The organism is Neisseria subflava (assembly GCF_003044645.1).
Lineage (GTDB): Bacteria > Pseudomonadota > Gammaproteobacteria > Burkholderiales > Neisseriaceae > Neisseria > Neisseria subflava_B.
In genome coordinates this window covers 114,922-172,592 of record NZ_POXL01000005.1, presented here as the reverse complement: position 1 = coordinate 172,592, position 57,671 = coordinate 114,922, and the positions used below count along the sequence as shown (strand labels likewise).

Genomic DNA, 57,671 nt, shown 5'->3' with positions numbered 1-57,671 from the left:
TTTTTCAGGAGATATTCAATATGGCAAACAGCGCACAAGCCCGCAAACGTGCCCGCCAGTCGGTTAAACAACGCGCCCACAACGCCAGCCTGCGTACTGCATTCCGTACCGCTGTGAAAAAAGTGTTGAAAGCAGTTGAAGCCGGCGACAAAGCTGCTGCTCAAGCAGTTTACCAAGAATCCGTTAAAGTCATCGACCGTATCGCTGACAAAGGCGTATTCCACAAAAACAAAGCAGCCCGTCATAAAAGCCGTCTGTCTGCTAAAGTAAAAGCCTTGGCTTAATACTGACGCAGATGCCGGAAATCCTGACAACCAAAGCAGGATAATCGAGCTGATACGATGCCCCTGAGGTCTTGCCTTTCAGGGGCATTGCCGTATTCACAGCCTAAACCGACTAAATAAAACCATTTACCCTTTCATCAGGCCGTCTGAAAAACAACGGAAACTCTCATGAACAAGATGTTGAAACATTCCCTAAGTATCGGATTCATTGCCGCAGCCCCGCTGGCCGCCGCCGATACCGCCCTACACTGCACCACCATTCAAGACAACGCCACCCGTTTGGCGTGTTACGACAACATCTACTCGGCGCAACTCCCTCCTCAATCCCCACTGCCGCAAACGCAAACCGAAACGGCCAAAACACCGGTTGACCTCGAAAAAAGCGTTCGCAAGAGCATTGAGAAAAAAGAAGCGGCCATCGTATTCGACAACCCTACTCATCCGAATATTTCAGACGACGTACTAAGCGAAACTGCCGACAGCTACACGCCTTTAAGCCTGATGTACGATTTGGATAAAAACGACACACGCGGCCTGTTGAGCGTACGCGAGCACAACCCTATGTACCTCATGCCCGTTTGGTACAACAGCAGCCCCAACTATTACCCGGAATCCCCCAGCCGCGGCGTAACCACACAGGAAAAATTCAGCGAGCAAAAACGCCTCGAAACCAAAATGCAGGTTTCCTTCAAAAGCAAGATTGCCGAAGATTTATTCAAAACCCGTGCCGACGTATGGTTTGGCTACACCCAAAAATCCGACTGGCAAATCTTTAACCAAGGCCGCAAATCCGCTCCGTTCCGCAATACCGACTACGAGCCCGAAATCTTCATTACCCAACCCGTTAAAGCAGACCTGCCTTTCGGCGGCAAACTGCGTATGGTTGGCGCAGGTTTTGTTCACCAGTCTAATGGTCAAAGCCGCCCCGAATCACGCTCATGGAATCGGGTTTACGCCATGGCCGGCATGGAATGGGGCAAGCTGACCGTCATCCCTAGAGTTTGGATGCGCGCCTTCGACCAAAAAGGGGATGACGATGACAATCCGGACATCAACAAATACATGGGCTACGGCGACTTGAAAGTCCAATACCGTTTCAACGATAAGCAAAATGTTTATTCCGTCCTGCGTTACAACCCGAAAAGCGGACGCGGTGCCGTTGAAGCGGCCTATACTTTCCCCATCAAAGGCAAACTCAAAGGCGTTGTCCGCGGCTTCCACGGCTACGGCGAAAGCCTGATTGATTACAACCACAAACAAAACGGCATCGGCTTCGGCCTGATGTTCAACGACTGGGACGGCATCTGATTCTCCTCATATTGTTTCAGACGGCCTTTGCAATCAAGGCAGCCGTCTGAAACAATGAAACAAAACAAGCCATTCGTTTAAAATACTCGTTTCCTAGCGTCCAAACGCGTATAATGCAAAGTTTGGGCAAAACTTGCCGGAATGAAACAAAGATGACAGAAGCCGCAGCCGAAAGCGGAAAAATCGCCAAGGCTTTAAAGAAATACCTGATTACAGGCGTACTGGTTTGGTTGCCGATTGCCGTAACCATCTGGGCGATGACCTACATCATATCCGCCGCTGACAGACTGATCAGCCTATTGCCGGAAAGCTGGCAGCCCCAGCATTTCTGGGGATTCAACATACCCGGTTTGGGCATTGTTGCCGCCACCGTCGTCTTGTTCGTTACCGGCGTATTCGCCGCCAACGTATTAGGCAGACGGATTCTCGGCGCATGGGACAGCCTTTTGGGACGCATTCCCGTCGTCAAATCCATCTACTCCAGCGTTAAAAAAGTTTCCGAATCCTTGCTCTCCGACAGCAGCCGCTCGTTCAAAACCCCCGTACTGGTTCCCTTTCCGCAACCGGGCATTTGGACGATAGCCTTTGTTTCCGGCCATATCCCCGCAAAACTCAAAGGCAGCCTGCCGCAAGATGACGACTATATTTCCGTTTACGTCCCAACCACGCCCAACCCGACCGGCGGCTATTACATCATGGTTAAAAAAAGCGACGTTCGCGAGCTGGACATGAGCGTGGATCAGGCATTGAAATATGTAATTTCACTGGGCATGGTAATGCCGGACGACTTACCGGTTAAATCCCTGCCCGCCCAAAAACCGTCTAAAGACGGTGATACCGAACATAACAATTAAGGTCTTCTTTTTTCAGATGGCCTTTCCTTCTTTTCAAATTGAACAATATAAAAAGGTGATTTTATGCGTACCAACTATTGCGGCCTTATCAGCGAGCAATACTTAGACCAAACCGTTACCGTCAAAGGCTGGGTACACCGCCGACGCGACCACGGCGGTGTGATTTTTATCGACCTGCGCGACCGCGAAGGCATCGTTCAAGTCGTTATCGACCCTGACACTCCGGAAGCATTTGCCGCTGCCGATTCTTCCCGCAACGAATACGTTTTGAGCATTACCGGCCGCGTACGCAACCGTCCAGAAGGTACAACCAACGACAAAATGATTTCTGGCAAAATTGAAATCCTTGCCAAAGAAATCGAAGTCTTGAACGCTGCCGCTACGCCTCCGTTCCAAATCGACGATGAAAACATCAGCGAAAACGTTCGCCTGACCAACCGCGTTATCGACTTGCGCCGTCCTGCCATGCAACGCAACCTGCGCCTGCGTTACCAAGTGGCCATGGGCGTTCGCCGCTACTTGGATGCGCAAGGCTTCATCGACATTGAAACCCCGATGCTGACCCGCTCCACTCCGGAAGGCGCGCGCGACTACCTCGTACCGAGCCGCGTTCATCCGGGCGAATTCTTCGCTCTGCCACAATCTCCACAATTGTTCAAACAATTGCTGATGGTGGCCGGTTTCGACCGTTACTACCAAATCACCAAATGTTTCCGTGACGAAGATTTGCGTGCCGACCGTCAACCTGAATTTACCCAAATCGACTTGGAAACCTCGTTCTTGAACGAGGATGAAATCATGGACATCACCGAAGGCATGGCCAAACAAGTCTTCAAAGATGCTTTGAATGTAGATTTGGGCGACTTCCCACGTATGCCTTACTCTGAAGCCATGTTCTACTACGGCTCCGACAAACCGGATATGCGCATCAACTTGAAATTTACCGAGTTGACCGACCTGATGAAAACGGAAGAATTCAAAGTCTTCCGTGGCGCAGCCGACATGAAAGGCGGCCGCGTAGTCGCTCTGCGCGTACCGAACGGCGCGAAATTCAGCCGCAAAGAAATCGACGAATACACTAAATTTGTCGGCATCTACGGCGCGAAAGGTCTGGCATACATCAAAGTAAACGATGTGAGCAACCTCTCCAACGGCGAAGACAGCGGCCTGCAATCTCCAATCGTGAAATTCCTGTCTGAAAACACCCTGAAAGAAATCATCGCGCGTACTGGCGCGCAAAACGGCGACATCATCTTCTTCGGTGCGGACAAAACCAAAGTCGTGAACGAAGCCATCGGCGCGCTGCGTATCAAAGTCGGCTTGGAACACGGCAAAGACAACGGCTACTTCGTAGACGAATGGAAACCTTTGTGGGTTGTCGATTTCCCAATGTTCGAATACGACGAAGAAGCCGACCGCTACGTTGCTGTACACCATCCGTTTACCGCGCCTAAAGAAGGTCATGAAGACCTAATGGTTTCCGACCCTGCAAACTGCCTGGCCCGTGCCTACGACATGGTATTGAACGGCTGGGAAATCGGCGGCGGCTCCATCCGTATCCACCGTGCAGACGTACAAGAGAAAGTGTTTGCCGCGCTGAAAATCAGCCCTGAAGAGCAACAAGAGAAATTCGGCTTCCTCTTGGACAACCTGAAATTCGGTGCACCTCCTCACGGCGGCCTTGCATTCGGTCTCGACCGTCTGGTTACCCTGATGACCGGTGCCGAATCTATCCGCGACGTAATTGCCTTCCCGAAAACACAACGTGCACAATGTCTGCTGACCAATGCACCTAATGTGGTCGACGACAAACAACTTCGCGAGTTAAGCCTACGTCTGCGTCAGAAAGCAGTTGAAACAAAAGAAGCATAATTTACCGGCTTAACCTTTAAAATATCAAGGCCGTCTGAAATTTTTGAAATTTCTTTCAAATTTTTCAGACGGCCTTTCTACATTTTGGTCGTTTATATATAATCAACCCGCAAACTGTTTTATTTTAAATGTTCACTTTAATGACGTTAGAGTATAAAAAACAACCGTTTGTAAGAAAAACAAACAAATAAGCTCCACAAGCACTATCATGACTGTTACAACAATAAAGGAACCAAACAATGTTTCTGATACTGACGGGGCTGATACTGACTTTTTTTATTTTGTTGTTTATTATTACTTCAATTATTCATAAAAAACAGTTTGCCTATAACACACACCAAGACTATAACTATCTCTCCCTCCCTTCTACCGCGCATGCAACCCTCAAAGGCGGCAGCCTAACCTTGCCCGCCACTGTCAGCGGACGGGATACCGTCATTGCCAAAATCCGTATCAAGTCCAACTGGATAGGACTACTGTTCTTGCCTTTTATCGAAACCATTTCATCCAAAGGCAAATGGAAGCAATATTTCGAATACGGCGCAAAAGGCGTGCGCTATATCAATCTGAGTGACACCTTCTCCGACAGCGATAAAACCATCCGCTTGGAAGGCAAATACCTGTCCTTGCCCGATCAAGAAATCGAACTCTCCGTTTATCCGCGTGAAAACCTAGACGGCAAAAAAATCCTTGTCCTCGCGCCTCATGCTGACGATGCCGAACTCAGCGCATACGGTTTGTACGAAAAACACGCTGCCAATTCAATGATCTGTACTTTAACCGCCAGCGAAGGCGGCAGCTTCCACTATGGCAATCTTTACAGCACGTGCGACTGCGATACTCAGGCACAATATCTGCAAAAAGGCAGAATGCGCGTTTGGAACAGCCTGACCGTTCCCCTTTTGGCCGGCGTGCCGTCTGAAAACATCCTGCAACTGGGCTACTTCGACAGCACATTGACCGCCATGCGCCAAAATCCGGAAAAAGAGATTAAATCGACCAAAATCGATACGACCGATGTAGATATTTTCCGCAGTGCCAATACCTCCCCATTGGCGAAACACCTCAAACCCGGCTCGACTTGGAACAGCTTGGTAGACAATCTCGGCTACCTGATAGAAACATTCCAGCCGGACATTATCGTGTCGCCTTCCCCCAATATTGACACGCATCCCGACCACCAACACACAACGCTGGCCGCTATCGAAGCCCTGCGCAAAATCGATTACCGCCGCGGCAATCTGTTTTTGCACACCATACATTATCTGAGCGACGACTTTCCTATCGGTAAAGTAGGGTCTTCCCTCAGCCTGCCGCCATCCTCCGAGCAACCGTTTTACTTCCAAAGCATCTATTCCCATCCTTTGGATAAAGAAGAGCAAAACCGCAAACTTCTCGCCCTTGATGCCATGAACGACATCCGTCCCAATTCAGACGGCTATATGCGTTGGAGCACCATGATATTCAAAGGCTTAAATAAACTGCGACACCACGTCCTCCATCTCGACAAAGACTTGGTCAACCGCTTTGTTCGTAGCAACGAATTCTTCTATACCGTCCCCATCAGCGACTTGTACCAAGAAGATACACTGAAACAAATCACTTATCAGGGCAAAGCCCAATAAACCACAAAGGCCGTCTGAAAAGATGTTTCAGATGGCCTTTATCACACCAAATCAAAACAATAAAATCACCGCATTACAAACGAAAAACACCAAGCCCAAATCCAAACGCGACAACCCAAGTTATAATAAAACCCTTCCCATACGCCCCACATCATCATGCCGATTTACTTCATCGCCGATTTGCACCTGAGCGAATCCCATCCTCAACTGACCGCACTCTTCCAAAAATTTATGCAAGAAAAAGCCGTCCACGCCCAAGCCGTATACATTCTTGGCGACCTTTTCGATTTTTGGATCGGCGATGACGAAAACAGCCCTTTGGTTCAAACTATCAAACAGACCATCCGCAGCCTGACCGAGCGCGGCATTGATTGTTATTTCATCCATGGCAACCGCGATTTCCTCATCGGCAAAACCTTCGCCCGCGATACCGGCATGACCTTACTGCCCGAGTACGCCGTTATCGACCTGTTCGGCACTCCCACTCTGCTCTGTCACGGCGACACTCTCTGCACCGACGACCATTCTTATCAAAAATTCCGCCGTACCGTCCATCAAAAATGGCTGCAACGCCTGTTCCTGCTTTTGCCACTCACACTCCGGCTAAACATCGCCACCAAAATCCGCAAGCAGAGTAAACAGGACAAACAACACAAAACCGCCGACATCATGGACGTCAATCCGGCCTTTACCCACGAAACCGTCCAACGCTTCCACACGCCCCTGCTCATCCACGGCCATACCCACCGCGAAAACATCCACCGCAACGCCGATTACACCCGTATCGTACTCGGCGACTGGCGCGACAATTACGCCTCCATTCTCGAAGTCAATGCCGAAGGTTACCGTTTTATCGCCTTATAAAACATCAGGCCGTCTGAAAACCGGTTTCCCGATTGTTCAGACGGCCTGACTGACAAACATCCTCAAACCGTTTACGCAAACCAACCGCGTATCCGTTCCAAACCACCAAAGCGCACACACGCATCCGCATTCGCTTCAGTTTTCGGTTTCGCCCGATAAGCAATGCCGAATCCCGCCTCCCGTATCATCGGAATATCATTCGCACCATCACCCATCGCCACCACCTGCCACGGAGCCAAACCCAGACGTTCACGGTATTCGCGCAACAAATCCGCCTTAGCCTGCGCATCGATAATCCGCCCTTTCAGACGGCCTGTCAGCTTGCCGTTTTCCACTTCCAATACATTTGCAAAATGGAAATCCAAGCCCAAGCGTTGTTGCAGACGTTCCGTAAAGAACGTAAATCCGCCCGACACCAGCATAAACTTCACATCATGCCGTTTGCACTCTTCCAACAAAAATTCCGCGCCCGGCGACAGCTGCAACACATTCTCGTACACCTCATCCAACACGCGCTCGTCCAAACCGGCCAGTAAAGCCACACGCTTACGCAAAGACTGCTCAAAGTCCAGCTCGCCGCGCATCGACTGCTCCGTAATCGCTGCCACCTCATCCTTCAGCCCGACACCGGACGCAATCTCATCCACACACTCAATCGTAATCAGCGTCGAATCCATATCGCTGACAATCAGTCCCAAATCAGCAAAAGCCACATCCGACAACACCGCACCATCTATCTGCTGCGCAATCAACGCAGCCCGCATCTCGTCCGTCAATTCAAAATCATCATCAACCGGCAGACGCAATACCGACTTCCCTGATGACGCAGACACCAAACCGCCAAACGCCGACCAGTCGCAAGCGCCCAAATCCCCATGTTGCAACACCAAAACTTTCTTCATCTCATTCTCCTCATACCCCAAAACCTTTGCAAACATATCGGGTACACATTCAGCCTAAAACCCCGAAACCGTATTTTTGCGAAGGCCTTAAAAATCCAAAACAGCATTATAGCCGAACAACCCCGAAAATTTTCAGACGGCCTGTCGCTTGATTCCCTTAACTAGTTTAATTTCAAAAACACCTTCAAAAACCATAAAAACAACATAAATCCGCTAAAAACCCTCAAAATCTTGTTCTTAAATTACAAAACAACAAAATTATCGTAAAATATAATTATTATTATTTTATTTTAATTATAGAAAGACGTTCATGAACGCCCCAACCCTTAAAACATTAGCACTCATTATTGCCACTCTGCCTTATGCAGCCTTAGCAGAAAACACTGCAACACCCCGACCCGAACAAACTTCCGAGCTACAAACCGTCAATGTAACCGGCAAAAACCGTTCCACCCGCACCGAAAACCGCGACTCCTACACAACTTCAGCCATGCGTACCACCACCGGGCTTGCCTTGTCTCCGAAAGAAACGCCGCAGTCGGTAAGCGTGATTACCAAAACGCAGCTGGATAACCAAGGCATGACCAATATGGAACAAGCCTTAAAAACCACAACCGGCATCAACGTGATTCCCGATTCCGGCCGTTGGCGTTATCAGTCGCGCGGCTTTTACATCGATCAAATTGAAGAAGACGGCTTATCCACTACCGTTGCAGGTTCGTCCGGCAACCCGTACAACGACCCTCAAAGCATGAGCAATCTGGCCATCTACGACCATATCGAAGTTGTCCGCGGTCCGACTGGCCTGACCCAATCCAACAGCGAACCCGGCGGCACAATCAATGCCGTACGTAAACGTCCGACCGCCAATACGCAGGCAACCTTAAGTTTTATGGCCGACCGTTTCGGCGCAGCAAGCCTGATCGGCGACGTATCGGGCAGTTTAAACAGCAGTCACAGCGTCCGCGGCCGTTTGGTTTCCAGCCTGACACGCAATAAAACTTTCCAAGACAAAAACCCAACCAAAGGTCAAATGCTGTACGGGATTTTAGAGGCCGATATCGGCGAGAACAGCAAAGCCACACTTGGCGGCCTGTACCAACGCACCGAAGAAACACCCGATTTTTACGGCGTACCGATGGGCAATGGCTTTGACCTTAACCTTCCGAGAGATACCTATCTGGGCGCGGAATGGAATCAAATCCGCTTTTACAAACGCAATGTCTTTGCCGAATTCGACCATCAAATCAACGACAATTGGAAATGGAGCAGCAAGCTCAACTACAACCGTTCTTCATCCGCCCAAAACTTCGCCACCGCAGCCAATACAGGCGGCAGGTTCGCCGGCATCGGACAGAACGGTATTTTTACCGGTGCAACCGACAACATCCAAAAATACGACAATACCGGCAAACAATTTGCCTTCCAAACCGGCGTATCCGGCAAATTCCAAGCCTTAGGAAACGAACAGCAGGCATTTGCCAACTACACTTATTCACGGGAAAACAACAGCTCCTACAACCTATGGAAAGCCCGTACCTCTAACGAATACAATATTTTCGATTACGACTGGAAGAGCGTGGCGCGCACCGATTGGACAAGCGGCAACGCCAACTATACCGATACCGAACGTACCATCACCAACCATGCCGTATCGACAGGCGTTCTCTTTACCCCTTGGCACAAACTCCACATTTTGGGCGCATTGCGTTACACACACTGGGCATACGACTTCGACAACCGCAAAACAGGCAAACTGTCCGAATACCGAAAATCCAGTCTTGTCCCTTACTTGGGCATTACATTCGATGTCGACAAAAACCACAGTATCTATGCCAACTACACCCAAATCAAAAAACCGCAGACCAACCGCGATATGGACAACAACCTCCTGAACCCTATTACCGGTACCAATACCGAAATCGGCTTCAAATCCGACTGGTTCGGCAACGGCAGGCTCAACAGCTCGTTTGCCCTCTACCAAATCATTCAAAAAAACCGTCCGTATGATTTAGATAAACGCAACGCTATGGGCGAATGGGCATATCAGGCCATCGGCAAAGTTCAAAGCCGCGGCTTTGAAGCCGAACTCTCCGGCGACCTCACCGAAGATTGGAAAATATCAGCAAACTACGCTTTCAATATGAGCAAATATAAAGAAAGCGAAGGGGCGCGTTACCCCATCGGCACAAACTTCAGCAAACATACGCCCAAACATATGTTCCGCCTGTACACCAGCTACCGCCTCCCCTTTACCGACCGTAAATGGACCATCGGCGGCGGCATGACCGTACAAAGCAAAACCAACAGTTTGTGGAATGTAGGCCAAGGCGGCTACCTGCTTTGGAATGCCGATGTTCATTACACACCGACCAAAAATCTCAACCTCAGTTTGATCGGCAGCAATTTGGGCAACCGCCGCTACTATGAAAACCACCGTATTCGCACAATGGGCATTAACAATATTTACAGCCAACCGCGCAACGTCATGTTCAAAGTCGATTACAAGTTCTAATCCCACTTGATTCAAAGGCCGTCTGAAACCGATTCTTTCCGTTTTCAGACGGCCTTTTCCAATCAAACTTTTTTAACCTTGATATAAAGCAAACAGTCTAAAAAATTTTCTCAACCGAAAAAAATTCCTGTTGATTTTTTTCACCGTTTCGATATAGTTATTTATGGCTAGTTTGATACTACCCTTTGTGTCTAGCTTTCATTGCATTACCACCTCCATTCGTTGCCAACGGCTCCCTTTCCGGCGGCAACCTTTTTTTGACCCGATGGTTTGGCAAAATCGAAATTGAATCAAATAAAATGATTCGGAGATTTAAATTTAATTTTTAAAACAAAACAGATTATAAAAAATAACTGCTCAATTTAAACAGATATTGCCGCCAATATTTAAAAACAAACAGATCTTTCTTTATCAAGGACCTCATCAAATGCATCATTCTGAGAAACTATTCAAACTGAGCACACTTGCTCTCTGCCTTGCCGCATTGCCCCAAGCCGCACAAGCTGCCGAAGAGGTACGGCAGGCTGAAGTGGAACAAGTTACCGTAGTGGGTAAAAACAAAAGCCTGCGCACTGAAAGTCAAAACAGCTACACCGTATCCGCGATGCGTTCGACTACAGGATTAGTGCTTTCTACCCGGGAAATCCCCCAATCCGTCAGCGTCATTACAAAAAAACAAATTGAAGACCAAGGCATCACCGACTTAGAAGGTGCATTGCAAAACGCTACGGGCATCAATGTTTTCAAAAGCGGCGGACGCACGCATTTCATGTCGCGCGGCTATTTTATTGAACAGTTTGAAGAAGACGGCATTGCCACACAACTCGGCTCTCCCGGCGGATTCGGCTTGGGCGGCCCGGCCGGCGACCCGACCAGTGCAACCGATATGGCAATGTACGACCACATTGAAGTGGTGCGCGGTGCGGCAGGTTTGACACAGGCAAACAACGAACCCGGCGGCACGGTCAACGCCGTCCGTAAAAAGCCGACTGCAAAACGCCAGCTTTCCGCCGATTTGACGGCAAACTCATGGGGCAAAGTAAACAGCGTTTTTGATGCATCCGGCACCTTAAGCCAAGAACACGGCCTGCGCGGACGCTTTGTCGGCTCGATAGGCAGCAACAAAACCTTCAAAGACCAATCCGGCGGCCGCGACGTCCTTCTGTATGGCGTAATGGACAAAGACATCGGCGACAACAGCAAACTTACTTGGGGCGCAAGCTATCTCAACCAAACCGAAACACCCGATCCGGACGGCCTGCCTATGCGTGCAGACGGCAAAGAGTGGAAACGCAGCCGCTATCTGGGTGCGGATTGGAACGAAGCCCGCCTGAAAAAATACAATCTCTTTGCCGAGTTTGAACATTATTTCAACGACAACTGGAAACTGAGTAGCAAACTGGACTGGCGCAAGAACACCAGTTCAAAAGAATATTACACGCTGGGCGGCACGGGTAACGGCATCGGTACAGACGGCCTGGGGACCACATACAGCTTCGACCGTTACGATGCAGGCAACCGCCAGTTCACTTTCCAAAACAACCTGACCGGCCGCATCTTCGCTTTCGGCCAAAATCACGACCTCTTCTTCATGCACAGCTATTCCAAAGAGAACGTGAATTTAAGCAACCGCTGGCTCAACGACAGCAGCAACTATGACGCAGATGCCTTTAACGGCAGCGAGAAAGCCAAACCCGATTGGGATTCTGCCACAGCCAAAGCCCGTGGCGGCGATGGCCGTTATACTACCCATGCCTTCGGTTTGGGCGCGCGCATCAATCCTACCGACAAACTACACATCATCGCAGGCGGACGCTACACCAGCTGGAAACGCGACTACTATTGGGATCGCGACCTCAAAGACGGGGCAGCAGGTTCATCAGACTCGCTCAAACGCAACCGCTTCGTTCCTTATGCCGGCATCACTTACGACATCACGCCTAAACAAAGTATTTACGCCGCCTATACGTCCATCTTCAAACAAACGATGAACCGCGACTACAACGACAACCTGCTGCCTCCGATTATGGGACGCAACTACGAACTCGGCTGGAAAGGCGAATGGAACGAAGGCCGTCTGAACACTTCGGTCGCCCTCTACCGCACCGACAAAGACAACAACAACCAACGCGTCAATGCCAAACCGCACGCCTACTGGGAACCGCTCAACCAAAGCAGCCGCGGCTTGGATGCCGAAATCTCCGGCAGCCTGACCGACCGTTGGCAAGTTTACGCAGGCTACACCTTCAACCGCAGCACCAACCGCAACAGCGTCGGCGACAATGTTGAATCGCGCCGAAAAGGCTACAACTTCAGCAGCCATACGCCGAAGCATATGTTCCGCCTCTACACCAGCTATATCCTGCCGGTGGATGACGGCAGATGGACGGTCGGTCTTGGCTTGAAGAGCAGCAGCAAAACCTCCAATTCCTACGGCTCCATCAAGCAAGGCGGCTACACCATTTGGAATACCAACGTCCAATACCGTCCGAGCAAAAACCTGCAACTGGGACTGGCAATCAACAACCTGACCGACAAACGCTACTACGAAAACCAATACAGCCGTGCCGCCAACAGCGGCAACTTCTACGGCGAACCGCGCAATGCCGTGTTCAGCCTGAAGTGGAAAATGTAAATAGCAGCATAGCAAGCACGGGTTGACCGCTCATTTTTTAAAAGCATAAACCAACTATTGCTGATAAAAAGGCCGTCTGAAAGTACAATTTCACTTTCAGATGGCCATTCGCACGCATTCACAAGCATTCATCATGAATACGCTCAAAAAATTCTTTTACCTTGCCCACCCTTTTTGGTCAGGAGCACACGGCCGCCTCCAATGGCTGATGCTCGCCGTCCTCATCGGCTTTACCCTTTGCTCCATCACCATCAGCGTTTGGATTGCCGCATGGGACAAACGCTTCTATGACGCGCTGGCCGCGTTTGACGGCGCATCCATGCCATCACTCATTGTCGAATACCTCGGCTATATGGCGATGGTTATCGGCTGTATCGTTTGTGCCGACTGGCTGCAAAAACGCCTCATCTTCCGTTGGCGCACCCATCTGACCGATCAATTTCAAAAAAACTGGCTCGAAGGCCACAAACACTACCGCCTGCGCCTGACAGGCGAACCGGACAACCCCGACCAACGCATCGCCGAAGATATCTACCTGCTTACCGACAAAAGCATCAGCCTCTTTCGCTCCTTCATCAATAATATTGCCAAATTCAGCGCGTTTGTTGCCGTACTGTGGACGCTCTCCGGCGTACAGACTTTCAACATCGGCGGATACAGCATTACCGTTTACGGCTACCTTGTTTGGGTTGCACTGATTTATTCCATCTTCAGCACCATCATCGCCCATCTTGTCGGCCGCAAACTAAAAAACCTCAATATCGACCGCCAGCACCGTGAAGCCGACTACCGCGCAGCCCTTTTACGCGTACGCGACCATGCCGAACAAATCGCCTTCTACAACGGCGGCGAAGCCGAAACAGGCCGTCTGAAACAGCGTTATCTACGCATCCACGACAACTGGCGACGGCTGACCAACTGCGAATTCCGCCAAGAAACCTTTTGGGCGACCTATGTGCGCATCAGCATCTTCATCCCCATTCTCGCCACCCTGCCCATGTACCTCGCCAAAACCATGACCTTCGGCGACATGATGCAGACGCGCACATCGTTTGCCCGCGTTCAAGACAGTTTCGGCTGGTTTACTGACGCATACCGCCGCCTGATTGAATGGGCGGCAGTCATCGAGCGGCTTTCCGGTTTTCAGACGGCCTTAGAACAAGCAGAACAAAAAAGCCCCTCCCTTCAGTCACACCAAACAGATTTGCCGCATCATCGCGGCAAAGCCGTCCTGCAAAACCTTACCGTCCACACCCAAACCGGCACCCCCCTGCTCTCCGGCATCAGCCTTGAAGCCCATGCCCCTGAATGGCTATTGCTCGAAGGCAAAAGCGGCATCGGAAAATCCACGCTGCTTCGCGTGCTTGCCGGTTTATGGCCGTATTATCACGGCAGTTTTTCCCTTGAAGGCAGCCGCCTGTTCTTCCCGCAACGCCCTTACCTGCCTACCGATACCCTGCGTCAAACCGTCAGCTACCCTTACTCAGCCTGCCAAGACAACCATTTGATTCAAACCGTTTTGAAACAAGTCGGCCTAAACAGCCCTACGGGTAGGCTGCACACGTTGATGAACGATTTGGACACTTCATACGAATGGCACGGCATCCTCTCCGGCGGCGAACAGCAACGCCTCAGCCTTGCACGCGCACTGCTGCACAAACCGCAAATCCTGTTCCTAGATGAAGCCACCAACCAGCTTGATGACGAATCCGCCCTGATGTTGATGCAGACCTTCAAGCAACATTTGCCCGATACTTTGGTCATCGGCATCAGCCACCAACCCAAGATTCAAGCCCTGTTTGATAGTTCCCTGAATTTGAATGAAAAAATTATTTAAATGTTAAAATGTGCAAAGCACTTGCTTTCAACTCTAACAAGGGATATAGTACCAAGTAACTAGTTCTTATTGATGAGAGCTACTCCTTGGATACTCGCCTCCGGTCCTCCAACCCGGGGGCATTTTTTTACATTTTTATTGTGTATTCGTATGGATAGGATAAAGACGAAACACCCACCACAAATCAAACCGCAAACTGCGTTTTCCAAACGCTCAGGCCGTCTGAAATCCTCTCTCCAATATCGTTAATCCCATATTTCAGACGGCCTGTTTAACCCTCTATTGCAAAGCTTGGCACAAGCACCGCTGACCGACGGCAATTAATTACTATATAATCAAACGCATTGTTACCCCTACAAAGGAGCCACACCATGACCACAAAAATTAAAATTGGTATCGTCGGTGCAACCGGTTACACAGGCGTTGAATTGTTGCGCCTGCTCAGCAGCCACCCCAACGTAGAAGTCATTGCCGTCACCAGCCGAAGCGAAGCCGGTATTGTAGTTGCCGACTACTTCCCCAGCCTGCGCGGCATTTACGACCTTGCATTCCAAACGCCCGAGGATGCCGGGCTTGACCGTTGCGACCTCGTATTCTTTGCCACGCCCAACGGCGTGGCCATGAAAGAAGCACCGTCCCTTGTCGAAAAAGGCGTACGCGTGATTGACCTGTCTGCCGACTTCCGCATCCGCGACATCCCCACATGGGAAAAATGGTACAAAATGACCCATGCAGCGCCGCAACTCGTTTCCCAAGCAGTGTACGGTTTGTGCGAACTTCACAAAGACGACATCGCCAAAGCCATGCTGGTGGCTAATCCGGGCTGCTACCCTACCTGCGTTTCCCTGCCCTTATTGCCACTGCTTCAAGCTGGCCGTCTGAAAGCCAACGTGACGCTGATTGCCGACTGTAAATCCGGTGTTTCCGGTGCGGGTCGCAAAGCCAGCACCCATACCCTATTGTGCGAAGCAGGCGACAACTTCAAAGCCTACGGCGTCGGTGGCCACCGCCACCTGCCTGAAATCCGACAAACCCTGTCCGGACTGCAAGACCATGTTTCAGACGGCCTGATTTTCGTACCACACCTTGTTCCGATGATACGCGGTATGCACGCCACCCTGTATCTGCACCTGCAAGAACATACCGATCCTGAAGCCTTACTGCGCGAATACTACCGCGACAGTCCTTTTGTCGATATTTTGCCTTCAGGTTCGACACCTGAAACCCGCAGCGTACGCGGCGCCAACCTCTGCCGTATCAGCGTTCAAAGAGCGCCCGAACAAGACGATGTGTGGATTGTTCTTTCCGTCATCGACAACTTGGTCAAAGGCGCAGCCGGTCAAGCCGTGCAGAATATGAACATTATGTTCGGACTGCCCGAAACCACCGGACTGACTAATGCACCATTGATGCCTTAAGCCATCCTTATTAAAAACACAAGGCCGTCTGAAACAATGGTTTTTCAGACGGCCTTTATCAATTCATTCACAAACATCACTCATACACCACGCCGGCAAGCATTTCTTCTTCATTCAAGTTGCCGTACTGTTGCTCCCAATCGTGGGTAGCCTCCACCATATCGCATTCTTTGGCGAAGGCAAGCAGCCTGCCGTCCATCTGATCCAGACTCAAACTGCCCAAGCGTTCGCATTCCGAAGCCGTCAAATTACCGTCCGCTTCATGTGCTTCCGAAGATCCGAAAGGCAGGGCAAAAAAACCCAGTACCAACGCCAGTAGCACCCAAAAAATATTTTTACGCGAACGAGTCATTTCACACCTCTCATCATAATCATATAGCAGGTTCAAGTCAGAAAAACTAAACCAAATAAAACCAAACTAAGAAAAATCAAATATAAAACTAGAAATATCGATTTATCTAAGACAAAACGAATAATACTAAGAAAAAATAAAATATGCAATACTTTTTCTTAGATTGAGTAATTTTTTTCTTACAATTTTATAAAAACTAAGGTAAAATACACTCAAATCGTCCAAACCATATAAAAAACATACCTCCATAAAGGCATAAACATGGATACCTTTAAAGACCGCCTGGCTTTCTTATGGAAAGATGAAGCCCGCCAAGCCAAAATTGCCGCCGATATTGATATGACCATCGCCGGATTCAGCCGTATCTGGAACGAAGGCGGCCTGCCGAAATCGGAAACGCTAAAAAAAATCAAACAACTTAAAGGCTGCAGCATAGACTGGCTTTTGACAGGAGAAGGCTCCCCCTTCCCCGATTTCGAAGCTCCAAAAGCCACGGCAACCGACACACTGGGCAACCCTGTCGATATAGACGAATTTGTCTTTGTGCCGCGTTACGACATCCAGGCCGCGGCCGGACACGGTCAGCTCGTCGGCGACGAACAGCCAATGTTCGCCATGGCGTTCCGACGTTATTGGATTGAAAATTATGTGACGCGCGACATCAAAAACCTTTCCGTTATCTCAGTCAAAGGCGACTCGATGGAAGGTGTACTGAATGATGGCGACACCATCCTCATCAACCACGGCCAAACCACGCCGCGCGACGGCCTCTATGTTTTGCGCCTTAACGAAAACCTTTTGGTCAAACGCCTGCAACTGATACCCGGCGGCATCGTCAACGTCATTTCTGCCAACGAAGCCTACCCTACTTTTGAAATCGACTTGAAAAACCCGACCGACGACGTTGCCATCATCGGCCGTGTAGAATGGTTTGGCAGAAGCATCTAAATCTGACATACTGGTGCTTGAAATTTCTGCCATGCCCTCCATGTAAGCTGGCAGACCCTGTCTGCACAAACTTGCCTTGGCTAACGGTTTGCGCGACAATAGTAAAAATATTCATATAAAAGGAATCACATCATGTCAGACGAAAGCCCTATTATCTTTACTGACAGCTGCTGCACCAAAGTTGCCGACCTGATTGCCGAAGAGAACAATCCCGATTTGAAATTGCGCGTATTCGTCAACGGCGGTGGTTGCTCCGGCTTCCAATATGGTTTTACCTTTGATGAAATCAAAAACGACGACGATTTTGAAATCCAGAAAAACGGCCTGACGTTCTTGGTTGACCCGATGAGCTACCAATATCTGGTTGGTGCGGAAATCGACTACACCGAAAGCCTGCAAGGCTCTCAATTCGTCATCCGCAATCCGAATGCCGAAACGACTTGCGGTTGCGGCTCGTCCTTCTCCGTATAAACAATCCGTTTTTGCCACAAAAAAACAGGCCGTCTGTATCTTCAGACGGCCTTTTGCGTGAATTTATTTTAAACAATATCAGATTTACCTTATAATAATAATATCGGGCGTGAATATTTACTCTACAATAGACATAACATTGGACATGCATATTTCCATATAAATAAAAAATTATTGTCCAACCGATTAACGACACAAAGGCAAACCGTACTTGGTCTGCCTGAGACTGCAGCCTCTGTTCCGGCTCGTATCACAAGCCAGAACAGCTCAAACACAATAACAAAACCTTAGGCTAAACCCATTTGGTTGACGCAGTCGAAATACTCATGGGATATCAATGAGCAAACAAGAAAAATTTTTCGACGTATACGTTTCCTATCCGCCGAACACGGATAGGGAGCGCATCCATGCCTGCCTGTATGACAACCTGCCCGAAAACGAAGTCGAGAGCCTGATTCAGGCCTTGGCCGAGCGTCCGCAAGCCATTGTGGCCGAGAAATGCACCCAAGACGAGCGCGAAAATGCGCAGCATTACTTCAGCTATTTGGGTTTGGACGTGATCGTCCGTCAGGCTATGGAGTTGGAAGCGGTTGAAGAAGAACCCGTGTTGGCAGTCAACGCTCCCGACCCTATCCAATGCCCTGTCTGCATGACGATTATTGATGAATTAGACGCACAGGAATGCAAAACCTGCCACTTTGATTTGACAGAGAAAAATGAGCTGGCCATCCAGCGCAAGCGCATTGAATGGCAGGAAAAAATCTCTTTCGAGCATAAAAAACAAACCGAAATTGCCCATAAGCTCAAATATGAACGTGAGCAGGAAGAGAAAAAACTGCGTAAAAAAATCCGTGCCGAATTGGAATCCCAATTACGCGAAGAGTTAGGCCAAAATCCTGAGCTGGCCGCACTTGCAGCGAGGAAGAAAACACAGTTTCTGCTTACAATGGCTATTGTATTCGCCGTTTTGAGCCTGCTTGCACTCGGCTATATCGCTGCAAAATTCTTCTAAACTGATTCCAAAACTTAAGGCCGTCTGAAAAACAGATTTTCAGACGGCCTTTTATTTCTATATTGATTGAATCATTTCAATCAAGCCTCTTGCACATCAACGTCCACCGACCATCGGATTTTGCCGTCCCTGTTTTGCTGCAACACCTGCACCCACAAACTCACGGCGCGATGCAAATCTTGTCGAGATGTCGATTCGAGGAAAACTTGCGCACGTTCGCGTTCGGCAAGGCGCACCATCAGCATCGGAGCGGCACCAAACTGGGAGACGCTTTCGGGCAAAAGCGGAGCAATGGTTTCTTTGGCGGCATTGAGAAATTCCATCGCATCGGCAATACGCGGCGCATCGGCACGGACGGCCGTCTGAAAACCGAAGGGCGGCATGGCGAACATTTGCCGCTCGTTCAATTCGTTTTCGGCAAACACAGCGTAGTCCTGCGCTTTGACGGCGGCGAAGACGGGATGTTCGGGCAGTTGGGTCTGTATCAACACCTTGCCAGGTTTGTCAGCGCGCCCCGCCCTGCCGGACACTTGCATCAGCTCAGCGAACAGCCTTTCCGGCGCGCGAAAGTCCGCGCTGTACAGGCTGCCGTCGGCATTTAACACGATAACGAGGTTGAGCCGCGCGAAATCATGGCCTTTGGCGAGCATCTGCGTACCGACCAGAATATCGATTTCGTTGGCTGCGATGCGGCGGTACAAATCCGCCCAGTCGTTTTTGTGCGCCGTGCTGTCCCTATCGACGCGGACGACGGTTGCTTTCGGCAGGAATGCACGTAGGGTTTCTTCGACGCGCTGCGTGCCGTGTCCGACGGCGGTCAGGTCTTGGTTGCCGCAGTCGGGGCATTTGAACGGGATGGGTTCGCGGTGGTCGCAGTGGTGGCAGCGCAGTTGGCGGGCGCGTTGGTGCAGCACCATTTTGGCGGAGCAGTTCGGGCAGCCGAAGGTATGGCCGCAGTCGCCGCAAAACAGCGCGGGCGCGAAGCCGCGACGGTTGAGGTACACCAGCGACATGCCGTCCGCTTCAAAGTTCTGTTTCAAAAGCTGTAAGGCTTGCGGCGAGAAGCCATTGTCTAGTTTCAGACGGCCTACGTTGAGAATTTCTACTTGCGGCAGTTGCGCGGAAGCATGGGCGCGCTCGGTCAGTTGCAGCAGGCGGTACGCGCCGCTTTGCGCCTTGTGCCAGCTCTCTAGGCTAGGCGTGGCGCTGCCCAATATGATGGGGCAGCCGCTCTGCTTCGCCCGCCACACCGCCAAATCGCGGGCGTGGTAGCGCAATTCGTTGTCCTGTTTGAACGAGCCGTCGTGTTCCTCATCGACCACAATCAGCCCGACATCAGGCAAAGGCGTGAACACCGCCAGCCGCGTGCCGATGACCAGCTTCGCCTGCCCCAACATGGCGCGCAGATAATCCTGCGTGCGCTTGCCTGCCGCCATCTGGCTGTGCAACACGGCGGTCGGTACGTCGGCAAAACGGTTTTCCACCCGCTTCAAAAGCTGCGGCGTGAGGTTGATTTCGGGCAACAGAAACAACACCTGCCGCCCCTGCGCCAACACTTTCGCCATCGCATCAAAATACACCTCGGTCTTGCCGCTGCCGGTAATGCCGTACAGCAAAAACGGCTGAAATTTACCGAAGGCCGTCTGAATTTCATCGGAAGCCTTCTGCTGGTCAGCATTTAATACAAATTCAGAGTGCGAAGCCTGCCCGTGGTACGACCTCAATACAGGTTTCGCCGCTTCCGTCGTTTCAATCCAACCCTGCTCCGCCCATTCTTCGATTAATTTCGCCGCCTGCGCGTTCACCTGCTTCAACGCCGCCATCGTCATCCCGCCCGACAGCAGCGCGTCCCACAAAGCCGCTTTTTTGTTGAACCGAGTCGGCGGCGGCGTTTGCGCCCTGCCCGCTTCGTTCAGCGCGTAAAACAGCGGCGGCTGCGGCATTTCCACCGCTCGCGTTTCCTTCAAACCCTGCGGCAGCGCGGCAAACACTGCCTGCCCGGTCGGATAGTGGTAATAACGCGACGTAAACGCCAACAAATCACGCCAGCTTTGAGGCAACGGCTTTTCTTCCATAAAGGCCGTCTGAACACTCAAAATTCGCGCCGTATCCATATCGGGCGCAATATCCGTTTCCCACACAATCCCGACAACGGTTTTATTGCGAAAAGGCACAAGCACCCGCGTTCCCGGAGGAAGCGGCTTGGAATGGGAATAAGTCAAAAGGCCGTCTGAAAGCGGCACGTTTACGGCAATACGGTGGTAGAACATACAAACAATCAAATTATTTTTTCGTATTTTAACAGCCGAAAGCTATTTTCAGACGATAATTTGAGCCTCAATACAATGCAGGCATGACAGAGGTTTGATACAATGCCCTATTTTCAACACACGCAAGTCTCTCGCATGAAAACCAAGTTAATCAAAATCTTAACACCGTTTGCCGTCCTTCCTTTGTTGGCATGCGGTCAACCTGCCGTATCCAACGCCAACGCGGCACCTGCTCCGGCCGCCAAAGCGGAAGCGCCTGCCGACAAATCCGTTGCCGCTTCTTTGAAAGCGCGTTTAGAAAAAGTCTATGCCGCCCAAGATTTGAAAGTTTTGAGCGTCAGTGAAACACCGATTAAAGGCATTTATGAAGTTGTCGTCAGCGGCAAACAAATCATCTATACCGATGCCAAAGGCGACTATATGCTCGTTGGCGACCTCATCAACGTCAACACGCGCCAAAGCCTGACTGAAGAACGCGCCGCCGATTTGAACAAAATCGACTTCGCTTCGCTGCCTTTGGACAAAGCCATCAAAGAAGTGCGCGGCAACGGCAAACTGAAAGTCGCTGTTTTCTCCGATCCGGACTGCCCGTACTGCAAACGCTTGGAGCATGAGTTTGAAAAAATGACCGACATCACGATTTATACCTTCATGATGCCGATTCCAAGCCTGCACCCTGATGCCGCGCGCAAAGCCGAGTTGTTGTGGTGCCAACCTAATCCGACCCAAGCATGGACCGACTGGATGCGCAAAGGCAAACTCCCAAGCGGCAAAACAAACTGCGAAAACCCTGTTGCGGAAACCACTTCATTGGGCGAACAATTCGGCTTCAACGGCACGCCGACCCTGGTCTTTCCTAACGGCCGCAGCCAAAGTGGTTACAGCCCTATGCCTCACCTCAAAGAAATCATCGAAAAAAACCAGTAATACAGGGTTTAATCTCCATAAAGGACGCTTTACGCGTCCTTTTTTCATACCGACCGCCATCAAGTACTTTCAGACGGTCTCGATACAGAAAAATATAAAAAAGGACGTGTCCAACACGTCCTTTTTTCCCTTTACCTTACAGGTAGAATTTTTCAATTACTTTCAGGTTTTCATCCAATTTGTACACCAGCGGCTGACCGGTTGGGATTTCCAAGCCCATGATGTCTTCATCGGAAATGCCTTCGATGTGTTTGGCCAACGCACGCAGGGAGTTGCCGTGTGCCGCAACCAATACACGTTTGCCGCTCAAGATGGCCGGAGCGATTTGGTCTTCCCAGAAAGGCAGGACGCGCTCGAGGGTAACTTTGAGGTTTTCGCCATCAGGTACGACATCGCTAGGCAGGTTGGCGTAGCGGCGGTCGTTGTGGGCGGAGTGAGGGTCTTTAGGATCAAGTAGCGGAGGCAGGGTGTCGTAGCTGCGGCGCCAGATGTGGACTTGCTCGTCGCCGTATTTTTCTGCGGTTTGTTTTTTATCCATACCTTGCAGCTGGCCGTAGTGGCGCTCGTTCAAACGCCATGATTTGATTTGTGGAACAAACAGTTGATCAGATTCTTCCAAAACGATGTTACAGGTTTTGATGGCACGGGTCAGAACGGAGGTAAAGGCGATGTCAAACTCGTAGCCCTTCTCTTTCAGCTTTTTACCCGCTGCTGCAGCTTCTGCCAAACCTTGCTCGCTCAGCTTAACGTCGCGCCAGCCGGTGAAAAGGTTTTTCGCGTTCCATTCGCTTTGTCCGTGACGGATGAATACTAATTCCATGATAGTTTGCTCCAATGAAGTTTGGGAAAGGGTATTTATATCACACTTTGCCGCCGCGCTGATAACGCCGGCGGTTTCTTTTGATATGTTGCAAGTTTGCTTTTAGTCTTCAGACGGCCTTGCCGGAAGGTAAACGTCAAAACGCGTGCTTTTGCCTGTGTATTGATAAGCAGGTTTGCGCCTATCGAGAAATTCACCCAAGCGCGGGCGTTTGACGACAATGCGTTTTTTGGCGGTATTCAACGCTGCGTCCAACAACTCGGCTTCGTCTTGTGCCGCGCCGACCAAGTCGTGAAAGTAAGCCATTTCTTTTTTCACGGCGGCGGTTTTGCGACGCTCCGGATACATCGGGTCGAGGTACACCACATCGGGTCTGCCGTTTTGAGTAGCCAATTTCTGCATCAAATCAACGGCATTGCCGAAGTGCAAAATAATTCGTTGGGCAATCTCCCGTGTCTCTTCACTTTGCCCTGCCCTGTTGAGGCCGTCTGAAAGTAGACAGGCGACAGCAGGATTTTGTTCAAAAGTTTGTACATTCAAGCCCAACGAAGCAAGCACAAAACTGTCGCGCCCCAGTCCGCCGGTAGCGTCCCAGACAGTCGGTTGTACAGTGTGGTTGACGGCTTTGGCAATCAACTCGCCTCCACCTTTAGTGCGCCGGTAATGGGCGGTACCGCCATCAAAATCAACGCGGACACGGCCTTTTTCACCGGCGCGGCACAAACTGATGCCGCTTTCGTCAGCGATAAGGAAACTGCCTTCTTCAGGCTGCCGGTCGATAACGGTCAACCCGAACGGCTCGGCAAGGCTGCGAAGTTCGGCGGGTGCGGTTTCGTCAAAATAAATCTTGTACATAAGGCTTATGTTTCAGACGGCCTTGAAAACTCAGGCCGTCTGAACGTTTTAATTGATGTCCAAGCGTTCCATGCGGTAGCGCATAGAGCGGAAGCTGATGCCCAAAAGTTTGGCGGCTTGGGTACGGTTGTAACGGGTTTGCTGCAAAGCCTGCTCGATGATGCTGCGTTCCACTTGGTCGAGGTAATCCTGTATCTGCATGGTACGCGGATCAAACGGCGGAATGGGGCTGTGATTGAGCGTAGTTTCGCGTGCGTCGGGTTCGGCAATATCGTCAAAAGAGAAGCCGCTGCGTTCTGCCTTAACCTGCGGAGCATTTTGAATCTGCAAGTCGTCCACTTGTATCACTCACTTGGCCTACCGTCAGTGCGACGGCGCGTTCGAGGATATTTTCCAACTCACGGAAGTTGCCGGGGTAGCTGTAATGCAACAGAGCTTCTTGGGCTTTCGGGCTGAGTTTGTAGGTTTGATTGCCGTGACGGTGTTTATACAGCAGATACAGAATCAGCGCGCCCAAGTCTTCGCGCATTTCGCGCAAAGGCGGCATGTGCAGGGTGACAACGTTGAGGCGGTAATACAAGTCCTGACGGAATGCACCGCTTTCAACCAAAGCTTCAAGGTTTTTATGGGTTGCACAAATAATGCGTACGTCCACAGAGGTTTCCCGCGCATCGCCGATACGGCGCACGGCTTTTTCTTGAATGGCGCGCAGGAGTTTGACCTGCATGGCAAGCGGCAAATCGGCAACTTCATCAAGGAACAAAGTGCCGCCGTCAGCATGTTGGAAAAAACCTAAACGGTCTTGATCCGCGCCGGTAAAACTGCCTTTTTTATAACCGAAAAATTCGCTTTCCATCAGGTTTTCAGGAATAGCACCGCAGTTGACGGCAATAAACGGTTTGTCGGCGCGGTCGGACAACTCGTGAATCGTACGCGCCGCCTGCTCTTTACCCGTACCGGACTCGCCGGAAATATAAACAGGAACAAGGCTGTGGGCCAATCTGCGAATCAGGTGGCGTACCTCGACCATTTGCGGCGAGGTACCCAACAGGCGCGGCATATCGTCCTCGCCTTCCAATATAGGTGCTTCTTGTTGCAGAGCAGGATTGATGCTGCCGGCCGAAAAACGCTCTTTTAAGGAATTGAGCCCTTCCGGAACAGTCAAAGGCCGGTTAAATTCGCTCTGTACGCTCTTAGGAGGCGTAACGACAGGCTTGGCCGGCTGAGGTTCGGGTTTATACAGGGCGGCAGAAACAGGCGCAGGCTGCGATTTGACTTTTTCAGACGGCGTGGGTTCGGCAGTATTGTCTGAAACCGACACTGCCGATTTAACCAATGAACGCAACTGCGACAGCGTAATCGGTTTTTGCAGATAATCAAACGCCCCTGCTTTCAAGGCTTCAACGGCTTGGTCGGCATTGCCGAAAGCCGTAATCACAGCGACGGGCGTGTCGAGCATCAACTCGTCGATGTATTGGACCACCTCGAGGCCGGAGCCGTCGGGCATACGCATATCGGTCAACACCAGCGAATAATCATTGTTGTCCAGCTTGTCTTTGGCTTCTTCAACACCAGCCGCAGTATCGACGCGCAGACCCATTTTCATCAGGGTCATTTCCATCAGGTCGCGGATGTCTGCCTCGTCATCGACAACCAAAACCGGCTCTTGCAATTTATTCATCCTGCGCTTGCTCCTTCGGTAAAATCAATTCAAACCCGTTCATTTCAGGGTGATAATGCAGCTGCCCCATATTGGCGTGCGCCAACTCGCGTGCGACGTAAAGTCCCAAGCCGGTGCCTTGTTTTTCGGTGGTATAAAACGGCTCGAACAAATGATTTCGTACATCGGGCGGCACGCCTTTGCCGTTGTCCGCTACTACGATGGAAATATGCATCCTGCCGCTTGAACGGATAAGGACGGTAATGGAGTTTTCGTCCTGACGGCTGTGTCGCCACGCATTGTTGCACAAGTTCCACATCACTTGCTGCAAATGCATGGGATCGACCAATACGGTCAGGTTGTTGCCGTCCATATTCATGCGCAAACAGCCGATGGCATCGGGATTATTCAAGGTAAATTCCTGCTTGAATTCCAACCAAAATTTCATCAGATTGACCGGCTGGCGGCTGATGTTGTCGCGTTTGTTAATCAGGGATACGTCTTCCAACATCTTGTCGATGCGTTGGATATTGCTGTCGATAATGTTGTAGAGCTTGGCCTTGAGCGGGTCTGCCTCATCGCCCTCTTGCAACAAATCGCTGGCATGACGGATGGCCGACATCGGGTTGCGGATTTCGTGGGCAAGGTTGGCAGTCAACTGTCCGAGCGAAGTCAGCTTGGTGGACATGGCCTCCGCAGCCACTTCACGCAATGAGCGGACGTACAGCATCAGTAGCTCGGTTTGCTCCTGAATCAATGGAACGGCACGGACGTGCATGGCGTGTTGGAAAATATGGATATCGGTTTCAAAAGGTTTGTCGGGTTGGCGCTGCCAGCGTGCCACCAGTTCGCCAAACACGATTTCCTGCTGATCGATAATCAGACTGGGGAAATAGATTTTTGCCTGCTTGTTAAACAGCCACACGCGCTGGGTCGCATCAATCACCACCACCGCTTCCTGTACGCGGTTCAAAACCAAATGGTTCAAGCCGCTGATACGGCGGTAGGCCAGTTGATGGCGGCTGGCGGACTCTGTGGCCTGCTCCAGATAACGGGCGGCAAACGATGTCAGCATCGCCACCAGATAGCCTGCGCCGATCAGCATCAAAGAATTCACCATTGATTTCGCGTCCCAATTAAACGAATCGAAACGCATACTGCCGTCTAAAAACAGGTTCAAAATAAACAACATTGCCGTATAACCTGCGTACAGCATGGGGTAATGGCCATAACTGAGCAGACACGATGTAGCAACAAACGGCAAAACCAAAATCCCGAAACCGGAAGCCGTACCGCCGGAGATGTACACCAAAACCATCATCATGGTGATATCGACCACCGCGCTGGCATTGGGCAAATCCAAAGACTGCCACTGCCAGCCCGGGCGGAACACGGAGAGCATGATCAGGAAGAAATACAGCGTTACCCAGATATAAAACTCAATGTCCGGCAACGAAACGCCAATTAGGTTGCCGCCTGTGTAGCTGCCGAAAGCGTGCAAAACCAAAAGCGGTAAGACGATGGCTATTCGGGCAATGTTGATTACACCGGGAATCCGCTCCCTCAGATTACCCAGTTCTTGAAGATTGGCTCTGTTCATAAGTGAACCTTTTTTTATTATCATGCAATGTCGTATAAATTTAATTTATTTAGATATATTTGTTCTTGTTTCAGGACAAACTTTTCAGACGGCCTGATATTTCCAATACCTTGCCTTTTTTACCGCGTTTGCCGTCAATATCGGCAATACGCAGTTTTTCCTGATGTTCTGCACCGCGTCGGCCGACCGATACAACAGTAAACTCAGGAGAGGTCGTCACCATAATGTGTTCCAAAGATGCGCCGTCAGCCAACGACATCAGCTGCAAACCGCGGCCTTTAGGCATGACTTTGAGCTCGCCGATGGTAAACGCCAAGAGACGGTGGTCGCTGCTGGCCAGTACGACTTTGCAGTCAGGATTAATCAGTGAAGAAGCATAGACGGCAACTGGCAGCAGGACGGTTTCGCCGCCGTCCACGGTCATGACCACTTTACCCGCTTTCACGCGTCCGACCATATCGGCCAACTTGGTAATAAAGCCGTAGCCGCCGCTGCCTGAGAGCAGGTAATGCTGTTCGGGCTGGCCGGTAAGCATGGCGACGGGTTTCGCGCCGTTTTGTAGCTCGATTAAGGATGAAACCGGTACGCCGTCGCCGCGTCCGCCGGGAATTTCGGCAGCATCGAGCGTGTAGGTTCTGCCCAATGAATCCAAGATGACGACAGGCAAAACGGTGCGGCCTTCAAGGGTTTGTTTGAGGCGGTCGCCTTCTTTGAACGCGGTCTGGCTCAAATCAAGGTTGTGTCCGGCACGGCTGCGTATCCAGCCTTTTTCTGACAGAATCAGCGTGATCGGCTCATCGGCGGTAGTCTGCGTCAACACGGCACGTCCGGCTTCTTCCACCAGCGTGCGGCGCGCATCGCCAAACTGCTTCATGTCCGCCTGCATCTCTTTGATGATCAGCTTGCGTTTTTCATTTTTGTCGCCCAAAAGGATATTCAGACGGCCTTGTTCTTCTCGCAATTCGTTCAATTCTTTTTCGAGTTTGAACCCTTCCAAACGCGCCAACTGGCGCAGGCGGATTTCCAAAATGTCTTCCGCTTGGATTTCGGTCAGCCCGAACGCCGCCATCAAATCAGCTTTCGGGTCGTCTGATTCGCGGATGACTTTAATCACTTCATCAATGTGCAGAAAGACTTTCAGACGGCCTTCGAGGATGTGCAGCCGTTTTTCCACTTGGTTCAAACGGAATTTCAGACGACGTGTTACGGTCACGACGCGGAAATCCAGCCATTCCTGCAAAATCGTTTTCAGGTTTTTCTGCGCAGGGCGGTTGTCCAAACCCATCATCACCAAGTTCATGGACACATTACCTTCCAGCGAAGTCTGCGCCATCAGCGTGTTGATGAAGGTATCCGTATCGATGCGGCTGGATTTTGGCTCGAACACAAGGCGCACGGGATGTTCGCCATCGGACTCGTCGCGCACGCGGTCGATTAAATCCAGCATCAGCTTTTTGGTGTTGAGCTGGTCTTGGTTAAGCTGCTTTTTGCCCGCTTTCGGTTTCGGGTTGGTTTGCTCTTCGATTTCGGCAAGGATTTTGGCGGAATTGGCGTTCGGCGGCAGCTCGGTCACAATCACGCGCCATTGTCCGCGCGCCAGCTTCTCGATTTCATAACGCGCACGCACGCGCACGCTGCCCTTGCCGGTTTCGTAAATCCGACGCAATTCGTCCGCCGGAGTGATGATTTGACCGCCGCCGGCAAAGTCAGGGGCGGGAATATATTGCATCAGGTCGGCAGTTTCCAGCGTCGGTTTCTTCAATAACGCAATCGCCGCCTGTGTGACTTCGTTTAAATTGTGTGATGGGATTTCGGTCGCCATACCCACCGCAATGCCTGACGCGCCGTTGAGCAAGACCATAGGCAAGCGGGCGGGAAGGTGCAGCGGCTCGTCAAACGCGCCGTCGTAGTTCGGCACAAAATCTACCGTCCCCTGATTGATTTCGGACAACAGCAATTCCGCAATCGGCGTCAGTCGCGCTTCAGTGTAACGCATCGCCGCCGCCCCATCGCCGTCGCGTGAGCCGAAGTTGCCGATGCCGTCGATTAAGGGATAGCGCAAGGTAAAATCCTGCGCCATGCGGACCATCGCTTCATAGGCAGAACTGTCGCCGTGCGGGTGGTATTTACCCAAAATCTCGCCGACCACGCGCGCCGATTTCACCGGCTTTGCCCCCGCTGTCAAACCCATATCGCGCATGGCAAACAAAATACGCCGTTGTACAGGCTTTTGGCCGTCTGAAACTTCAGGCAGCGCGCGACCTTTGACCACGCTCATGGCGTATTCGAGATAGGCGCGTTCGGCGTATTGACCTAACAGCAGGTAGTCTTCGCCGATAGGAGATGGGCTTGGAGCGGAAATGTGTTCTGTCATCAGGATGGTAAAACGAAATAAATTAAAGAGGATATTGTAAAGCAAAATCGGTAGTCATAGCCAATTTGAGTGATGAACGGTAGCGCAGCAACAATAAGGCTTCCCGAATCAGGTCAGCAAATGAAATCTGTTTCGACAAAAAAGGCCGTCTGAAACCATTTCATGTTTCAGACGGCCTTTTCATTTTGGTTTTAAATCAAAACTTCGTTATTCTGCAGTAGCCGGTTTGGCCGCAGTTTTAATGGTTAAGGTCACCGCTGCGGCAATGGCAAGGAAAACACCAGCAAAAGTCATCGCGTTGGCAGGGTTTGAACCCAAGAAAGTTCTGTACACCCAGCCGAAAGATACGGTTTCAATCAGCATTGGAATCACAATCATCATGTTCACAATACCCATGTACACGCCGTAACGTTCTTTAGGGATAGAGCCGACCACAATCATAAACGGCACGCCCATCATACTTGCCCAACCGACACCGAAACCAATCATCGGCGCAAACATCAGGTATTTGTTGCTGATGTGCGGAATGGTGAGCAAAGCCAGCGCAGCAAGGGTAACGGCAAAGGCGTGAACATATTTGGCAGCGTATTTGCGCGCCATCCACATCAGGCCGAAAGCGGAGATAAAGGTTACCACGTTGTAGAAACCGTTTACCAGGCCGGTCCATGCAACCGCTTGGCTATACGCTTCGGTATTTTCAACAGTCGAATCCCAAACGGATTGGACGATACTGTGGGAAATATATTGCCAGTAGATGAAGAGCGCGTACCATTGGAAGAGATACACCAAGGCCAGTTGCCACAGGGCAGTCGGCATTTCGCGGACGGCAACGACAATATCTTTAACAGCATGGGCCGGACCGCTCGGCTGGGCTTTAATGGCCGCCATTTCTTCAGGGCTGGGCTCACGTTCGGCCGTTGATAAAACGGTAATCAAAACCGAACCGATGGAGCAGACCGCACCAATATAAAACGAACCGAATACCCAATACGGAATGCCCGCTTCGGAAGTTTGTTGCAACCAGCCGATTTGTTGGAAGATATAGAGGGAAACGTTGGCCAGGGTAATACCCAAACCGGTAAACACGGACTGCATCAAGAAACCGGTGGATTGCTGGTGTTCAGGAACGGTATCGGCAATAAAGGCACGGAAAGGTTCCATTGCCGTGTTGTTGCTGATGTCCAAGAGCCACAGCAGCAATACGGCCACCCACAAGGCGGTAACGTGCGGATAAATAAAGAGGCAGAGGCTGCAACCGATGGCGCCGATCAAGAAATACGGACGGCGGCGGCCCAATCCCGGCACCCAAGTGCGGTCACTCATCGCACCAATCATCGGCTGTACCAGCAAACCGGTAATCGGACCTGCCATATTCAAAATTGGCAATTGGCTCGGGTCGGCATGAAGAAAACTGAAAATCGGGTTAATCGCAGTTTGCTGCAACCCGAAGCTATATTGAATACCGAAGAAACCGAAGTTCATCAGCATAATCTGGCGAAGTGTCATCGCCACTTGTGGGGAGATTTTCATAGGAAGGCTACTCCTGGGTAATAAACTATGGAAACAACAAACTCCAATTTCAGCGGTATGACGCTTTTATTGTATTTGGGCTGCCTTTTTACTGAGGCAACTCCGTTTTCAGACGGCCTTTATTTTAACCGTTCACATGAATCTTATTTTGATGTGTGTTTGTGTTGTTTAAAGCTTATTATTTTCAGGCCGTCTGAAACTATTTATTAATCACAGACTGACGCCAGATGATTTCCCCAACGACCTTGACTGGCTGAACCGCACCGGCCTGGTGTTCAATGTGTTGAAACAGCAAATCAGCCGCCATCGCGCCCATGCGCAGATACGGCAATTCTGTACTGGTCAACGGCGGAAACAGCGTCTCCGCAATCGCGCTGTGGTTATCATAGCCGGCAACCGAAACTTGCTCGGGAACCCGCACGCCGCGTGTCCTCAAAATCCCGTACACGCGTACTGCCATTTCATCGTTACCACAGCAAATTACCGTCGGCGGAAGCGGCAAAGACAACAGTTTCAAAATAGCCGAAATCAAAGATCCGCTGTCATTGCTGAAGTCAGGATAACCAGTTTGCACCAAATCAGGATCGAAGACAATATCCGCATCAGCCAAAGCATGGCGGTATCCGGCCAATCTCAATCTCGTTGCTTCTACGCCCGGCTGCAAAGTCACATAAGCAATCCGTTTGTGTCCGCTTTGGATAATCCGGCGCACCAAGCCATACTGCCCTGCTTCATCGTCCGGCAAAACTGACGGCGTACCTGCCAAATCAAAACAGTTGACCAACACCATCGGACAACGGTTGGGCACTTCCGGCAGCAATACTTCCTGATGGAAACCGGCCACATATAAAATCCCCTCGGCACGGTGTTCCATAAAGGTACGGATCAGCGGCTCCATCTGACCGGGCTGACCCGGCTTGTTGTCGATGTCGGCAATCATCAAAATCTTGCCTTGTGTGCGAATCTGCTGCTGAATGCCCTTAATCAAGAACATATCCGGAATGCCGTGTCCGCCCGTATTCTCGCCCGTCCGCGAAATGGCGCCGGTAATCAGGCCGACCAAGCCAGAACGGTGGGACCGCATAATCCGCGCCGCAGAAGACGGGATATAGCCCAAAGCGGCAATCGCTGTTTCTACTTTGGAACGGGTTTTATCACTGACCGGCGCATCGCCGTTAATTACCCGGCTGACCGTCTTGGGAGACACCCCGGCATAAGCAGCGACATCATAAATTGTAGCCATATTACGAACCCGCCCCGACAGGATTTCAATAATGTTACATAGGATAACACAGCAGACATCGGTGTCATACCCCCTTTTTTACAGAAACTTGATGATAATCAACCGTTTCTATTGCATTTTGCATACATTTCTTAAACAAAACCGACCCTACCATCTCCCAAAATCTGTCCAAATTTGTTAAACTACAAGCCACTACAAAAAAGCAGGAAATACCTATCTATCCTGCTTATTTTACCGTTACATACTAAGGAAACGAGATGACCGCATACTCAGACGCATGGCAGGCCTTGGAAGCCCATCATGCCGCTACTCAACACGTTACCCTGCGCGAACGCTTCGCCGCAGATGCCGAACGTTTCAATAATATGCACGAAATTCTGCACGGTTTGTTATTTGATTACAGTAAGAACCGTCTAGATGAAAACACCCTTGATTTATTGTGTAAACTGGCCGAAGCAGCCGATTTGCCACAATATATGCAGGCCATGATCAACGGCGAAAAAATCAACACCAGCGAACACCGCGCCGTCCTCCACACCGCCCTGCGCCTGCCGGCCAATGCCAAACCTGTTTACGTTGACGGCGAAAACATCGTGCCCAATGTTCATCATGAACTCAACCGCACCCTCGAATTCGCACGCCAACTCCTAGACGGCACCCACGCAGGCATTACCGGCAAACCCATTACCGACTTGGTTCACATCGGTATCGGCGGCTCCGATTTAGGCCCGCGCATGGCCACACAGGCGCTGCAACCCTATTGGCAAAACATCCGCGTCCACTTTGTCAGCAACTCCGATGATGCAGACCTGACCCAAACCCTTCTCGGCCTCAATCCCGAGACCACCGTATTCAGCATTGCCAGCAAATCGTTCCGCACACCGGAAACCCTGCTCAATGCCTATGCAGCGCGTACTTGGTACCGCGATGCAGGTTTGCCTGATTCTGGCATCTACCGCCACTTCTGCGCCATTTCCGCCGATGTGGCCGCTGCCCAAAACTTCGGCATTTCCCCCGACAAAGTCTTCGCCATGTCCGACTGGGTCGGCGGACGCTATTCCGTCTGGTCGCCTATCGGCCTGCCGCTGATGGTTGCCGTCGGCGAAAAAGCATTCCGCAAAATGCTGGCCGGTGCACACGCGATGGATACCCATTTCTTCGAAACACCATTCCGCCGCAACATTCCCGTTCTGATGGCGCTCATCAATGTTTGGTACAACAACTTCCAACATTCAGACGGCCAAACCGTTGTCCCATACAGCCACAACATGCGCCTCTTTACCCCATGGCTCAACCAGCTCGATATGGAAAGCCTCGGCAAACAGCGTACTTCAGACGGCCAACCCGTTTCCTGCACTACCGGCGGCATTGTCTTTGGTGATGAAGGTGTCAACTGCCAACATGCCTACTTCCAGCTTCTGCACCAAGGCACGCGTCTGATTCCCGTCGACTTTATCGTCCCCATGACCACAATCTACGGCAACCACCGCCAACACCGCTTTACCGTTGCCAACGCCTTCGCACAAGCCGAAGCGCTGATGAAAGGCAAGACCTTAGACGAAGTACAAGTCGAATTGGCCGCCCTGTCCCAAGATGAACGCGACCGCCTTGCACCGCAAAAAGAATTCCCCGGCAACCGTCCGAGCAACAGCCTGCTCATCGACAGCCTGACACCTTTCAACCTCGGCATGCTGATGGCAGCCTACGAACATCGCACCTTTGTTCAGGGCGTGATTTGGCGTATCAACCCCTTCGACCAATGGGGCGTGGAATACGGTAAAGAACTGGCCAAAACCATCGAGCCCGAACTCGAACGCGGCACGCCGGCACACGACAGCTCCACCAACGGTCTGATTGCCTTCTACCGCAACTGCAACGCAGTATCAAAGGCCGTCTGAAAATGAAAATATCCGTAAAATAAGCATATCTGCCTGTCTTACGGACATTTCAAAACCTAATCGGCTTGTTCCAACAAAAGGCCGTCTGAAACTTAATTTGTCAAAGTTTCAGACGGCCTTTTATTATTCAATAAAGATAGCAGAAGTTCATTCGCCATATCCCCCATCTTTGCTACAATATCCCTTTTCTTTTTTATTGATTCCACTATGACCAACGCGCCCCAAACCAGCACTATGCAGCGAATTTTCTCGCGCAAAATGCTGATCTGCATTTTCACAGGCTTCACTTCGGGGTTGCCGCTTTATTTTCTGATCAACCTGATTCCTGCATGGTTGCGCAGCGAACATGTTGATTTGAAAACCATCGGCCTGATGGCACTTATCGGGCTGCCTTTCACTTGGAAATTTATCTGGTCTCCCGTCATTGATTTGGTCAGATTACCTTTTTTAGGACGGCGACGCGGTTGGATGCTGGTTACGCAAATTGGTTTGCTGCTGACCTTGCTCATTTATGCCTTCCTAAATCCTGCTCAGCATTTATATGTAATTATGGGCTTATCGTTGGTGGTCGCCTTTTTCTCTGCCAGCCAAGATATTGTATTGGATGCATTTCGCCGCGAAATTTTGTCAGATGAAGAATTAGGCTTAGGCAACTCTATCCACGTCAATGCCTACCGTATCGCCGCTTTGGTACCCGGCTCGCTCAGCTTGATCTTGGCCGACTTGATGCCTTGGCACAACGTATTCATCATTACTGCACTATTTATGCTGCCCGGTCTGCTGATGACCCTGTTTTTAGCCAAAGAGCCTGACATTCCACCATCTGTGTCGCGTACATTTGCCCAAACGGTTTCCGACCCTTTTAGTGAGTTCTTCTCCCGCAAAGGAATCAAACAGGCCATATTGGTATTGCTGTTTATCTTTCTCTACAAACTGGGCGACAGCATGGCGACTTCCCTGGCAACGCCGTTTTATCTGGACATGGGCTTCAGCAAAACCGACATCGGCCTGATTGCCAAAAATGCCGGCCTGTGGCCTGCTGTCATTGCCGGTATTGTAGGCGGTATTTGGATGATAAAGCTCGGTATCAACAGGGCTTTGTGGGTTTTCGGCGTAGCCCAATGGGTAACGATTCTAGGCTTTGCCTGGCTGGCGGGTTTCGGTAAATTTGAAACCATTACCCTGACGGAACAAATGATGCTTGCCGCCGTGATTGGTGCGGAAGCAGCAGGCGTAGGCTTGGGTACGGCGGCATTTGTCGCCTATATGGCCCGTGAAACCAATCCTGCTTTCACGGCCACACAATTGGCCCTCTTTACCAGCCTGTCAGCTGTTCCCCGTACATTTATCAATGCTTCGGCAGGCTATCTGATTGAAGCGATGGGTTACTTCAATTTCTACTGGCTGTGTTTTGCTTTGGGCATACCCGGCATGTTGCTGCTGTTTAAAGTGGCACCATGGAATGGTCAAAAAGTGAGTAACTAGATTGCCTAGTCTAAAGCTTCTAGCAAAACAAAAGGCCGTCTGAATGTTCAGACGGCCTTTATCACACAAAAGCTTTATTCGGCAGCAGGTTTGACAGTACTGCGGACATCGCCGCTTTTTTCTTTATGTTTCAAAACAGCGCGGTCGAGTTTGTCCATCAAAACATCAATCGCGGCATACATATCCTGTTCGATCGCTTCAACGTGCAAATCTTTGCCTGCCAAATGCACATCGGCTTCGGCTTTCTGGCTGACTTTTTCCACCGAGAGCGTGATGGTCACGGAAATGATGTTGTCGGCGTGGCGACTGATTCGTGCCAACTTGTCGGAAACATAGTTTTTGATGGCTTCGGTAACATCAAAATTCAGACCGGTGATTTTCAGATTCATGATACAGCTCCTTCGGTTGATTAGTCCGTCAAAACGGATCGGAATATATCTACTCGGTAAATTTTCGTTTGTGTGCCGGTGGTATGTCTAATGATTCTCTATATTTAGCAACTGTACGTCTAGCGATTTCAATGCCGCGTTGTTTTAATAATTTGACGAGAGCCTCGTCCGAATAGGGTTTGCTGCTGTCTTCACTTTCAATCAGCTGGCTTAATACGGCTTTGATTGCGCCTTGGCTGAACCCTTCGCCATCATCGTCGGCATTGACTGCCTGTGTGAAGAAATAGCGTAACGCAAACAGGCCGCGCGGGCAAGACAAATATTTCTGGTTGGCGGCGCGCGAAATGGTGCTTTCCGCCAAACCCAATTCGGCGGCGGCATCTTTCATCAGCATGGGCGACAGGCCGATTTCTCCGAAAATGAAAAAATCTTCCTGATTTTTGACGATATACTCGGCAAGGCGGAGGACCGTGCTTTTACGCAGCTCCAAAGAATCAATGCGCTGCTTGGCTTCGCTGATTTTTTCCTTCCACTCCGGTGCGCCCTCCTCCGCTGATTTCATCAGGTCGCAATACTCCTGATTGAGCTGCAGCTTCGGCCAAGCCTCCTCGTTGCTGATGACTTCCCAGCCATCCTTGCCCTCTTTGACCCAAACGTCAGGCTGAATATAAGGCGTAGGCGTGGCAGAGGCGAAACCGTAGGCCGGATAGGGATTGAGCTCGGCAATCATATCGAGCGCGGCTTCTATGGTTTCGCTATCGGTATCTGGATAGAGTTTGCGGAAACGCAGAACGTTTTGTTTGCGGTTTTTGCCTAAGTCTTGAAGCGAACTTTGTACCAAATGCGCGGCCATTTGTCGGGCAGGAGAAGCCGGCAAACGCATCAGCTGCAGCATGAGCGACTCGGTCAAATCCGCCGCCGCCACGCCGGGCGGATCAAAGGTTTGCAATATATCCAGCGCATTTTGCAGGGCTTCTTCGTCCAGCATCCATTCTAACGGCGTGTGGTCGATGATTTCTTCGAGGCTGTCGGTGAGGTAGCCTTGTTCGTCCAAAAAATCAATCAAGACGTGGACATAGGCCGCTTCCACTTGCGAAAGCGGATGCTCGCACACTTGGGCATGCAGATAGTGTTTGAAGTCCTCTTCTTCGGCGATGTTGCTCCAAATATCTTCGGCATCGTCGCCACTCAACTGCTGACCTGCGCGCGGCATGGTGACGGCACGGTTGAGTCCGCTATCGGCAAACTCATCGGTTTCCGGACGCTCAAGCAGAGGATTGTCTAACAACCAGTCTTCCACTTCGCGCTCAAGCTCAAGACCCGACATCTGCAAGATGCGCAGAGACTGCTGCAGCCGCTGGTTGAGCTGCTGGGTCTGTTTGAGTTTAAGGACGAGTGAAGACATAGTGTTTTTTCGAAGTGTATGGATAGTTTTTTAGACGGCCTTTGCACGGAGGGCCGTCTGAAAAACTAGGTTATCGGTATTATATTTGTATTCTTAGTAATTATTTCAATATTTACAGATACCCTCAATTGAAATGAGAGCCTCGTGTGAAACCGGTTTTACGATTGCCGTCAAATATGCATTCAATATTTGAAATTTTCACCCAAGTAAACCGAACGGACTTGTTCATTGTTGACCAAATCATCCGGCTTGCCTGAAGCCAATACCGTACCGTCGCTGATGATGTAGGCACGGTCGCAGATGCTGAGGGTTTCGCGCACGTTGTGGTCGGTAATCAATACGCCGATACCGCGTGATTTGAGGAACTCGATGATTTTCTGAATATCGATGACGGCAATCGGGTCAACGCCGGCAAAAGGTTCGTCCAACAAAATGAAACGCGGCTGCATGGCCAACACGCGCGCGATTTCGACACGGCGGCGTTCGCCACCAGACAAGGACGGCGCAGGGTTGTTGCGCAGGCGCTCGATATTCAAATCTGCCAACAGTTTTTCAAGTTCAGCATCGATGCGGCTTTTGTCCTTCATGCTGATTTCCAAAATGGCGCGGATATTTTGTTCCACGGTCATTTTGCGGAAAATCGAGGCCTCCTGCGGCAGGTAGCCGACGCCGAGGCGGGCGCGTTCGTGAATAGGCAGGTGGCGCAACTCTTGGCCGTCCAGCATCACACTGCCTGCATCGGCGGCAATCAGGCCGACTATCATGTAAAAGCTGGTGGTCTTACCCGCGCCGTTGGGGCCGAGCAGGCCGATGACTTCGCCGCTTTCGATTTCAAGGGAGAAGCTTTTGACGACTTGGCGTTTTTTGAAACTTTTTTGCAGGTTTTGAACCACAAGACGGCTGTTGTTTGCGCTCATATTCTGTTGACTTTCGATATTGACCTCAGGCCGTCTGAACCTTTTTCAGACGGCCTTTTTGTGTGTTTTCTTATTTGTTTTTCTGCGTGCTGGACGGCTGGATGACCACGCTGACGCGGCCGGATTTCGCGGCGGATTTCACACCGGATTTGGCGCTGCCGTTGATGGTGTAAACCTCGGTTTTGGTGTTGTAGGTAATGACCGCACCTTCGGCCACATCGCCGCCGCGCTGTACTTTGGCATTGCCGGTCAGGGTAACCAGACTGGCTGCGGAAGAATACGTTACAGTATTGGCTTGGCCGTTGACCACGCCTTTGCCGCCGTCCAACTCTTGGCTGAATTTGACGGGCGAGCCGGTGGCTTTCATCAACTGCTCGCTTTTGTCGTTGCGCGAAACGGTCACGCTGCCGGCACGGATATTGAGCGTGCCTTGTTTGATGATGACGTTGCCGAAGAAGGTAGTGCTTTGGTTGTTTTGGTCAAGCGAGCCTTGGTCAGCTTCGATTTGAATCGGCTGCTTGCTGTCGCTTTGCAGGGCAAAGGCCGGGCTGGCGGCAAAAACGGCAACAAGGGCTAAGGTTTTACAAATTTTTTGTATCATAAATTGTGGCTTTCACTTTGGAAGGGAAATTCAGCAAACCGGTTTTGTGGTCATAAGTCATGCCGTTTGCCTGACCGCCGGACTGTCCGTATTGGAAAGTAACGGGGCTGTCGGTATGGGCGTATTGCGCTTCGGTATCAACATTCAAACGTTCGGTTTTGACGATGCCGGCCAAACGCTTGGCATCTGCCGCTTTATTTAAGACAACATTCTGTTCAAAAACGACTTTTTTGTTTTGAATATTGTACGCTGCCTTATCGCTGCCGACTTCATACAGCAGGCTGCCGTCGCGGTAAAACGAAAGATGTGGTTTGTCCAAATGCACGTCTGCGCTATTCGGATATTGGACGGCATCGACCGCGCTCAGGTTTTCTTTCAGACGGCCTTCTTGGTCAAAACGTTTGCCGTTGATGCCTTTCATCGAATATTGCGGCTCATTCGGATTGAGGACGACTTCTTCGACCTGCACTTCGCTGATGCGGCCGAGCCACGCCGCCAGTGCGCCGAGTGAAACGGCCAACACCAGCGGAAAGGCGATTCCGTAACGCCATCTGATTTTCATCGTACATACTCTTTCAAAGCAGGTTCAAGCGTACCTTGCGCCTGCATAATCAAATCGCACACTTCACGCACCGCACCTGCGCCGCCGGATCGTCGGGTTACATAATGGGCGTATTGCAAAGTAAACCAATGCGCCTCAGGAACGGCGACCGCCAATCCGCAACGCACCATCACGGGCAAATCGACAACATCGTCGCCGACAAAGGCGCACTCATGCTCCTCCACACCGGCCTGTTCGCGTAATTGGGCGTAGGCGGCACGTTTGTCGTGAATGCCTTTGAAGTAATAGTTGATACCGAGCTGCTTCACGCGGATACCGACGGAAGGCGCATCGCGGCCGGTAATAATCGCCGTTTGCACGCCGCCGGCCTGAAGCATTTTCAAACCATGTCCGTCCAAAGTGTGGAACGATTTGATTTCTTCGCCGTTGTCGCGGATAAAAATACGGCCGTCAGTCAAAACGCCATCCACATCCAGTATCAGCAGTTTGATACCTAAAGCGCGTTGTTGCAGGTCGGAAGAGAGGTTTTGCATAAGGTTTCCTTATTTCAGACGGCCTATTCTAGCATAAGGCCGTCTGAAAACGTTTTTGCCGTCGATTCAGACAATTCGTGCCATCAATAAATCGTGCATGTTCAAAGCGCCAATCAGTACGCCGTTTTCTTCGACCACCAGCAAACCATTCACATGGCCGCTTTGCATAGCTTTCAAAGCTTCAGTGGCAAGGCGGTCGGCAGAGATGGTTTTCGGCGAAACGTGCATAATATCGTCCACTTTCAAACCGGCAAAGCTGTCGCGTTCTTGAAACAGACGGCGCAAGTCGCCATCGGTAAATACGCCTTTCAGACGGCCTTCGGCATCGGTTACCGCCAACATGCCCAAACCTTTTTCACTCATGCGGACAATGGCCTCTTTCAACGGCGTGCCCAACAAAACGGCAGGCAGGGCTTCTTCTTTGTGCATGATATCCGCCACGCGCAGCAACAGGCGTTTGCCCAAGCTGCCGGCCGGATGGCTTAAAGCAAAATCATCCGGCGTAAACGCACGCGCCTGCAGCAATACCACCGCCAGCGCATCACCCAACGCCATCACGGCGGTCGTACTGGAAGTCGGCGCAAGGCCGAGCGGGCAGGCTTCTTTGGAAACCGCCGCGGTAATATGGATATCGGCATGACGCGCCATGGTCGAAGTCGGATGGGCAGTGATACAAATAAGCGTGATGTTTTTACGTTTCAACGCCGGAATAATCGCCGCAATTTCATCACTTTCGCCGGAATTGGAAATGGCAACCACGACATCGTGGTCCACAATCATGCCCAAATCGCCGTGCGCCGCTTCGGCCGGATGGACGAAAAACGCAGGCGTGCCGGTGGAAGCCATGGTTGCCGCCATTTTGCGGCCGATGTGTCCGGACTTGCCCATGCCGGTAATGACGACCCTGCCCTTGCAGTGCAACAACGCTTCCGCCGCACGGACAAAATCATGATCCAAAGCCGCCGCAATTTCACGCAAACCTTCGGCTTCCGTATCCAATACATCGCGCGCCCAGTCGAGATAAAGTGTGTTTTCCGCCATCAAAGCTACCTTTCGTGCTTGAATTTAGGTTTGTTTTGCCCAAATTAATCGGCTGTAAACTGTTCAAATTCATCGAATCGGCGTAGCATTACCGCCACTTCACAAACAAACCTATTATGTAAAAGGAATCAGAGATGACTATTTTATCGGACGTTAAAGCATTAGGACAACAAATCTGGTTGGACAATCTCTCCCGTTCGCTGGTACAAAGCGGCGAATTGGCAGAAATGCTGAAGCAAGGTGTGTGTGGCGTAACTTCCAATCCTGCCATTTTTCAAAAAGCCTTTGCCGGAGACGCTCTGTACGCCGATGAAGTAGCCGCGCTTAAACAGCAGGACCTGACCCCGAAACAACGCTACGAAACCATGGCGGTTGCCGACGTACAAGCCGCCTGCGACGTGTGCCTTGCCGAACATGAATCCACCGGCGGCAAAACCGGCTTCGTCAGCCTCGAAGTTTCGCCTGAATTATCCAAAGACGCACAAGGCACGGTTGAAGAAGCGCGCCGCCTGCACGCCGCCATCGGCCGCAAAAATGCCATGATTAAAGTACCGGCAACCGACGAAGGCATCGAAGCACTCGAAACCCTCGTTTCAGACGGCATCAGCGTCAACCTGACCCTGCTTTTCTCCCGAGCCCAAACCCTCAAAGCCTATGCAGCCTACACGCGCGGCATTGCCAAACGTTTGGAGGCAGGACACGACGTTTCCCGTATCCAAGTTGTCGCCAGCTTCTTTATTTCCCGTGTCGATGCCGCATTGGACGCCACCCTGCCTGACCACCTCAAAGGCAAAATCGCCATTGCGCTGGCCAAAGCCGCCTATCAAGATTGGGCGCAATACTTCGGTAGCAGCGAATTTGCCGTACTTGCCGAAAAAGGTGCCAACCGCGTACAACTTCTGTGGGCATCTACCGGCGTGAAAAACCCTGCCTATCCTGACACTTTGTACGTTGACAGCCTGATTGGCGCCCATACCGTCAACACCGTTCCCGATGCGACACTCAAAGCCTTTATCGACCACGGCACCGCCAAAGCCACTTTGACCGAAGGTGTGGACGAAGCCCAAGCGCAGCTTGCCGAAACCGCGAAACTCGGCATTGATGTCGAAACTTTGGCAACGCGTTTGCAGGAAGACGGTTTGAAACAATTTGAAGACGCTTTCGCCAAACTGCTTGCTCCATTGGCTTAAGCGGATTGAACGGACGACCGATTGAAACTTAAATCATTTTGAAAAGTCTCAGGCCGTCTGAAACCCAAATTCGGGCGTGTACGGCACGCCCTTTTCTATCACGATTTGAACACCGTGCAGGCATACTGTCCCTGCCCTACAAAACCACCCTGCCATGTATATAGGACGTTTCGCCCCCAGCCCTACCGGCCTGCTTCATATCGGCTCCCTACTGACCGCCGTCGCCTCCTATGCCGACGCACGCGCTCATCAGGGCAAATGGCTGGTCCGCATTGAAGACCTTGATCCTCCACGCGAAATGCCCGGCGCTACCGCCGACATTTTGCGCACGCTTGAGGCTTTCGGCTTTGAGTGGGACGGCGAAGTCGCCTATCAAAGCCGCCGTTACGACCTATATCAAGACACCCTCGACCGCCTCAAAGCGGACGGGCTGGTGTATCCCTGCTATTGCAGCCGCAAAGACTGGCAGGCGGCGGCAACACATGGCGCAGACGGATTTGTGTATAACGGCCGTTGCCGCAATCCTCAGCAAAGACCCGACACGCAAAACAAAACTCCGGCATGGCGCATTCAAGTTCCCGATCGCGTGATCGGTTTTTCAGACGGCATTGTCGGACATTACGCACAAAATCTGGCGCACGACATCGGCGATTTCGTCCTGCTTCGTGCCGACGGCTATTGGGCATATCAGCTTGCCGTGGTTGCCGACGATGCCGATCAAGGAATAACGCATATTGTCCGCGGTCAGGACTTGCTCGTTTCCACGCCGCGCCAAATCTATCTGCAACAATACCTCGGCGTGCCCACACCGGCCTACGCCCACCTTCCCCTATTGACCAACAACCAAGGGCAAAAATGGTCGAAACAAACCCTTGCCCCGGCTTTGGATTTGAATCAAAAAGAACAACTTCTACGCCAAGTCCTAACCTATCTCAACCTACCCGATGCACCTGCTGTGAACAGTCCGCAAGAATTGCTCGATTGGGCGGTAGCGCACTGGCAAATGGGCAAAATCCCAAAATCGTCCATTATCACGGACTGAATTAGCACGATTACAACAAAATTACTCTAGGTATTACAATATTTCATAAAATTATGTAAGTAATCTTCCGATTCATCCCAAACTATGCCCAAGAAGCGAAAAATCATGTATATTTCAAAAATTTCCTAAAATTGTCACAAACTGATAATTTCAAGGTTGTAACAACATACGGCTGACGCGTTATTGAGGATGACAAAGCGCGGCAGATCTCCCACGATACGACAAAAAGAATACCGCTATGCCAAGTGCCATTATTGTAGAAGACGAAGTATTAGCAGCAGAACGCTTACGTGTATTATTGGAAGAGTGCAATGTCGTACTGCTCAACGTCTTTCACCATGCCATGCCAGCATTGGAGTGGCTAAGCGTCCACGAAGTCGACATCGTCTTTGCCGACATCGGCATGCCGGAAATCGACGGTCTCGAATTTGTCGAACGCATTAAGCGTACCGCCAAACGCCAGCCGGAAATTGTATTCACCACAGCCTATGAAGAACACGCCCTGCGCGCCTTTGAGCTGGCTGCCGCAGACTATCTGCTCAAACCAATCAAAATGACCCGCCTGCAAACCGCGCTTGACCGCATCATCGAGAAAAACCGCGAAAAAGCAGACAGTTTCACCCATTTCAAAGTGTACAACCGCGAACGCATGGTCGAAATCCCATGGCAACAGGCGCGTTACCTGATGGCGGAACACAAAACCGTCTATCTGTTTACCGGCGACGGCCACAGCTACGAATTACCGAAGACCTTGGTTTACTGGGAAGAATTGCTGGGCGACAAAGTCATCCGCATCCACCGCAATGCCCTCGTCTTCCGCCACACCCTCGACAGCCTGATTCGACTGGACGATGACGAAAACGACGAATCCGCATCCACATGGGGCGCAAAAATTCTCGATATTCCAACCCCGCTACCAGTCAGCCGCCGACAACTGTCCACCCTGCGGAAAATCATTAAAAACAGCATCTAAATGCACTCCTTGATTAGCTCTTTTTAAATCAAAGGCCGTCTGAAAAGATATTTTCAGACGGCCTTTTAACTTCTCAGTCCAATAACAGAAGGTAGAAAAAGAAACGGACCAGAGCTTGTCGTTTAGCTTTATCCAAACTCTCAATTTGATCAAACCTTGTTACATCCATAAACAAGGTTTTCCATTTTTTAATCCAGTATCTCTCAATTACTACCACTCAACAGAAAAGGCCGTCTGAAACATTCAGACGGCCTCGATATCCAAGCCTTACCGATTAAAAGAACAATTCACGCCAGCTGATGCGTTTGAGTCCGCATGTACGGCCTTGTACTTCCAGGCTGACCAATTGGTTAGACAAGAGACTGCGATCGCCTTTGGTTGCAAAACATTTATTGTTTGGCACGCTCGGCGTAGCATTCAACTCCTTATCCGTACCCGTGCCGCCGCTATCGCCATCGGCAGTTACCGGAGAATCGTCAGCTTTGCTGGAATTCATATAAGTAAAGTTGATAACGCCATCAAAAGTCATACCGTTGGCGTAATAAATCTGACCATTATTTTCACGTTTGATAATAAATGTGCGATCTTTGCTGGAGATACGCGCATCACGCAAGCCCAAACGGCCACCATTTTCGGCATTTACACCCAGAATAATCGTTTTCGCTGTCGTTTGTGTGGACGTACTGTCCGGCAAGCAAACATCTGTACTGGAAGAATTAGTGCTAACTATTTTGCTTTCATACTTACGGATGGTCACAACGGCTGTACGCAAAATCATCGTCGGCTTGACAGTCACACGTTCATTCGGATCTAAAGTCAGACTCCAGCCTTTTTTGCCTTCACCAACCTTATTGTCGCTGACATAAATGTGTTCGCCTTCACTTTCTCTGGTTTGCTGTTCCAACTCACTACTTTTCGCCAAAACCGCATCAGTAGACACATCATCGTAAATACCGTAAACGGCATTGATTTGACCGTTGGTATTGGTCAATTCATTCTGATAAATCTCGCTACCCGTACCAAAAATGACGACATACTTGTCTTTACCGCGACGTGATACCGCAGGCGCAGACGTAATCGGTTGATTACCCGAGCCTTGGAAAATCATTTGCACCGACCATTCAGACTCGGTTTTACCTCTCAAGTCGAAGCGGAACATATTGCCGTAACGGTCGCCTGCATAGGCAATATCGACAATGCCGTCAAAATCGGTATCCACCAAAGTGGGGGTAGAGAGGCCACCTTTACCATTCGGCGCAAGAATTTTAGCCAAGAGCTTACCGGCACTAGAAACATTTTTACCGGTATCTTGCGTACCAGCTTCTTTACCCGTCATATCATAGACATACAAGGCCGTTTCATTATCGGCACTGTTCACATCTTCAGTACGGTAGCCGCTGGCCAAGAAGCCTGCATAACGTACATCAGATTCCAGATTAACCGGAGTAGCATTGCGTTTAATGGAAACACGGCCGATTTGTGTCGAACCAATGGTGTAACCCAGCTTATTGCCAGAGCCTTTTTCTGTTTCAAACAAAGGTACAGTCGTATTCCAACCACTACGATCACTGTTCGCTACTGCACCGATATTCAACGCATACGCACCGCGTCCACCTTGGCCCATCGCACCAAACATAAAGGTTTGCTTATCAGGTGTTTGGCGGAGAACAAAGCCACCATTGACCATATAGCGGTGCGGCGTGCTGGAGCCGTAACCATCGCGTGCAATATCTTTCAGAACCTTGCCCAAAGTTGTTGCTTGACCGTTCTCGTCCTCGCGCTCCATACCTGCCGGAATATAGCTGAGTTTCAAGTCATAAGGATTGCTAGGCGTACCATTACGGAAAATATGTACCATGCCGTCATTGGCAGCAGCGACCAAAAACTCTTGACGGTTGTCGCGCTTATCGCCAATAGCTGCAACCGAACCGTCTAAAATATCGCCCAAATTGCGCTCATCTTTACTTGCGTCAGCTGGATCAGTGGGACGAATTCGATAAGACTGACTATAACCTTTTGTCTCTGCATCCGCTTTAATGGCTGCATCCGCTTTAATGGCTTCATTACTACCTGCTCGGCCAGTCCATTTCAGCAATGCATTTTTCCATTCCAACTTATCTTTCGCACTGCCGTCTGAAATGCCAAAATCGGCATTTGAAGCCTCATTATCAACTCTATCGATGAAATAGGTTTTACTGCCGTCCTTAACCAAAGTGAGGCGATTATTAAATGATGGCTGAACAAACTCGGTCGTATTGATAGGCGTACCATCGCGGTTTAATTTATAAAACCGCAACTGACTGCTCCAAGAGCCGGTATTCAAATGAACCGTTGCCGCCATATTGGGAATACCTGTACTGGTCGTTGCCGGTGCAGTTGAAGATACTCCTTCAAATTTCGTATTCTTGCTGTCATTTTCAATATTGTCGACAATGGTCTTGAAAGCATCGAGCAACTTTTCAGGTTTTGAGGCATTAAAATACCATTCTGGGCGACTGGCGCCCTTTTCCAGATATTCTCTCCCGACTTTAGAAACTCCCTCACCAAAGCCCACGGTAAAAGTCTGAACCAATTGCTTGCTATAATCTACGCCTTTAGGATCGCTTGGATCACCATCCCAGCTCTTGCCTGCAGCATCTTTGCCATCTTTTTCTGTTTTGATGTCTTTTTCTGCCAAAGTCTGACTGAAGAAACGCATACCGCGTTTCTCATTACCATAGTTTCTATCCCAAATAGGAACAATGATTTCGCCGCTACCTATCCACATTCGCCTACGATAATAATCGCTATACCCGAATTTATAATCGGTATATTGGCACATCACTTTTTTTTCATGCTCCGGGATATGGGCATCATATTGATAAAGTGGCAGGTCAAAGTATCCACTAAAGCCATGGCCATCGTTGAAAAATTCACCTTTTCCATATTTATCGTCATAAGCCTTCGCTGCAGACGGCTCGAAATATTGGTATGCAGGCGTATCCGCGCTATGTTCGATGGCTCGGTAGTAGTTTGAATAGTAATAATCTCGATCGTAGTTGAAGCTGGTATTGCGCGATAAGCGAGGATCCTCACCGGCACCCTGATTGCTACAACTCATATTGGCATCACCATCAGATACCACAACAACATAAGATTTTTGACAACGGTATTTAATATTTGGGATAACGAAATTTTTGACAACTTCATAATAACGGCGCGTTGTCGGCGTACCTTGATAAGCCAGCATTTCATCTACTTTTTTACTGACATATTCCCAGTTTCGACCGGCAGAACCATCCGTAAAGCCTTCAGAATCCTTCATATCACCTTTGGTATCATCGGGTCTAGGCAGTTCTGTATATGCGTAAATAGCATTATTCTCTTGCCTTTTTTTCTCATCCCATTTCCAATACCGAGGATTATTGTGTAAAGTCTGCAAGCCCCAGTTAAACTGATCTTTATATTGCGCCAAAACCTGCTTTAATGCCGATTTTGCAATGTTGATTTTTTTTTGCTCATCACGGACATGATAATCACCCTTTGCATCAGCCAACATACTGCCTGAGTCATCAATCAAAAACATAATATTGTGTTTGACTTTGGGTTGACCGCTGACGTCGGTTTTGTTTTGCAGGTAAAAAGGAGTTTGGGCAAATTGCTGCGTATTTGCCTGAACGGAAATACTGATGAGTGCTAAAGCGGAAGCTACGCTTGCATGAATGAGGCGATGGCGGCCTGATGGAGCGTTTTGTATAATGTGTTCTTTTTTCATCGGATAATCTCAGCTAAAAATGACGTTGTTTTTATTTTTTATGAGGTTACGATTCTAGCATAAACAGCCTGTTTCATGTTTGATTCGGCTGAATTTCCCTACACCTGCATTTCAAACACAACAAAAATGAAACAATCTGCCTGCTCAGTTTTCAGACGGCCTGACTGGATATTTAGTTCAATCCTTACTCATCAAGCATTCCAAAAGCAAGGGACTGTACCGTAAAGATAAAACGTTTTTAAATTATCGATTATTTGCTCTACGCTTGAAATTCCTATTACTTTGACTTAAAATACATTGCTTCTACGGCATAGACCGCTATGTCTGAAAAAGCACGTTACACAGCAAAATCAAAGCTGCGGAGCGTGTTTTTTTTTAGCCGAGATTTCCGAAGGCTGTCTTTTTTGTAAACAATTTTTATTTTTCAGACGGCCTGACCCATTTTTTTCGAACCGACCATCATCAGGCAAACAGGATTCCATCATGACCACTCCGGCTCTTCTCGTTCTCGCTGACGGCAGCGTATTCCACGGCACATCAATCGGTTACGAAGGTTCGACTTCCGGCGAAGTCGTGTTCAACACTTCCATGACCGGCTATCAGGAAATCCTGACCGACCCTTCCTACTGCAAACAAATCGTTACCCTCACCTACCCACACATCGGCAACACCGGCACCAACACCGAAGACGAAGAAAGCCGCAGCGTTTACGCCTCCGGTTTGATTATCCGCGACCTGCCGCTCTTGCACAGCAACTTCCGCGCATCCGAAAGCCTGCACGACTATTTGGTACGCAACAAAACCGTCGCCATCGCCGACATCGATACCCGCCGCCTGACCACCCTGTTGCGTGAAAAAGGTTCACAAGGCGGTGCAATCTTGACCGGTGCAGATGCCACCGTTGAAAAAGCGCAAGAACTGATTGCCGCATTCGGCAGCATGGTCGGCAAAGACTTGGCAAAAGAAGTTTCCTGCACAGAAACTTACGAATGGACCGAAGGCGAATGGGAATTAGGCAAAGGTTTCGTTACACCTACCGAACAGCCTTACCACGTCGTCGCCTACGATTTCGGCGTCAAAACCAACATCCTGCGCATGCTCGCCTCACGCGGCTGCCGCCTGACCGTCGTTCCGGCTCAAACTAGCGCGGAAGAAGTATTGGCACTCAATCCTGACGGCGTATTCCTGTCCAACGGCCCCGGCGACCCCGAGCCTTGCGACTACGCCATCAAAGCTGTACAAAAACTGATGGAAAGCGGCAAACCGATTTTCGGCATTTGTTTGGGACACCAGCTGATCAGTCTCGCCATCGGTGCGAAAACCCTGAAAATGCGCTTCAGCCATCACGGTGCCAACCACCCCGTACAAGATTTGGACAGCGGCAAAGTCGTCATCACCAGCCAAAACCACGGTTTCGCCGTCGATGCCGACACCCTGCCTGCCAACGCACGCATTACCCACAAATCCTTGTTCGACAACACTTTGCAAGGCATCGAACTGACAGACAAACCCGTGTTCTGCTTCCAAGGCCACCCCGAAGCCAGCCCGGGTCCGCAAGACGTCGGTTATCTGTTCGACAAATTCATTGACAATATCAAAGCAGCAAAACAATAAAGCTGATTTTTTCAGACGGCCACACTCAACTCAACAACAGGCCGTCTGAAAACCAAACCTCAAAAAATATAAATTCAGGTACACACTCTCTCAACATCTACACAGTCTGAAACCCAACCCTCTAATCAGAAAGGAAAAACCATGACAGAAAAGCAAATGCGCATTCTATCCGTCGTCGCCACCCTGACCGCCGTCGGTATGTACGTTTCCTATATCCCACAAATCCAAAACAACCTTGCCGGCAACCCCGGCTCGCCGCTGCAACCCCTCGTCGCCGCCATCAACTGCACATTATGGGTTGCCTACGGCTTTTTGAAAGAAAAACGCGACTACCCCGTCATGCTGGCAAACGCACCCGGTATCATTTTGGGCTTGATTACATTTATCACTAGTTTTTAAGGAAATTTTCAGACGGCCTGTGCAACATAAAAACGCAAAAGGTCGTCTGAAAAAGAGTCACCAAAATATCAACGGTAGGAATTTTTCAGGTAGCTTTTTATCGAAAGGCAGATGGAACAAACGCCGCGAGCGTTTTTTCAGACGGCCTTTGAATCCATCGGTAGGGTGTGTACCGCCAGGCACGCACGCGGTGGGTTGGGATTGCAGGGAAATGAAGAACGCGTGCGTACCGCACGCACCCTACATGCGGGCTATGGCTTACTATACATTAAACAGGAGCAAATAATGAATCCGATAATGGGCGGTAACATCTATTCTGCGACACTGGATGGCTGGGAAATTTCTTGGGAAAGCCAAAAAGAATATCGACACTGGTGTATTCAGAAAAAATCAAATAATAACAGAACATTGTTAGTCATTATGTTCAACCCAGGGAGCTTGAGTGGCGATGGGAGAAATTTATCTGGAGATACAACTCTTCGTATACTTCGTGAAGTATGTGGCAATGCAGGATTTAATCAGGTAATTCTAAATCTTTTTGATTACGCAAATCCCCAAACCGCACCTTTGTTCTCAAATTGGGAGAAACGTGATTTAAATAGCAACCTGATATTTGAACATCTTTCTGAATTTAAATACGATAATTATATTATGGCATATGGAAGCTATCAGTCAGATCTATTATATGAGAAGGATATTTTGGAGCGTATCAATTTAATACAAAACATGCTAAAAAAAGATAAAGAGATTGAGTTGCCAAGAAATCAAAATGGAACACCTAAACATCCAACTGTATGGCAGCGACAAAAATTAAAACCCGATATTACTAGAATATTATCTAAGTATAGAGAAAATTAACTGAAATCATAGAGAGTCATAACATGCCCAAACGTACCGACCTAAAATCCATCCTTATCATCGGCGCCGGCCCTATCGTTATCGGTCAGGCCTGCGAATTTGACTATTCGGGCGCACAGGCCTGCAAAGCCTTGCGTGAAGAAGGCTATAAAGTCATTTTGGTAAACTCCAACCCCGCCACGATCATGACCGACCCTGAAATGGCGGATGTTACCTACATCGAGCCGATTATGTGGCAGACGGTGGAAAAAATTATCGCCAAGGAGCGACCTGATGCGATTCTGCCTACCATGGGCGGTCAGACTGCGCTGAACTGTGCGCTGGATTTGGCGCGCAACGGCGTGCTGGCGAAATACAATGTTGAGCTGATCGGCGCGACGGAAGATGCCATCGACAAGGCGGAAGACCGCGGCCGCTTTAAAGAAGCGATGGAAAAAATCGGTTTGTCTTGCCCGAAATCTTTTGTCTGCCACACAATGAACGAAGCTTTGGCAGCGCAAGAACAGGTCGGCTTCCCTACCCTGATTCGTCCGTCTTTCACGATGGGTGGTTCAGGCGGCGGCATTGCCTACAACAAAGACGAGTTCTTAGCAATTTGCGAACGCGGTTTCGATGCATCGCCTACGCATGAGCTGCTGATTGAGCAGTCCGTGCTCGGTTGGAAAGAGTACGAGATGGAAGTGGTGCGCGATAAAAACGACAACTGCATCATCATCTGCTCGATTGAAAACTTCGACCCGATGGGCGTGCATACCGGCGACTCCATCACTGTTGCGCCTGCACAAACATTGACCGACAAAGAATACCAAATCATGCGTAATGCTTCGTTGGCAGTGTTGCGCGAAATCGGCGTGGATACCGGCGGCTCAAACGTTCAGTTTGCGGTGAACCCTGAAAACGGCGAAATGATTGTGATTGAGATGAATCCGCGCGTAAGCCGTTCATCCGCGTTGGCATCTAAAGCAACGGGCTTCCCAATTGCCAAAGTAGCCGCCAAACTGGCTGTCGGCTTTACGCTGGACGAGTTGCGCAACGACATTACCGGCGGCCGCACCCCAGCTTCGTTCGAGCCTTCTATCGACTATGTCGTGACCAAAATCCCACGTTTTGCGTTTGAAAAATTCCCTGCCGCAGACGACCGTCTGACCACGCAGATGAAATCGGTGGGCGAAGTAATGGCGATGGGCCGTACCATTCAAGAAAGCTTCCAAAAAGCCTTGCGCGGTTTGGAAACAGGCTTGTGCGGCTTCAACCCTCGCAGCGAAGACAAAGCGGAAATCCGCCGCGAACTGGCCAACCCTGGCCCTGAGCGTATGCTGTTTGTAGCCGATGCGTTCCGCGCAGGCTTCACACTGGAAGAAATCCACGAGATCTGCGCCATCGATCCTTGGTTCTTGGCGCAAATCGAAGACTTGGTAAAAGAAGAAAAATCGGTTTCAGACGGCCAGTTGCAAGACTTGGATTATGCCGCTTTGCGCCGTCTGAAACGCAAAGGCTTCTCCGACAAACGTTTAGCACAATTGTTGAACGTAAGCGAAAAAGAAGTCCGCGAACACCGCTACGCGCTGAACCTGCATCCGGTTTACAAACGCGTCGACACCTGTGCCGCCGAGTTTGCCACGGAAACTGCCTACCTCTACTCTACTTACGAAGAAGAATGCGAATCCCGTCCTTCCGACCGTAAAAAAGTGATGATTCTCGGCGGCGGTCCAAACCGTATCGGCCAAGGTATTGAATTCGACTACTGCTGCGTTCATGCCGCACTCGCCCTGCGCGAATCCGGTTTTGAAACCATCATGGTCAACTGCAACCCTGAAACCGTATCCACCGACTTCGACACCAGCGACCGCCTGTACTTCGAGCCACTGACCTTGGAAGACGTATTAGAAATCGTCCGCACCGAAAACCCATGGGGCGTGATTGTTCATTACGGCGGCCAAACCCCGCTCAAACTGGCCAATGCCTTGGTGGCAAACGGCGTGAACATCATCGGCACATCTGCCGACAGCATCGACGCCGCCGAAGACCGCGAACGCTTCCAAAAAGTATTGAACGACTTAGGTCTGCGTCAACCGCCTAACCGCATCGCCCACAACGAAGAAGAAGCCCTCGTTAAAGCCGAAGAAATCGGTTATCCGTTGGTTGTCCGTCCTTCTTACGTACTCGGCGGCCGCGCCATGCAGATTGTTCACTCTGCCGAAGAGTTGCAAAAATACATGCGCGAAGCCGTACAAGTTTCCGAAGATAGCCCAGTATTGCTCGACTTCTTCTTGAACAATGCCATCGAAGTGGACGTAGACTGCGTTTCAGACGGCCAAGACGTCGTGATCGGCGGCATCATGCAACACGTCGAACAAGCAGGTATCCACTCTGGCGACTCCGGCTGCTCATTGCCTCCATACTCATTGGACGAAGAAATTCAAGACGAAATCCGCCGTCAAACCAAAGCCATGGCATACGCACTGGGCGTGGTCGGCTTGATGAACGTACAGTTTGCCGTACAAGACGGCGTGGTCTTCGTACTGGAAGTGAACCCACGCGCCAGCCGTACCGTACCGTTCGTATCCAAAGCCACCGGCGTACCGCTCGCCAAAGTCGGCGCGCGCGTGATGGCAGGCATTTCGCTGAAAGAGCAAGGCGTGGAAAAAGAAGTTATCCCGGACTTCTACGCCGTTAAAGAAGCCGTGTTCCCATTCATCAAATTCCCGGGTGTGGACACCATTCTCGGCCCTGAAATGCGCTCTACCGGCGAAGTCATGGGCGTAGGCGCAAGCTTCGGCGAAGCCTACTTCAAAGCCCAACTCGGCGCAGGCGAACGCTTGAGCACAACAGGCAAAGTGTTCCTCGCCGTACGCGACGAAGACAAACCGCTCATTGTCAAAACCGCACAAAACTTCCAAGCACTCGGCTACGGTGTCTGCGCCACACGCGGTACCGCCGAATACTTGAAAGAACACGGCATCATCGTGCAAGCGGTCAACAAAGTGCAGGAAGGCCGCCCACACATCGTGGACGCAATTAAAAACGGCGAAATCGCACTGGTGGTCAACACCGTCGGCAGCACAGTACAATCCGTTACCGACAGCCATAGCATCCGCCGCACTTCCCTCACCCAACGCGTACCGCAATACACCACCATCGCTGGCGGAGAAGCCATGAGCGAAGGCGCAAAAAGCCGCGAACACTTGGGCGTGTACAGCGTACAGGAATTGCATGGCCGTCTGAAAAACAAAGCCTAATCAATCCTATCGGATTTAAATAGTTAAAAGGCCGTCTGAAACCTGATTGCTCAGTTTCAGACGGCCTTTCTGCAAAAAGAAGGAAAACGTAATGAAACAAACTATTCAAGAAAAACTGACTCAAATTTCACTTGCCGAACCACTGCATTTTCTTCTGGCGGCGGAGAGTGGAAGCCGCGCATGGGGCTTTGCTTCGCCCGACAGCGATTATGACGTTCGCGCCGTTTATATCCGCCCACAGGAACATTATCTGCAAATCGATGAAGCAAAAGATACGTTTGAATTTATTGAAAACCAATGGTTTGACGTAGGCGGCTGGGACATCCGCAAGGCTTTGCGCCTATTGAGAAAAAGCAATGCTGTATTGCTGGAGTGGCTGCGTTCGCCGATTGTTTATATACAAGATGAGGCATTCATAGGCCGTCTGAACGAACTTGCGCCCCAATACGTCCAAGCCGCCGCGTTGTTGCACCATTATCGCGGTATCGCCGGCAATGCTTTGAAAGCCATGGATTTGGCGCAGCCGATTAAATTGAAAAAATGGTTTTACGTCTTGCGCCCTTTATTGGCGGCTCGCTGGGCAGTGAAACAAGGCGGTATTCCGCCAATGACTTTGGTTGAGTTGATGAATGAGTGGCAGACAGATTGTGCTACCCAAATTACTGATCTAGTCGCATTAAAAACAGGACAAGACGAAAGTTATCTGCACACATTATCGCCAGAGCTGCAAAAGCTGACTGTTGACCTATATAACGAAGTTTCTGCCTTGTCTGCCCCTACTGCCGAACCTGCTGATAGCGGGCCTTTGAACGAATTGTTCCGCTCCACCTTGGCAACCATTCATCCGTAAAAGGCCGTCTGAATATGCTGACCCTCGAAGACTTGCACACGCAAAATCTGATTCTGCTTGAAGCCGTGTCCGGCAGCCGCGCCTACGGTTTGGCAACGCCCGAGTCCGATACCGACATCAAAGGCGTATTTTACCTGCCTAAATCCATGTTTTACGGCATGGAATACATCCCACAAATCAGCAATGAAACCAACGATATTGTGTATTACGAACTGGGACGGTTTATCGAATTGCTGTTGCAAAGTAATCCAAACACGCTGGAGCTGCTGGCTTCCCCTTCCGACTGTGTGCGATACCGTTCGCCATTGATGGATGCGTTCAAAACCGAATGGTTTATCTCCAAAACCTGCCAGCAAAGTTTTGCAGGTTATGCCTACGGACAAATCAAAAAAGCACGGGGATTGAATAAAAAAATCAGCAATCCGATGCCGTCTGAAAAGAAAAGCATCCTTGATTTCTGCCACATCATAGAAGGCAGGCAAACCGTACCGTTACAGTACTGGCTTGCACAACGCGGAATGGAGCAAAGGCGTGTAGGCTTAATCAAAATAGCCCACGCCCGAGAACTTTATGCGCTGTTTTACGATGCCGACTGCACACTTGGCTACCACGGTATTGCACCCAAACCCGAAGCCACAACGCTGTCACTCAGCACTATTCCAGAAGACGAAACACCGCTTGCCCATCTATCCTTCAACCAAGACGGATACAGCAGCTACTGCCGCGAATATGCCTCTTATCAACAATGGCTGGCAGAACGCAACGAAACACGCTATCAAGGCACGCAGGCACACGGCCAAGGTTACAATGCAAAAAATATGATGCACACTTTCCGCCTGCTTGAAACCGCACGCGATATTGCCCTTCATGGCGAAATCCGTCCACGCCGTCCCAATCGTGACGAATTGCTGGCCATCAAGCGTGGTTCTTTTCCTTACGATGAGCTGTTGGCGCGTGCAGAAACATTGATTAACGAAGTAGAAAATTTGTTCGCCCAGTCCGATCTACCGGAAGCTGTAAACAGCAGTTTGGCAATCAATGCCCTTGTCGAAATCCGAACCAAGATTTACGGATAAGAGAATCAAAAATAGAGGCCGTCTGAAATTATGTGTTTCCGCTTTTCAGACGGCCTTTTCATATTTCAAATTCCAACCGTCTGTCCATCAAAACAACCTTTTCTGCCATCTCCAAACAAGGGATAGCAACATGAAATATAATTTCGTTATTGATTGGATTCATACGACAAAATTGTTGTTTTTTCATCATAATCCAAAAATATCGAGTTTAACGCCTATTCCCCTTGCTTTATAATGGCCGTCCAAAATAAAAATACAATTAAAGCAGAAGCATGTCTTTGCAACTTAAGCAGATTTGCATAATTAAACATATGCTTTAATCATAATAATGATAAAATAATACGGCTTTCCTCTAAATTAAAGGGAAAACTGCACAAGAAACGGAAAATAAAATGAGTGTCGGATTATTGCGTGTTTTGGTTCAAAGCCAGACCATCTCAAATCAACAAGCGGAACATTACAACAACCTTTTACAATCAGGCAAAGAAATCCTGCCCAACCTGTTTTCAGACGGCATCATCTCCCCTAAAGCTTTGGGAGAGTTAGTCGCGCGCGTATTCAGCTATCCCCTTTTGGATTTGCACTACTACCCGCGCAATAATGTAGTCAGCGACATTCTGACGGAAGAGCAAATGGTGCAAAACCGTTGCATTCCGATTTTCAAACGCGGACGCAAGGTTTATTTCGCCGTATCCGATCCGACCCAAATCCAAAACTTTCAAAAAATCGCTTTTGCTTCAGGTTTAAGTGTCGACTTGGTGGTGGTTCCAGACGACCAGCTCAGCTCATTGCTGGAATGGCTGGGTCAACGTTCGACCACCATTCTGAAAGAAATCAACGACGAACATGAAGCAACGCAGCAATCTCAATCGCTTTATATCGATAACGAAGAAGCTGAAGACGGCCCTATCCCCCGCTTCATCCACAAAACCTTATCCGATGCCCTGAACGCTGGCGCATCGGATATCCACTTTGAATTCTACGAACAAATGGCGCGCGTTCGTTTCCGTGTGGACGGACAATTGCGTGAAGTCGTACAGCCGCCTGTCGCCGTGCGCGGCCAATTGGCATCGCGTATCAAAGTGATGGCGCGTTTGGATATTTCCGAAAAACGTATTCCGCAAGACGGCAGAATTCAAATTGCCTTCCATAAACACGGCCGTCCGATTGACTTCCGTGTCAGCACTTTGCCGACATTGTTTGGTGAAAAAGTGGTGATGCGTATCCTAAATTCCGATGGTACATCGCTCAATATCGACCAGCTAGGCTTAGAGCCTTTCCAAAAAGAAATGCTGTTGGAAGCCATCAACCGCCCTTACGGCATGGTGTTGGTTACCGGTCCGACAGGTTCGGGCAAAACCGTTTCGCTCTATACCTGCCTGAGTATTTTGAACACGGAAGATGTGAACATTTCGACGGCAGAAGATCCGGCCGAGATTAACCTGCCGGGCGTCAACCAAGTCAACGTTAATGAAAAACAAGGTCTGACGTTTGCCGCTGCACTCCGATCCTTCTTGCGTCAAGATCCTGATATTATTATGGTCGGTGAGATTCGTGACTTGGAAACCGCCGACATCGCCATTAAAGCCGCCCAAACCGGCCACATGGTTTTCTCTACCCTGCATACCAATAATGCACCGGCCACGCTGTCCCGCCTTTTGAACATGGG

General features: G+C 50.2%; 43 protein-coding genes and 1 pseudogene (1 of these 44 running past the window's edge). 26 read left to right on the top strand and 18 right to left on the bottom strand.

Translation table 11 applies throughout. From position 1 onward, the window contains the following. Nucleotides 1–20: 20 nt before the first annotated feature. The 6 genes from rpsT to lpxH all read left to right on the top strand — a co-directional run bounded on the left by rpsT (nt 21) and on the right by lpxH (nt 6,807). A complete protein-coding gene (gene rpsT, locus DBY97_RS07120) occupies nt 21–284 on the top strand; it encodes a 30S ribosomal protein S20 (RefSeq protein WP_002212556.1) in 264 nt (87 codons plus the stop codon). Between the two features lie 168 nt (nt 285–452). Further along, complete coding sequence (locus DBY97_RS07115; RefSeq protein ID WP_107857930.1) at nt 453–1,592, top strand: phospholipase A; 1,140 nt, start codon at nt 453–455, stop codon at nt 1,590–1,592. A 152-nt stretch (nt 1,593–1,744) separates the two neighbouring features. Further along, nucleotides 1,745–2,446 (top strand): DUF502 domain-containing protein, encoded by a 702-nt coding sequence (locus DBY97_RS07110; RefSeq protein ID WP_107857961.1) that lies wholly within the window; start codon nt 1,745–1,747, stop codon nt 2,444–2,446. 63 nt (nt 2,447–2,509) lie between these two features. Further along, entirely contained in the window at nt 2,510–4,318 is a 1,809-nt protein-coding gene (aspS, locus tag DBY97_RS07105) for an aspartate--tRNA ligase (RefSeq protein ID WP_107857929.1), read from the top strand. Nucleotides 4,319–4,557: 239 nt separating this feature from the next. Further along, the gene (locus DBY97_RS07100; RefSeq protein ID WP_107857928.1) at nt 4,558–5,943 is read left to right on the top strand and encodes a PIG-L deacetylase family protein; all 1,386 of its coding nucleotides are present in this window, start codon (nt 4,558–4,560) and stop codon (nt 5,941–5,943) included. Nucleotides 5,944–6,096: 153 nt separating this feature from the next. Further along, nucleotides 6,097–6,807, top strand: coding sequence for a UDP-2,3-diacylglucosamine diphosphatase (gene lpxH / locus DBY97_RS07095; protein WP_432760704.1), 711 nt, complete (start codon nt 6,097–6,099; stop codon nt 6,805–6,807). 71 nt (nt 6,808–6,878) lie between these two features. Here lpxH and serB read toward each other — a convergent pair whose 3' ends face one another. After that, nucleotides 6,879–7,709, bottom strand: a complete 831-nt coding sequence (gene serB, locus DBY97_RS07090) for a phosphoserine phosphatase SerB (RefSeq protein ID WP_107857960.1) — start codon at nt 7,707–7,709, stop codon at nt 6,879–6,881. 310 nt (nt 7,710–8,019) lie between these two features. Between serB and DBY97_RS07085 the strand changes: the two genes are divergently transcribed. The 4 genes from DBY97_RS07085 to argC all read left to right on the top strand — a co-directional run bounded on the left by DBY97_RS07085 (nt 8,020) and on the right by argC (nt 16,114). Next, the gene (locus DBY97_RS07085) at nt 8,020–10,224 is read left to right on the top strand and encodes a TonB-dependent siderophore receptor (RefSeq protein ID WP_107857926.1); all 2,205 of its coding nucleotides are present in this window, start codon (nt 8,020–8,022) and stop codon (nt 10,222–10,224) included. A 427-nt stretch (nt 10,225–10,651) separates the two neighbouring features. Then, complete coding sequence (locus DBY97_RS07080; RefSeq protein ID WP_107857925.1) at nt 10,652–12,859, top strand: TonB-dependent siderophore receptor; 2,208 nt, start codon at nt 10,652–10,654, stop codon at nt 12,857–12,859. A 133-nt stretch (nt 12,860–12,992) separates the two neighbouring features. Next, nucleotides 12,993–14,696 carry an ABC transporter ATP-binding protein/permease gene (locus DBY97_RS07075; RefSeq protein WP_107857959.1) on the top strand — a complete coding sequence of 568 codons (1,704 nt, stop codon included), beginning with the start codon at nt 12,993–12,995 and terminating at the stop codon, nt 14,694–14,696. A gap of 371 nt (nt 14,697–15,067) precedes the next feature. Beyond that, nucleotides 15,068–16,114: an N-acetyl-gamma-glutamyl-phosphate reductase gene (gene argC, locus DBY97_RS07070; protein ID WP_107857924.1), complete on the top strand. Its 1,047-nt coding sequence runs from the start codon at nt 15,068–15,070 to the stop codon at nt 16,112–16,114. A 76-nt stretch (nt 16,115–16,190) separates the two neighbouring features. On the opposite strand, the gene DBY97_RS07065 is transcribed toward argC, so the two are convergent. Further along, nucleotides 16,191–16,466, bottom strand: a complete 276-nt coding sequence (locus DBY97_RS07065) for a hypothetical protein (protein WP_003748371.1) — start codon at nt 16,464–16,466, stop codon at nt 16,191–16,193. 261 nt (nt 16,467–16,727) lie between these two features. Here DBY97_RS07065 and DBY97_RS07060 point away from each other — a divergent pair, with 261 nt between their 5' ends. The 3 genes from DBY97_RS07060 to DBY97_RS07050 all read left to right on the top strand — a co-directional run bounded on the left by DBY97_RS07060 (nt 16,728) and on the right by DBY97_RS07050 (nt 18,897). After that, a complete protein-coding gene (locus DBY97_RS07060; RefSeq protein ID WP_107857923.1) occupies nt 16,728–17,414 on the top strand; it encodes a S24 family peptidase in 687 nt (228 codons plus the stop codon). A gap of 132 nt (nt 17,415–17,546) precedes the next feature. Beyond that, the gene (gene erpA, locus DBY97_RS07055) at nt 17,547–17,885 is read left to right on the top strand and encodes an iron-sulfur cluster insertion protein ErpA (protein WP_003680162.1); all 339 of its coding nucleotides are present in this window, start codon (nt 17,547–17,549) and stop codon (nt 17,883–17,885) included. 337 nt (nt 17,886–18,222) lie between these two features. Further along, the gene (locus DBY97_RS07050; protein ID WP_107857922.1) at nt 18,223–18,897 is read left to right on the top strand and encodes a hypothetical protein; all 675 of its coding nucleotides are present in this window, start codon (nt 18,223–18,225) and stop codon (nt 18,895–18,897) included. A gap of 80 nt (nt 18,898–18,977) precedes the next feature. Here the strand turns inward: DBY97_RS07050 and DBY97_RS07045 are convergent, their stop codons facing one another. Beyond that, on the bottom strand, nt 18,978–21,167 hold the full coding sequence (locus tag DBY97_RS07045) for a primosomal protein N' (protein ID WP_107857921.1): 2,190 nt from the start codon (nt 21,165–21,167) through the stop codon (nt 18,978–18,980). A 135-nt stretch (nt 21,168–21,302) separates the two neighbouring features. Here DBY97_RS07045 and DBY97_RS07040 point away from each other — a divergent pair, with 135 nt between their 5' ends. Continuing rightward, nucleotides 21,303–22,094 (top strand): DsbC family protein, encoded by a 792-nt coding sequence (locus DBY97_RS07040; protein ID WP_107857958.1) that lies wholly within the window; start codon nt 21,303–21,305, stop codon nt 22,092–22,094. A 136-nt stretch (nt 22,095–22,230) separates the two neighbouring features. On the opposite strand, the gene DBY97_RS07035 is transcribed toward DBY97_RS07040, so the two are convergent. The 7 genes and pseudogenes from DBY97_RS07035 to DBY97_RS07005 all read right to left on the bottom strand — a co-directional run bounded on the left by DBY97_RS07035 (nt 22,231) and on the right by DBY97_RS07005 (nt 32,176). Beyond that, nucleotides 22,231–22,914: a 2,3-diphosphoglycerate-dependent phosphoglycerate mutase gene (locus tag DBY97_RS07035; RefSeq protein WP_003679823.1), complete on the bottom strand. Its 684-nt coding sequence runs from the start codon at nt 22,912–22,914 to the stop codon at nt 22,231–22,233. Nucleotides 22,915–23,016: 102 nt separating this feature from the next. Continuing rightward, nucleotides 23,017–23,769 (bottom strand): class I SAM-dependent methyltransferase, encoded by a 753-nt coding sequence (locus tag DBY97_RS07030; RefSeq protein WP_107857920.1) that lies wholly within the window; start codon nt 23,767–23,769, stop codon nt 23,017–23,019. Nucleotides 23,770–23,817: 48 nt separating this feature from the next. After that, nucleotides 23,818–25,450: pseudogene (locus tag DBY97_RS07025) on the bottom strand (sigma-54-dependent transcriptional regulator). Then, the gene (locus DBY97_RS07020) at nt 25,443–27,029 is read right to left on the bottom strand and encodes a two-component system sensor histidine kinase NtrB (protein ID WP_107857919.1); all 1,587 of its coding nucleotides are present in this window, start codon (nt 27,027–27,029) and stop codon (nt 25,443–25,445) included. The pseudogene DBY97_RS07025 and the gene DBY97_RS07020 overlap by 8 nt, the downstream one beginning before the upstream one ends. A 70-nt stretch (nt 27,030–27,099) precedes the next feature. Continuing rightward, nucleotides 27,100–29,403, bottom strand: a complete 2,304-nt coding sequence (gene parC, locus DBY97_RS07015) for a DNA topoisomerase IV subunit A (RefSeq protein ID WP_107857957.1) — start codon at nt 29,401–29,403, stop codon at nt 27,100–27,102. Nucleotides 29,404–29,610: 207 nt separating this feature from the next. Then, nucleotides 29,611–30,933 (bottom strand): MFS transporter, encoded by a 1,323-nt coding sequence (locus DBY97_RS07010; RefSeq protein ID WP_004518845.1) that lies wholly within the window; start codon nt 30,931–30,933, stop codon nt 29,611–29,613. 199 nt (nt 30,934–31,132) lie between these two features. Beyond that, the gene (locus DBY97_RS07005; protein WP_107857918.1) at nt 31,133–32,176 is read right to left on the bottom strand and encodes a LacI family DNA-binding transcriptional regulator; all 1,044 of its coding nucleotides are present in this window, start codon (nt 32,174–32,176) and stop codon (nt 31,133–31,135) included. A 257-nt stretch (nt 32,177–32,433) separates the two neighbouring features. On the opposite strand from DBY97_RS07005, the gene pgi reads away from it, so the two are divergent. Both pgi and DBY97_RS06995 read left to right on the top strand, forming a co-directional pair. Further along, complete coding sequence (pgi, locus tag DBY97_RS07000; RefSeq protein ID WP_107857917.1) at nt 32,434–34,074, top strand: glucose-6-phosphate isomerase; 1,641 nt, start codon at nt 32,434–32,436, stop codon at nt 34,072–34,074. Nucleotides 34,075–34,308: 234 nt separating this feature from the next. Further along, nucleotides 34,309–35,559: an AmpG family muropeptide MFS transporter gene (locus tag DBY97_RS06995; protein ID WP_199900746.1), complete on the top strand. Its 1,251-nt coding sequence runs from the start codon at nt 34,309–34,311 to the stop codon at nt 35,557–35,559. 74 nt (nt 35,560–35,633) lie between these two features. On the opposite strand, the gene hpf is transcribed toward DBY97_RS06995, so the two are convergent. From hpf to DBY97_RS06960, 7 genes are all read right to left on the bottom strand, one after another. Further along, nucleotides 35,634–35,948 carry a ribosome hibernation-promoting factor, HPF/YfiA family gene (hpf, locus tag DBY97_RS06990; RefSeq protein ID WP_004518850.1) on the bottom strand — a complete coding sequence of 105 codons (315 nt, stop codon included), beginning with the start codon at nt 35,946–35,948 and terminating at the stop codon, nt 35,634–35,636. A gap of 49 nt (nt 35,949–35,997) precedes the next feature. Beyond that, nucleotides 35,998–37,353, bottom strand: a complete 1,356-nt coding sequence (gene rpoN, locus DBY97_RS06985) for an RNA polymerase factor sigma-54 (protein WP_107857916.1) — start codon at nt 37,351–37,353, stop codon at nt 35,998–36,000. A 182-nt stretch (nt 37,354–37,535) separates the two neighbouring features. After that, nucleotides 37,536–38,270: an LPS export ABC transporter ATP-binding protein gene (lptB, locus tag DBY97_RS06980; protein WP_003679854.1), complete on the bottom strand. Its 735-nt coding sequence runs from the start codon at nt 38,268–38,270 to the stop codon at nt 37,536–37,538. 70 nt (nt 38,271–38,340) lie between these two features. Further along, nucleotides 38,341–38,871, bottom strand: a complete 531-nt coding sequence (lptA, locus tag DBY97_RS06975; protein ID WP_107723724.1) for a lipopolysaccharide transport periplasmic protein LptA — start codon at nt 38,869–38,871, stop codon at nt 38,341–38,343. Continuing rightward, on the bottom strand, nt 38,852–39,433 hold the full coding sequence (gene lptC / locus DBY97_RS06970; protein ID WP_003686789.1) for an LPS export ABC transporter periplasmic protein LptC: 582 nt from the start codon (nt 39,431–39,433) through the stop codon (nt 38,852–38,854). Before lptC ends, lptA begins: the two co-directional genes overlap by 20 nt. Next, on the bottom strand, nt 39,430–39,966 hold the full coding sequence (locus DBY97_RS06965; protein WP_063069321.1) for a KdsC family phosphatase: 537 nt from the start codon (nt 39,964–39,966) through the stop codon (nt 39,430–39,432). Before DBY97_RS06965 ends, lptC begins: the two co-directional genes overlap by 4 nt. A gap of 66 nt (nt 39,967–40,032) precedes the next feature. Continuing rightward, nucleotides 40,033–41,007 (bottom strand): KpsF/GutQ family sugar-phosphate isomerase, encoded by a 975-nt coding sequence (locus DBY97_RS06960; RefSeq protein ID WP_107857915.1) that lies wholly within the window; start codon nt 41,005–41,007, stop codon nt 40,033–40,035. A gap of 134 nt (nt 41,008–41,141) precedes the next feature. Between DBY97_RS06960 and tal the strand changes: the two genes are divergently transcribed. From tal to DBY97_RS06945, 3 genes are all read left to right on the top strand, one after another. Further along, nucleotides 41,142–42,197, top strand: a complete 1,056-nt coding sequence (gene tal / locus DBY97_RS06955) for a transaldolase (protein WP_107857914.1) — start codon at nt 41,142–41,144, stop codon at nt 42,195–42,197. 154 nt (nt 42,198–42,351) lie between these two features. Next, a complete protein-coding gene (gene gluQRS / locus DBY97_RS06950) occupies nt 42,352–43,239 on the top strand; it encodes a tRNA glutamyl-Q(34) synthetase GluQRS (RefSeq protein WP_107857913.1) in 888 nt (295 codons plus the stop codon). 238 nt (nt 43,240–43,477) lie between these two features. After that, nucleotides 43,478–44,212, top strand: coding sequence for a LytR/AlgR family response regulator transcription factor (locus DBY97_RS06945; RefSeq protein ID WP_036493381.1), 735 nt, complete (start codon nt 43,478–43,480; stop codon nt 44,210–44,212). A gap of 274 nt (nt 44,213–44,486) precedes the next feature. Here DBY97_RS06945 and pilC read toward each other — a convergent pair whose 3' ends face one another. Continuing rightward, complete coding sequence (gene pilC, locus DBY97_RS06940; protein WP_107857912.1) at nt 44,487–47,966, bottom strand: PilC family type IV pilus tip adhesin; 3,480 nt, start codon at nt 47,964–47,966, stop codon at nt 44,487–44,489. Nucleotides 47,967–48,449: 483 nt separating this feature from the next. Between pilC and carA the strand changes: the two genes are divergently transcribed. From carA to pilB, 7 genes are all read left to right on the top strand, one after another. Beyond that, complete coding sequence (carA, locus tag DBY97_RS06935; RefSeq protein ID WP_107857911.1) at nt 48,450–49,580, top strand: glutamine-hydrolyzing carbamoyl-phosphate synthase small subunit; 1,131 nt, start codon at nt 48,450–48,452, stop codon at nt 49,578–49,580. Between the two features lie 141 nt (nt 49,581–49,721). Beyond that, on the top strand, nt 49,722–49,979 hold the full coding sequence (locus tag DBY97_RS06930; protein WP_016687622.1) for a SemiSWEET family transporter: 258 nt from the start codon (nt 49,722–49,724) through the stop codon (nt 49,977–49,979). 111 nt (nt 49,980–50,090) lie between these two features. Beyond that, entirely contained in the window at nt 50,091–50,837 is a 747-nt protein-coding gene (locus tag DBY97_RS06925; RefSeq protein WP_159069480.1) for a DUF1643 domain-containing protein, read from the top strand. Nucleotides 50,838–50,860: 23 nt separating this feature from the next. Then, nucleotides 50,861–54,076 carry a carbamoyl-phosphate synthase large subunit gene (gene carB, locus DBY97_RS06920; protein ID WP_070824178.1) on the top strand — a complete coding sequence of 1,072 codons (3,216 nt, stop codon included), beginning with the start codon at nt 50,861–50,863 and terminating at the stop codon, nt 54,074–54,076. A gap of 91 nt (nt 54,077–54,167) precedes the next feature. Next, nucleotides 54,168–54,926, top strand: coding sequence for a nucleotidyltransferase domain-containing protein (locus tag DBY97_RS06915; RefSeq protein WP_107857909.1), 759 nt, complete (start codon nt 54,168–54,170; stop codon nt 54,924–54,926). 14 nt (nt 54,927–54,940) lie between these two features. After that, nucleotides 54,941–56,002 carry a DNA polymerase beta superfamily protein gene (locus DBY97_RS06910; RefSeq protein ID WP_107857908.1) on the top strand — a complete coding sequence of 354 codons (1,062 nt, stop codon included), beginning with the start codon at nt 54,941–54,943 and terminating at the stop codon, nt 56,000–56,002. A gap of 392 nt (nt 56,003–56,394) precedes the next feature. Then, a protein-coding gene (pilB, locus tag DBY97_RS06905; protein ID WP_107857907.1) for a type IV-A pilus assembly ATPase PilB crosses the window boundary here: on the top strand, nt 56,395–57,671 show its 5' portion. 403 nt of this gene lie beyond the right edge of the window; only the first 1,277 of its 1,680 coding nucleotides appear in the window; the start codon lies at nt 56,395–56,397; the stop codon falls past the right edge of the window.

What these genes read in the sequence shown, in the direction of transcription:
- rpsT (WP_002212556.1), top strand. Translation starts at nt 21, where the DNA reads ATGGCAAACAGCGCACAAGCCCGCAAACGTGCCCGCCAGTCGGTTAAA.
- DBY97_RS07115 (WP_107857930.1), top strand. Translation starts at nt 453, where the DNA reads ATGAACAAGATGTTGAAACATTCCCTAAGTATCGGATTCATTGCCGCA.
- DBY97_RS07110 (WP_107857961.1), top strand. Translation starts at nt 1,745, where the DNA reads ATGACAGAAGCCGCAGCCGAAAGCGGAAAAATCGCCAAGGCTTTAAAG.
- aspS (WP_107857929.1), top strand. Translation starts at nt 2,510, where the DNA reads ATGCGTACCAACTATTGCGGCCTTATCAGCGAGCAATACTTAGACCAA.
- DBY97_RS07100 (WP_107857928.1), top strand. Translation starts at nt 4,558, where the DNA reads ATGTTTCTGATACTGACGGGGCTGATACTGACTTTTTTTATTTTGTTG.
- serB (WP_107857960.1), bottom strand. Translation starts at nt 7,709, where the DNA reads ATGAAGAAAGTTTTGGTGTTGCAACATGGGGATTTGGGCGCTTGCGAC.
- DBY97_RS07085 (WP_107857926.1), top strand. Translation starts at nt 8,020, where the DNA reads ATGAACGCCCCAACCCTTAAAACATTAGCACTCATTATTGCCACTCTG.
- DBY97_RS07080 (WP_107857925.1), top strand. Translation starts at nt 10,652, where the DNA reads ATGCATCATTCTGAGAAACTATTCAAACTGAGCACACTTGCTCTCTGC.
- DBY97_RS07075 (WP_107857959.1), top strand. Translation starts at nt 12,993, where the DNA reads ATGAATACGCTCAAAAAATTCTTTTACCTTGCCCACCCTTTTTGGTCA.
- argC (WP_107857924.1), top strand. Translation starts at nt 15,068, where the DNA reads ATGACCACAAAAATTAAAATTGGTATCGTCGGTGCAACCGGTTACACA.
- DBY97_RS07065 (WP_003748371.1), bottom strand. Translation starts at nt 16,466, where the DNA reads ATGACTCGTTCGCGTAAAAATATTTTTTGGGTGCTACTGGCGTTGGTA.
- DBY97_RS07060 (WP_107857923.1), top strand. Translation starts at nt 16,728, where the DNA reads ATGGATACCTTTAAAGACCGCCTGGCTTTCTTATGGAAAGATGAAGCC.
- erpA (WP_003680162.1), top strand. Translation starts at nt 17,547, where the DNA reads ATGTCAGACGAAAGCCCTATTATCTTTACTGACAGCTGCTGCACCAAA.
- DBY97_RS07050 (WP_107857922.1), top strand. Translation starts at nt 18,223, where the DNA reads ATGAGCAAACAAGAAAAATTTTTCGACGTATACGTTTCCTATCCGCCG.
- DBY97_RS07045 (WP_107857921.1), bottom strand. Translation starts at nt 21,167, where the DNA reads ATGTTCTACCACCGTATTGCCGTAAACGTGCCGCTTTCAGACGGCCTT.
- DBY97_RS07040 (WP_107857958.1), top strand. Translation starts at nt 21,303, where the DNA reads ATGAAAACCAAGTTAATCAAAATCTTAACACCGTTTGCCGTCCTTCCT.
- DBY97_RS07035 (WP_003679823.1), bottom strand. Translation starts at nt 22,914, where the DNA reads ATGGAATTAGTATTCATCCGTCACGGACAAAGCGAATGGAACGCGAAA.
- DBY97_RS07030 (WP_107857920.1), bottom strand. Translation starts at nt 23,769, where the DNA reads ATGTACAAGATTTATTTTGACGAAACCGCACCCGCCGAACTTCGCAGC.
- DBY97_RS07020 (WP_107857919.1), bottom strand. Translation starts at nt 27,029, where the DNA reads ATGAACAGAGCCAATCTTCAAGAACTGGGTAATCTGAGGGAGCGGATT.
- parC (WP_107857957.1), bottom strand. Translation starts at nt 29,403, where the DNA reads ATGACAGAACACATTTCCGCTCCAAGCCCATCTCCTATCGGCGAAGAC.
- DBY97_RS07010 (WP_004518845.1), bottom strand. Translation starts at nt 30,933, where the DNA reads ATGAAAATCTCCCCACAAGTGGCGATGACACTTCGCCAGATTATGCTG.
- DBY97_RS07005 (WP_107857918.1), bottom strand. Translation starts at nt 32,176, where the DNA reads ATGGCTACAATTTATGATGTCGCTGCTTATGCCGGGGTGTCTCCCAAG.
- pgi (WP_107857917.1), top strand. Translation starts at nt 32,434, where the DNA reads ATGACCGCATACTCAGACGCATGGCAGGCCTTGGAAGCCCATCATGCC.
- DBY97_RS06995 (WP_199900746.1), top strand. Translation starts at nt 34,309, where the DNA reads ATGCAGCGAATTTTCTCGCGCAAAATGCTGATCTGCATTTTCACAGGC.
- hpf (WP_004518850.1), bottom strand. Translation starts at nt 35,948, where the DNA reads ATGAATCTGAAAATCACCGGTCTGAATTTTGATGTTACCGAAGCCATC.
- rpoN (WP_107857916.1), bottom strand. Translation starts at nt 37,353, where the DNA reads ATGTCTTCACTCGTCCTTAAACTCAAACAGACCCAGCAGCTCAACCAG.
- lptB (WP_003679854.1), bottom strand. Translation starts at nt 38,270, where the DNA reads ATGAGCGCAAACAACAGCCGTCTTGTGGTTCAAAACCTGCAAAAAAGT.
- lptA (WP_107723724.1), bottom strand. Translation starts at nt 38,871, where the DNA reads ATGATACAAAAAATTTGTAAAACCTTAGCCCTTGTTGCCGTTTTTGCC.
- lptC (WP_003686789.1), bottom strand. Translation starts at nt 39,433, where the DNA reads ATGAAAATCAGATGGCGTTACGGAATCGCCTTTCCGCTGGTGTTGGCC.
- DBY97_RS06965 (WP_063069321.1), bottom strand. Translation starts at nt 39,966, where the DNA reads ATGCAAAACCTCTCTTCCGACCTGCAACAACGCGCTTTAGGTATCAAA.
- DBY97_RS06960 (WP_107857915.1), bottom strand. Translation starts at nt 41,007, where the DNA reads ATGGCGGAAAACACACTTTATCTCGACTGGGCGCGCGATGTATTGGAT.
- tal (WP_107857914.1), top strand. Translation starts at nt 41,142, where the DNA reads ATGACTATTTTATCGGACGTTAAAGCATTAGGACAACAAATCTGGTTG.
- gluQRS (WP_107857913.1), top strand. Translation starts at nt 42,352, where the DNA reads ATGTATATAGGACGTTTCGCCCCCAGCCCTACCGGCCTGCTTCATATC.
- DBY97_RS06945 (WP_036493381.1), top strand. Translation starts at nt 43,478, where the DNA reads ATGCCAAGTGCCATTATTGTAGAAGACGAAGTATTAGCAGCAGAACGC.
- pilC (WP_107857912.1), bottom strand. Translation starts at nt 47,966, where the DNA reads ATGAAAAAAGAACACATTATACAAAACGCTCCATCAGGCCGCCATCGC.
- carA (WP_107857911.1), top strand. Translation starts at nt 48,450, where the DNA reads ATGACCACTCCGGCTCTTCTCGTTCTCGCTGACGGCAGCGTATTCCAC.
- DBY97_RS06930 (WP_016687622.1), top strand. Translation starts at nt 49,722, where the DNA reads ATGACAGAAAAGCAAATGCGCATTCTATCCGTCGTCGCCACCCTGACC.
- DBY97_RS06925 (WP_159069480.1), top strand. Translation starts at nt 50,091, where the DNA reads ATGGAACAAACGCCGCGAGCGTTTTTTCAGACGGCCTTTGAATCCATC.
- carB (WP_070824178.1), top strand. Translation starts at nt 50,861, where the DNA reads ATGCCCAAACGTACCGACCTAAAATCCATCCTTATCATCGGCGCCGGC.
- DBY97_RS06915 (WP_107857909.1), top strand. Translation starts at nt 54,168, where the DNA reads ATGAAACAAACTATTCAAGAAAAACTGACTCAAATTTCACTTGCCGAA.
- DBY97_RS06910 (WP_107857908.1), top strand. Translation starts at nt 54,941, where the DNA reads ATGCTGACCCTCGAAGACTTGCACACGCAAAATCTGATTCTGCTTGAA.